The organism is Chitinimonas violaceus (assembly GCF_052601015.1).
In genome coordinates this window covers 1-57,671 of the sequence record NZ_JBQXDJ010000003.1, presented here as the reverse complement: position 1 = coordinate 57,671, position 57,671 = coordinate 1, and the positions used below count along the sequence as shown (strand labels likewise).

The following is a 57,671-nucleotide window of genomic DNA, read 5'->3' as shown; positions in this document are numbered from 1 at the left end:
ACTACCTTCTCAGCAAACTCTCCCGCAGTAGTTGGCGATACAGCCAAACCTAATAACCCGGCGTCTCTTGCTGCCTGGACTTGTTGTTGTCTTATATTTTCAAGCTTATTGGTTAATCCATTCGAAACTTTATCGAGTCGTATCTCTTTTGAATCGTAACGCGGTGAAACTGTTAGTTGGTTATCCCGAAGAAATTGATGAGCACGTTGAGTCTGCTCTGGATGCAGCAAATAAGAACGGCCTGTGTAAATTACTAGGGCACCGTCTTTCGCCATACCAATACGGGCAGTACCCTGATTAAAGTTGGTATCTGCAGTTAGCTTTTGTAACTCTTTAGATAAATTATCAGGACTGATTGTTCGTGGCTGTATATTGGTGTTAATAGTGCTCATAGTCTCGACTTTCTTAGCAGGTTACCCAAATGGGCTTATGGCTAGGTTTAGCTTTTAAAAACCAAACCTATTCGGAACTTGGTTTAATTAACGATAAGGAATAAATTCACGCGGTGAGGGCGCTTGATTGCTGGCGAGCAAGGTTTCAACCGTTGTCATCAGCGTGTCAAAAGCTTCGCTTAATACAGGGACGTCATAGCTTTGTAACGGTATTCGCAGCCAGCAACAGAGGCGATCTTCCACATCCAATGCCACGACCGGCTGCCAGCGCTGTCCTGCAATTTGATTAAGTCGCAAAAAATCTGCGTAGCGCTTACTGCTCTGCTCAGGAGTATTAACGCCAAGATCAGCCAACATAAACCAGCTGGCATGATCGATATATCCGAAATGAACAGAAAAACGCTCGTCTACCGTTAAGCTGATCACTTCCTGATCGGGTGCAATATCACTCGCCGAAAAACCAACATGCCTCAGTAACTCACCAACAGCTTGATGAAACGACCGTAAATCTGACATAAATAAAAATCCTTTCACCAACACTTTTATTAAAGCAGCGTAAAGCATAAATATGCTGTACATAACTCACCAAAATTAGGTAAGCTAACAAGTAGTTAACAGCATCTAATTTAATTAAAAGATTTGCATGTCACCGTCCAGTCATGTGCAAACATGCAATGTAAAATCAAATAATTACGTTACAGAGACTAGACAAATAATGAAAATATCTCTTTCAAATTTTGGCCACTTCTTTAGAAAAAAGCATCCACCGTGAAAGAAACACTAAAGCGATTGGTAAAAGCTTTGGCTTATACCCATATCTTGCAGGCATTACGGCTTTAGATTGGCGTAGGTGAAGCAGGCCCTGGGGAAAACACCAAGGATAGAGGATTTACACAGGGTAGACCGGGCCTATAGAAATTTTTCTAATGCCCATATTGCTGACGTACGGCAGACATTGAACAAGCTGTGAGAGCTTGCTCAATGTCTTCGAAGCTAGGATAAGGCAAAGCAAAATACCCAAGGAAGCGAGGCTCACATCTAATCGCTGAGTATTCCAAATGGCTTTTAACGCAGTATTGCAGATACGTAGCAGGCTTTAACTAAATCATTAAAGATTATTACCTTGCTGAGCCTTCAAGGTATTTACCTCAGCACGCAAGGCTTTTACTTCTGCCAATAGTAATGCAACTACACCAGGAACATAGATTTGTTTCAAACCCGATTCAGTCGTCCTTACCAAACGTGGATCTGCCTGTTCTACATTTTGTGCTATCAAACCCAACGATGTTTCACCACTCTCATTCCATGTATAGGAATAAGCCTTCAATTGCTCCATGGATTCAGATACATTTTCAAGTGGCACAATGGTGTTTTTCAGAGTTTGATCACTCCAAACCCACCCCAAACAATTCCAACCACAATTATCATAGGGAGACTTCTTTTTCTCCGACTTGTCTGATTCTGCAGCATAAGCAAAAGCCAGAGTTGAAAGCAAAAGACTCACAACTAATTTGAAACCTGTTTTTCGCATTTTTTCTCTCTTGTTTTTTGTACGCACAGTTGCGTACGGTATTCGTGGGGCGTTGTTTTTAACACAGCCCAGTTTCATGTCAATTCAAAGCAGAAAATATATAAATAGGTATTGCATATCACCTTTTAACTTCAGACCAACAAGATTATTTATATTTCAATTACCTACCCAGCAAATCGAGACATTTGCCATAGCCAATTTACTACCCCCTGCTAGGCCTTAAATTAAGCCGCATGACAACAACCCGGAAACTGAAAAAACAATGAAAAACCAAGTATTACGACAAGACCTTATTGAACTCGATGGATCGCACGGCGAAGGTGGAGGCCAAGTACTGCGTACAGCGTTAGCACTGTCAATGATTACTGGCACCCCCTTCAAGATCGAACGTGTCCGCGCCAAACGCAGCAAACCGGGCCTGCTGCGGCAACATCTCACTGCCGTTCTAGCTGCAAGCACTGTTTCAAATGCCAAGGTGCAGGGGGCGAAATTGGGTTCGCAGGCCTTACGATTCGAACCCGGCCCGATTCGCGCAGGTGATTATCGATTTGCCATTGGCAGCGCAGGCAGCAGCACTCTGGTGCTGCAAACCATTCTGCCCGCCCTATGGTTTGCCAATGGTTCCAGTACCGTGTCAGTCAGCGGTGGGACACACAATAAAGCCGCACCGCCAGCTGACTTTTTGATTCGCTGCTGGTTACCGCTGTTGGCGCGTATGGGTGTAACACAGTCCATACGGTTGAACCGGCATGGCTTCTACCCTGCCGGTGGTGGCGAAGTACTTGCCCGGATCGAAGGAAGTAGCATCCTGAAGCCAATTACCTTGCTTGAACGCGGTGAACGCCAAGCACTATGTGCGGAAGCTTTGGTAGCCGGGGTACCGAGTGGTATAGCGAGACGGGAGTTGGACAAGGTTACGGAACAGCTCGATTGCACAGATAGCAAGGTTCGCGAACTCCCTCAAGAGGAAGGACCGGGTAATGTGCTGATGATTGAAGCCCGCTATGCCGAAATAACCGAGTTGTTCACGGCCTTCGGTGAACGCGGTATATCTGCTGAAACTGTGGCCGCAACTGCTGTCCAGGAAGCCCTACAGTATCTGCAAAGCTCTGCCGTAGTCGGTGAATACTTGGCCGACCAGCTACTGCTACCTATGGCATTGGCAGGTGGCGGCGCATTTACCGCTACCACAGCCTCATCGCATCTGCGTACAAACATCACCGTCATCGAGAAATTCCTGCCGGTGGAGATTCAGATTCACGAACTGGATGGAGGAGTCGTACGCATTGAGATCTCCTAGAACCTGCCAAGGTCTGCTGCACGCCGGCAAATAGTACTGCACTGCCACTACTTCAGTAGGCATCGAGAAGACTGGTTTGGATACCAGGGTTAAGCCAAACTTCTTGCGTCACCATATTGAAAAGCTGTGGCTGCAAGGCGAAACGCCAACCACCTTTGCGGTAATAGAGGAAATTGAAGCCATTAGGCGCAGGAAGACTGCCGTTGTCTCGCCCATAGTCATCGAAAGCAATGTAGGAAATAACTTCCTGTCCCTGCGCCTTTATGAGGTCGTTGACAGGTTGGCTGCCAGGATGCTGATGATGGTAGACCCGCATCATATGCGCACCGAGTGGCGATTCCGTTACCACCAGGGCACAGCCATTCATGGCGGCGGTAAATATGAATCTGTGTGCTGGGTTCCTTCTCGGCACATCAACATAGCCAGGCAGGACCATGCCCTGAATAAAAGGGCACCAGTAAGCGTTGATAACAGGATCACGTATATCGCCCTGCCTCACCGGGGCCAAGATGACCTGTCTTGAGGACAAACCATCCTGCTTGGACCGCTTCATTTCCTGCAGATCGAAAGCGCCTTGTTTACGCGCAATAAGCTCCATGTAGAGCTGATTATTCTGCTGCTCTCTGATATTGCTGAAGTGGAACCAAGCCAGACTATTGATAGCCCGCTGCCCGATATACCAAGCCGGATCGGTAATAAAGGCAAGATTTTGACCGTTCATTTCTTTCTCTCCCAGATGAACTAGTGGGCAATGCCACAGGCTTTTTCTCAGAACCTGTTCAAAGTCTTCTGCGCGTCAGCAATACGGCGTTGAAAACCCCCTCGGAATGCTCATTTACCTTGAGTAAACTCCGCTTCCTCGGCTGTTTTCACCTTGTCTCGCATTAGCTCGAGAGACTGTGAACACGCTCTCATAAGCCTTTTTTCGTTCCGTGTTTTCAAAGCAATACAACGTGAGCAGACGCTTCTTATAACTTGTTCAAGATTTGTCACGAGCTGCTGTCAGCAAGGTGCAGAGCAGCACATAAGCCCTGATTACGGCTGCGTAGTTAGATCATGAACAGGTTCTTATCCGCTCAGCCCCTATCTGTCATTCCTTTAAACAAAACGTTCAGAAATAGATTTCCAACTATTAAAAATTGCAGTCGCTCAATGATCCCTGCCGCTACACAGTCGTATGGTTCTAACGGTTTGCTGGTACCAGCAAACTGTTGTTCTATAGTGCAGCGAGTACCGTGAGCATTTCTTATTACTGCAAAAGTACCGCTAGCAAAGAAGGTTGTCTTGGATTGCCTTCGAAGTACTGGCATTACGGGGGTAACGACATGCGTCTAACCGTGGCGACACGCATTGCTGGTGGCTTTATGGCTGTCCTGCTACTTGCAGCAGGTATCGTCATTGTCGGTCTGGTAGGCCTTAGCAAAGTAAACAGCAACCTTCTGGCTGTTACTGATGGTGCTGCACCTATGATTGACGCCAGTGCACGTATGCAAGCGGCAACGCTGGAAGCCCGAGCCGCCGTGATGCTGCATTATCAATCCAGCACCCCCAGTGAATTAACAGCCATTGAAGCGGAATTTCAAACTGCCAAAGCACAGTATGACTCCGCATCCCAAGCGCTGAACAAGCTGGCCGAGTCCGACCCAAATATCCTGCAAGCATTCAACAGTGGCCACAGTGCCAGCGCACAAATCTTCGACATGGGGCCTAAGGTCTTACAGGCACATCGCGATGATGTGGAGAAGGGGCTATTGGTCACCAAGCAAAAGCGGGAACTGGGCGATATGGGGGATGAACTCAGTGCGCTACTGGCCGAAACGAAAAACCCCAAAGCCCAGGAATGGGATAAGACAGCGGTGGAAGTTTCAAAGTCAGTAATAGCCGCCTTGGATAAGGTTAATCCTTTTGCCGTCAATGCCGCAGCCAAGGAAATAGGTGCGAAGTTCGCCGTTGCGGATGAGTTCGCTGCTGCAGCGCCTGAGGCTGACAAAGCCATTGCCGCATCCGCACGGTTGAAAGCGGCGGCAATTGGCGAAAAGGGGTTGTTAGGGCTGTATGTAGCGCAACTCCAGTTGCGTAAGAATGCAAGCCAGATGCTGCAAGACATGGGCAAGGCAAGCAAAAGTGCCAACAACCAACTGGTAGTACTAAATAAAGCCGTCAGCGAGTTAACCCTGAACGCCAAAGAGACAGCCGATGACAGCGTAAGTTGGAGCCAACGGCTGCTGATGGGATTTGGTGTGGTAGCACTTTTGGTTTCAGTCGCCGTGGCTTATTGGATCAGTCATGCCATCAGCGGACAATTGAAACAACTATCCGGTGCGATGAGTCAGATCGAGCGCGATCTCGACTTCACCCAACGGGTACAGGTGATTGGCAACGACGAAGTCGCCGCTACCGCGGTGTCTTTTAACCATTTGGTGGCAACCGTACAGGCTGCACTACGCGATACCCGTGAAGCATCCACCAACATTGCCGAGGTAGCCCGCAGCCTGCTGCAAGCTGCCAATCAGGTTTCGGATGGATCAATCAAACAAAGTGCCGCCTCCGGCACCATGGCTTCTGCCATAGAGGAACTCTCCACCAGTATTAGCCAAGTCAGCGACAGTGCCAGCAGTGCCCATGAGCTGACGCACAACGCAGGTAATAGCGCCCGCGCAGGTGCAGACATCATCACGAATACCGTCCATGAGATGACGGCAATTTCCAGCGAAATCAGCCAGCTTGGCATGTCGGTGGATGAACTGGGGAAGCGTTCCAAAGAGATATCCAGCATCGTGCAAGTCATCAAGGAGGTAGCAGCCCAAACCAACCTGTTGGCACTCAATGCAGCTATCGAAGCGGCCCGCGCCGGTGAACAAGGCAGAGGCTTTGCCGTTGTGGCCGATGAAGTACGCCTGCTTGCGGAACGGACTACCGGGGCAACCAAAGACATCGTCGAAAAAATCAACGCCATCCAAGACTCAGTCGAGACAGCCGTAAAGGCTGTACGCAGTACTGTTGGCCAAATGGACAGCGGTGTCGTATTGGTCAAAAAAGCGGGTGATGCGATGTCGACAATCACCGAAGGTGCCACAGAAGTCGAAAAGACGGTCTATACCATTTCGGATGCCCTGGTAGAACAGAACTCGACAGGCCACCTGATTGCCGCCAACGTGGAGCAGATTGCCCAGATGGTCGACCAGAACACCCGCGCCGCCAACGACGCTTCATCCTTGGCGCGCAATCTGGAGAGTGTTGTGCAGAAACTGGAAGCCAGTATCAGTCGCTTCCGTAATTGATTCAGTACCAGCTACAAACCACTGTGGTGGTAAGTATTCAGACGGTTACTTCAATTCCAACAACACAAGGAGCGACGCAATGAAATGTTTGACAAGCAAATGGATTCTGGCAACGGTGCTTAGCCTATGTGCTGTGGGCGCCTTCGCTGGCAATTGCGAACTGATGGTAACGAGGACAGCCTGCCCCGGTAAGGAAGCCATCAGTTATAAGAAATGTGAGGGTAAGGCCTCCTGTACTGAATTCGTCGATGCAGCAGATGCTGGCGCCTGCAAAAAAGCAGCGGCCGATGCCTGTGAGAATAAGCGGCTTAACGTGACAAAATCCAAGGTAATCAATGCCAAATTCGATGGTGCTGCGCTGAAAACCGACAAAGGCGATGCCGACTTCTGCAAAGCCTACCCTCATCGTGCCGAAGAATTCGACAAGTGCTGAACCAGCTTGGGCTTAGATGGAGCACATCCTAGCTAAGCAAATTAGCGAAAAAGTGGTGTAACCGAGCTGTACTGAACAAAATTTGAAGCAGATCAATCAACCGGTGCTGGAGCAATTCACACCGGTTTTTCATTTTTGGAGACACTGTTCAACGTCTCGTTAACAGCTGTCAGCAACAAGGTTTACCCACTATCGAATACCCCTTCATCAAAGCTGTCTCAAAGTAACTTGAAATCATCCAAGTTGACCACATCTTGGGCCCATTGGATTGATAAACCCAAGCTGTAACAAGGTGATTCCTATGAGCAAACAAACGCTCGGCTTTCAGGCCGAAACCAAGCAACTTCTGCAGCTGATGATCCATTCCTTGTATTCCAACAAGGAAATCTTCCTGCGCGAGTTGGTCAGCAATGCCAGCGATGCTTGTGACAAACTGAAGTTCGAAGCCCTGAACAACGATGCGCTGTATGAAAACGACGGCAGCCTGCATATCGATGTCGCGTTCGACAAAGAAGCCCGCACCGTCACCATCAGTGACAACGGCGTTGGCATGACGCGCGATGAAGTGATTGCCAACATTGGTACCATCGCCCGCTCCGGTACCAAGGAATTCTTCGGCAAGCTCAGCGGCGACGCACAAAAAGATGCCAACCTGATTGGCCAGTTCGGTGTGGGTTTCTACTCAGCCTTCATCGTGGCCGATCGCGTTAGCCTCACCACACGCCGTGCTGGCGACAGCACCGCTATTCGCTGGGAAAGCGAAGGCGCCGGTGATTTCACGCTGGAAGACGTGGCCAAGGAAAGCCGCGGTACCGAGATTGTGTTGCATCTGAAGGAAGGCGAAGACGAATTCCTCGATGACTGGCGTTTGAAGTCCATCATCAAGAAATACTCCGACCATATTACCCTGCCCATCCGTATGAAGAAGGGCAATAGCTACGGCGAGAACGGCGAAATCATCGTCAGCGACGAGCAGGAAACCGTGAACAAAGCCAACGCCTTGTGGGCGCGTAGCAAAAACGACATCACCGAAGAAGAGTACAAAGCCTTCTACAAGCATGTTTCGCATGATTGGGAAGAGCCGCTGGCCTGGAGCCACGCACGTGTGGAAGGCCGCCAGGAATACACCGAGCTGCTGTATGTGCCAAAGCGCGCGCCGTTCGATTTATACGACCGTGAACGTCGCCACGGTGTGAAGCTGTTCGTACGCCGTGTCTTCATCATGGAAGATGCTGAAAAACTGTTGCCACAATACCTGCGCTTTATCCGTGGTGTGATCGACAGCAACGACCTGCCGCTGAATGTCTCGCGGGAAATTCTGCAGCACAGCAAAGATATCGACGCCATCAAGGCCGGTTGCGTCAAGAAGGTATTGGGCCTTCTGGAAGACATCGCCGAAAACCGCAAGGACGACTATGTCGTCTTCTGGAAGGAATTCGGCAAGGTGTTGAAAGAAGGTGTAGGCGAGGATTTTGCCAACAAGGAACGTATCGCTGGTCTGCTGCGCTTTGCCAGTACCCAAGCTGACACTGAAGCGCAAACCGTATCGCTGGCCGACTACGTTGCCCGCATGAAAGAAGGCCAGGACAAGATCTATTACGTCACGGCCGACTCCTTCGCAGCAGCCAAAAACAGTCCGCATCTCGAAATCTTCCGCAAGAAAGGCATTGAGGTATTGCTGCTCAGCGATCGTGTGGATGAATGGTTTGCCAGCAGCCTGACCGAATTCGGCGGCAAGCAACTGGCCTCTGTCGCCAAGGGCGGCTTGGACCTCGGCGCACTGGAAGATGAAACCGAGAAGAAGGAACAGGAAGCCAAGGCAGACGCATTCAAAGACCTGATCGCCAAGGTGCAGGAAACCCTGGGCGACAAGGTGAAGGAAGTGCGCATCACCCATCGCCTGACCGACAGCCCGGCTTGCCTGGTGGCGGACGAGCACGGCATGAGTGGCAATATGGAGCGCCTGCTAAAGTCGGTAGGCCAGAATGTCGCGGGTACCAAACCTATTCTCGAAATCAATCCGGACCATGTCCTGGTTGGCAAACTGAAAGCCGAGCTTGCAGGTGAGCGCTTCAGCGACTGGAGCCACATCCTGTTCGACCAGGCGCTGCTGGCAGAGGGTGGCACGCTGGAGGACCCGGCGGGGTTTGTGAAGCGGTTGAATGGGTTGATGCTGGCGATGTCCAACTAATCACCCGTACACGATCTTGCTGCGCAGCCGTGATCAGGGCTCATGTGCTGCTCAAAGTCCTCATGTACAAAAGTACATTCCGGCTTCTGCGCTGCGCTTCACTCTGCTGACAGCTGCTCGCGACAGATAGTGGACAGGTCGTACAAGGTCTGCTGTACGTCGACAATATTGCGTTGAAAACACCTATCCAAATGGATAGGTGTTTTTGTTTGTGGCTTTGCTAAATCGAATATCATCGCCAGCTGTACATGCTTCTTGTTGGAACCCTCTGCGTATTTTTATGGCATAACACGCGCAGCACCATCCAAGTCAGGCCACAACTGTTGTCCATACCTGCTCTGGACTGCCATCGCCCAAAATAACGAGGAGACATGCATGCAATCCTTCACCCTACTACGCCACGGCATAGTGGCAACAGTACTCTGGTCTGCCACCCAGTCGGTCTTTGCTGCCACTGTGCTATCTGCCGGTGCCGTCGCAGCACCGGACCAATATGGTACCGATGTCGCCGCCGACATTCTCAAAGCCGGGGGTAATGCTGTCGACGCAGCCGTTGCCACCGCCTTCACGCTGGCGGTGACCTACCCAGAGGCTGGCAATATCGGGGGTGGGGGTTTCATGACCTTGTTTGTAAAGGGCAAACCTTATTTCCTTGATTACCGCGAAGTAGCGCCAAAAGCGGCAAGCAAAAACATGTACCTAAATGAACAAGGCGAGGTCATTGAGAACCTGAGTCTGATCGGCGCCAAAGCCGCAGGCGTACCCGGTACAGTAATGGGAATGTGGGAAGCTCATAAACGCTTTGGCAAGCTCAAATGGGCCGATCTGATCAAACCCGCCATCCATTACGCCGAACATGGCTTCCTTGTTGCACCCGGCCAGTTCCAATACCGGGACGATGCCGTAAAGTTTTTTTCAGACAAAACCAATTTCTCAACCTACTTCAAGAGAATGGTGGGTGGAGAAACTTTCCGCCAACCCGAACTGGCTGCCACCCTGCAGCGCATTGCCAAACAGGGGCCTAGTGACTTCTATCGCGGTAAAACGGCAAAGCTGCTGGTAGCACAAATGGAAACCGATGGCGGCTTGATCAACCAGCAAGACCTTGCCAGTTACCGTGCCAAATGGCGCGAACCGATTCGCATTGATTGGCGCGGTAATGCCATTTACACAGCACCACCACCTAGTTCCGGCGGTATTGCACTCAAACAGTTGCTGACGATCAAGGAACACCGCGCTGCGGACTTCAAAGATGTCGCGCACAACTCAGCCCGGTATATCCACCTGCTTTCCGAAATCGAAAAACGGGTGTTCGCAGACCGGGCCGATTATTTGGGTGACCCCGAGTTTTCAAAGGTACCCGTCGAACAACTGACTGATGCCGCCTACTTGAAGCGCCGTGCCGATGAAATCAACCCAAGTGCTATTTCGCCGACGGAAAAAGTCCGGCCTGGCTTGGAATCACACCAAACCACGCATTTCTCGATTGTGGACAAATGGGGCAATGCAGTAGGTAATACCTATACGCTGAATTGGGACTTTGGCAGCGGCGTAATCGTAAAGGGCGCAGGCTTTCTGCTGAACGATGAAATGGACGACTTCAGCGCCAAACCCGGTGTGGCTAACGCATTTGGCGTGGTGGGCAAAGACGCGAATGCCATTGCACCGGGCAAACGTATGTTGTCATCGATGAGCCCTACCATCATGACGCGCGACGGCAAGGTTGTAATGGTGATTGGCACGCCTGGCGGCTCACGTATCTTTACCTCCATCTTCCAGGTGCTGAACAACGTCTACGACTACAACATGCCTTTGCCTCAGGCCGTAGCCATACAGCGTGTACACCATCAGCTGCTGCCTAAGGACACCATCTACTTTGAAGGCTATGCCCCGCTTAGCGACGAGGTTGCAAGCGAACTGAAGACTATGGGTTACACCTTGCAAGACCAAGGCTGGAAAATGGGTGATATCCAGGCTATCCGCATCAACGGCAATGAACCTGAAACCGCCTCCGACCCTCGTGGCCGTGGCGTGGGACGAGTGGTTCGATAGGAGATGCTGCGAGTAAGCACGGCTAACAACACCAGAAGCATCTGTTAGCCGTTCTTACTTTTTGTTCATTCAATCATGCACAAACAGCGCCTTACCCATAGCGAACATACCAGGTGCATAGGTCACCCCGGCAAGATTCGCCAAGGTGGTCGCGTTCTGCCAGTACTTGTCGGTATTGTCCAAACCCGTCAATGCTCGGTCTTCCGCATCCAACGCAGGGAACCCGATCGATAGCAATTCTGCTGTACTAGGGGTACGCCAGCCTGCATTCAAGCCACACTGTTTGGTGGCATTAGCTTTATCAAGCAATTCTGTTGCACCATCCAGACCGAATTCCTTTTTCCACCCCACGCTGCCCGACTTGGCAAGGAACCAGGTTTTATTGGTGGCTTTGTGGCGGAAACAATCGGACTTCACCGCCTGTGGAATACCGGTTTTATCGATGGCCTGCATCGCCCCTTGCCGGACATACCGTACCAACCGGCTCGCTGCCTTGGGTTTATGGAAACCATCGCTCAGGCTGTTGCCACTACCAGAGAACGGAGCACGCCAAGCCAGTTGATAAAAGCCCGATTTATCACGTGTCCAGTAAAACAGAGCCGGGTCATGGTCATTGAATACTGCCGGGTCTTTCAAGCTGGATTGATCGGCCTTGAGCAGGGTTTCCAACTGGCTGGCTTTGGGCAACTGCCAATCGCTGTACCCACACAGGTTTTTCAAACGCGCCAGATCAACCAACGCCTTGGTCATTTCCAGTTTGTTATCGCTATCGACCCCCGATGCGTAAGAACCATCCAGCGGCCAAGGCGTCTGCCCTTTGATGCTCGCACCTTGTCTATTGGTCAACGTGAAGTCGGTGAGCATCCACACGGTATCCTCAAGGTCACCAATTACCCGTGCACAGGCCGCGTCACTACGATTCACCGTTAAACTGCCATCGGCGCGAAGCAGCTGGTAATCATTGACCCCACCTTGCAACGCGCTCAGCTTAGCCTCGGCTTGTGGGAGCAATGCATTGATATCGACAAGCAGACGTTGCAATGCAAACAGTCGGGCGCTTAGCAGCTGTTGTTGCACCGTCGACAACTTGTCGGATTTCAACACTTCTTGAAGTGCTGCAATGCTTTGCCGGATTACCAACTGCTGATCACGCATGGCGATAATCGCCGGTTGCAGCTCAGCAATGGTCGGGGTACCAGCCGTAAACACCGCATTCAACGTATTGAAGCGGCTTGTACCGGTTGCCAGCCCTTCTTCTGCACGTTTGTCGAGCACATCAATTCCCGGCTGCAATTGCAAGGAAGCAAAGCGCGTTTTTACTGCGATGATCTTGCCATCCGCGTTATCGTAAGCAGTTTGCTGTTCCGTCACCTGGGTTTGCAATGCCACCATCGACTGTTGCAGACGTACCGTATCTGAAACCCCATCGCGCACCAGCTTTTGCCCATTGCTGTCCTTCAGCACATTACCCCGCGTATCGGTCTGGTACAGCACCCGCTCTGCCAATGCCAATGGCGCTTTGGGCTTATCGAGTAACTTGCCCCAGGCTTTACGGGTATCGATCAGTTCTGCAACCAACTTGTCGGCTGTGGCGGCATCGACTGTTTGCAGCGCCATGGCTTGCCCAAGCGCGGTATCCAATTCAGTCTGCTTTGCGTTGACTTGTTTGAATTGGTCGTCTGCTTCTTGCAGTGCTTCCTCAATGCGCTTATCCAATGCCGTTGTTTCAGGAGACATACCCGCTACCAGGCGCGCGACGGTATAGCTCAGCATGAGTGCACCTTCTGCACCACGCTGCTCATCACGCGCCATTTCACCCTGGCCCAATGTGTAGTCGTACCATGCAAATCGGTACAACAGGCGGTCCACCTTGCCCTGTTTCAACGCATTGGCCTCGTAGCTTGCTGTCCAGTAATGCGGGCGAATCGCTGCCTGGGCAGTGGCAGCCAAACGCTGCTGATCTTCAAATACGTAATGGTCCAGCGTCGCCTGCCATTCCTTGCCGTGGTAACGGAAGCTGGTTTCGTTCAAGCCCTTGAGCTGCGGCAGGGTTGGCAGCTGCCAGTCGCTGCGGCCGCACCACTTTTCCGCGTTGGCCTTGGCAATAAACGCCGGCAGCTGGTCCTGGCGCAGATTCTCGCGCATTACAGCCTGCTTACCACCCAACAGTGTGGGTTCATCCTGAAAACTCAACCGTAGCCAGACAGCCCCTTTGCCAACCCCCTCCCGCATATCCTGGATACAACGCCACTGCTGCGCCACAGGCAGCAAGCTGCCCTGCCCGTCCTTGTTGTCGAAAACAGTCTCGGCTGGCAACACATCACCATTGCCGGCAAGCTTGCGGAAGCGGTTGGTCTTGTAGGCATTCAGCGGGTCTTCGGGTTGCGAACTGGTCACTCCGTTATTGCCAGGGTCTGGATTTACTGGGTTGGGTTGACCACCACCGTTATTGTCCGTGCTTAATGCAATCAGTTGCTGCAACTGTGTTTGGACGCTCACCACGTCGAGCTGCTGCTGGCTATCGACACTTTGCAAGTGTTGGCGTAGCAGCCCTTGTTGCAGCTGCCCCCATAAACGCTGGGCTGGCGATGTTTCAGCTTTGATCGCCTTAGCCTGCTCACCCAGCAACCCAGTCAATAACATCGCCTGGTTTCGGGCTTTGGTATGTTGGCGTGCCACGAAGTCTGCCGCCATCAATTCAACCGGCAAACCTAATGCGGTAGCCACCTTGCTGGTCGCCGCCGCTCTATCGAGCTTATCGGCCTGCATGCTGGCATGTACCAAAGTGGTAAATGGCGAAATCACTGCGTTGTCAATGTTGTCTGCGCGGCTTAGCACGTAGGGTGTGGCAACCACTCCCAGAGTCTGGTCAACCGCACCACTTGGTATCTCCGCCAGCATGGGCGTGTCGCGAACGGTATCGGCCATCCCGCGTACTGAAAAACTGTAGTGCCCGGTTTTGTCGGTAATCGCCTGTGGTTCCTGCTTGCCGTCCCCTTTATCGCACTGACCGTTCCGGTTGAGATCGAGGCACACGGTTGCGCCTTCGATGTAACCATCGACCACCCTACCGCTGTACGTTTGCTCGGCGGACGCGGTAGGGCGGGAAGTCGTATCCGGCAAGGGCGCTGCCTCATTGCCGCCACCGCCCATGCACCCTCCCAACAGCAGGCTGCTGCCGATCAACGACGCCAGCAGGGTCGGTTTGTTCTGTTTGTGATTTCTGTTCATGGTGGCTATGTCATCAGCAACGGGCAATGGGGTTAACGGTCGGCAATAAGGCGCAGGCTCAATGCCTCGCCTCGGCTGGCTGGGAATGGATTGGACAAGGTATGGTTGAACTGGACCGTCCAGATTTCCTTATTCGGGCTCCACTCCTCGCGGCAGCTGTTGTCGAGATCCGGTGCGAAATTCGGATGTGTGCTGCACTTGTTGGTAGCGCTCCAGAAACGCTCGCCATCGTGGTCCGATACATCGAGATCGGCGAAGGTCTTGTAATACGCAGTGGTGAGATAGGTGGTGTACATATCGGTCTGCCCAGATGGCAGCACCTTGGCTTCCACGGTCAACGTCAACAGCTCGGCCAAGGTCGGTAAGCGCCAGTTGCTGCGGCCACACACCTTGAGTGCATTGACTGCCTTGAGTGCGCTGTTCACCGTACACCCATCCTGCAACGAGCAATTAGCCTTGCCGGTGCCGTCCCAGGTAAAGCGTTCGTTGCGGTTCAGTACGCTCTCCGCATTGCCACGCTTGCGCATCAGCCAGTAGGCACCTTTTCCGTAACGCAGGTCCTCTACGCAATCCCAATTGCCTTGGTCAAAACGCTGGGCGGATGCGACCTCCGAGACACCATCAGCCTTCAGGCGACGAAAAGCCAAGCCATCTTTACGCGCCACCTCCTCGGGCTTGGGCACAGCACTGCCGGTTTGCACCACGGTAGGCACAGTACCTTCTGCTACCGACACAAACCGCGCGCGTAGCTTCTCGTTAGCCATAAAGGACTGGTATTCCAAGGCATGGCCATCCCGCAGGTCGATGCCACGCCAGTGGCGATAGGCATTGGCGGCGCTGGCGCTCCAGAAACGGCGTTCACTGCCCAGATCGTTGAATACGTCATGCCATGCCGGTTTCATCATGCGTGTGCCGTAGGTCTGCACAGCCGTCATCGCAAGCTCGTTGTACGTCGGCAGACGCCAGTTGCTGATGCCGCAAGCCTTTTCTGCATTGAGTCGGGTCGCGAAACGCTGGGCTTCGGCCATGGTGAACAATGCTTGTGCATCGGTCGCCAACCATGTGGTGCTTGGCCGGTCGTCATAGCGCTTATCGTCAATACAACGATAAGCGACGTTGTCGGTCTGTACAGTTGCATCGGCGCTGGCATCATTCTGCAAGACATCGAGCACACCATTGGCGGCTTGGGTGAATTTGGCACCCAATGTGTCCGCATCACTTTCCAGTGCCGGCTTGTAGACAGGTACATCCTGGCGCACCGGTAAACCACCGCGAATCAGCCGGACGAATTGCACCGCCCCTTTGTAGGCATGATCGCGATATCGATCGGCCGACAGAGTGAAATACCCCTTGCCGTAAGCCTGCATCATCGCGTTTTTGACCGAGAAGTTGCCACGCTCGACACCCTCGTCAAAGTTATTGGCGAGCTTGTCATTTGAAGGCGCAGTAGTGCCCGACCAGTAATAGGCATAGGTCTGGGCTTCGAATTCCGGCGTATCAGTGGCTGTCCATACCGTGTCGGGGAAGATATCGGTATCAATCGCCGGTGTTTTACTGCCTTCGTTATACCGGTCCTGCCGCAGCAGACTGCGCAGCTCGTTATACGTCGGCAGGCGCCAATCGCTATAGCCGCACAACTTCTGCGCGTTGATCTTGCCAATCAAGGTATCGGTATCGCACTCGGCATTCTTGTCGTTACAGGTTTTCTGTTCGCTTTCGGCAATCACATAGTTGCCATTGCCCCAGCTGAAACGGTTCTTGATATACAGAGGGTGGTTGGCATCTTTGCTGCCAACACTCCATACCGCCTGATTTGCCGCATCGAATACACAGGGCCAGGCTTGGCCTTCGAACTTGGCACCCTGGTTGGCCAGTGGTGCACCACTCGCATCGAGCTTGACGAAATTGTCATCGGTACCGGCAACCACATTCAAGAACACCTGGCCGCGCAAAGTAGCGCTGCCATATTGCGGGTGGTCACGTACATCCACGCTATAACGCACCGCTGTCTCACCGCTGAAACCGGGCTGCGGGTAAAAATAGAGGACGTTGTCACGAATCTCGACCCGGGCAACCGCCTTACCGCTTTGCAGTACATCCTGCGGCCCCTTCACCGACGCAGCGGTAGGTGTTTCCAGCGCTACCCGGTAGTTCGTCCAGACACCTCGACCATCGCTATAAAGCCTGCTGCTGACTGGCATGCCGGCTGCCGTCAGCTGGCGGCTATCAGGCACGGTAGAGGGTGCTGTCACCACACCAGTGTTGGGATTGCCAGATGCTGTACTGCCCACCTCCGAACCGCTGTCCCCGCCCCCACAACCACCCAATACCAAGATGCCGGCCAATACAGCAACAGACAGGCTGTTTTTATTTGATTGCCACATAGCGTTTAACTGAACAGTTCTCCGTGTCATTTGATGTCTTGCGCAATTTGGGCTGCGCATAGGTATAGGTTTGGAACTGGTTCACCATCTTGCTGCGCAACCTTTCAATCAAGGCTCACGTACAGCTTTCAACAGACCGTAAACAGGTTCTTAAAGCGACGACTTGAGCTGCAGATTGCAATCCACGGTTACGGCAAACGTATCTACCGGCAACGCCACATCAGGGTCGATAAGCAAGGAAGTACTATAGATGCCGCTAAGCAGTGCGCTAGGCGACACCACACTGGCGCTCAGCAAGGCGTTACTCGCAGCAGTGTCCGCAGCCGGTATATGCGATAGCGACCTCCCCGCCAGCTCGCGGGACCGCGCGTAGTGCGCCGACGTGGTGAGCGCCTGGTCCTGCAGATCAAGCGCAAACATCATTTCGCTGGGTTGCTTGGGGTGTGAAACCGCAGCAATAAAGCGCTCACCATCGGGCTTCTTGCCTATCACCTGTATATCGCCACCAAAGTTGACCAGAGCCGAATCGACACCAGCTTCGCGCAGTAAACCGGCAGCGACATCCACCGCGTATTCCTTGATCACACCACCCAGATCGAGCCGGGTATCGCGGTGTGGCAGTACAAGCCAATCGCCGTCGAGCGACCAGCTGGTCAAGCCCATACAGTGGGCATAACGTGTGCGAATCCCCGCTACTTCGGCCATCGACCCTGCTTTGCGCAAGCGATCGGCAATCGTGCCGTGGCAAATATCGAATACCCCGCCGACACGTTGGGCATGCTCACGCACCAGCGACAGTACCTGTACCGTTTCAGCATCCAACCGGACTGCATCGTCACGCCGTTGATTGATGGCCTGCGTCAACCAGGAGTCTGCCGCGTAGTAGTTATACGTGCGCGCCAATGCCAGCACCCGCGCTGTCACCGCATCACACAAAGCCTGCCAACCGCCCGTATTGGGGGTATAGATGCTGAGTTCACACTCGGTGGTCATCGCAGCAAAACGGTGAATAAAAGCCGACATCAGAACTTCCAGATGTAGCCAGCGGTAAGCCAATCGGCCGCAAAGCCATTGCTCTGCCAGTAATGGCTGAAACCGATGTTAAAGCTGTGCTGCTTGACCGGACGGAACTCCAGGTTCAGCTGCGCGGTTTGCACGGTGAAGCGGCCCAGGCGCGCATCGTTGGAACCATAACCTGTCGTGGCGAACATATTGGGCTGACCGTTGTAGGCACGATAAAAATCAGCCTTGTCCTGCCATTGCCAGCGGTAGACCGGGTTCACCCGCAACCAGGGCGTAGCATCCCAATACAATTTGGATTCGACGGTATGCGCAGCAATAGCCCAGCTATCGCGGTAGAACCGATACCAGAGATTGCTGGTGAAAACAGGCAGCCATGCTCGTATCCAACGCAAGGTAAACCCTAAACTGTTGCGTTTATCAGGGCGGGAGTCGTTCGCCATCAGCTTGCTGCCATCGTCCTGCAGCCGCACGGTCTTGAGATAGTGGTTGGACAGGTAGCCAGTCTCACGCGCGCCGAACAAGGTCGCTTCCAACGTGTTGGTAGCATTCAGGATTTCGGTAATGCCCACCTGCACGTTGTAAACCCGGCTGTCCGCATCACGCGCATTGTTGGTAAAGGGCGTGGCAATAGCAGTGTTGTTCTGCACGCCAATACCGGCGTTGTATGAGCGGTTGTGCAGCTCGTCATGCCACAGCATCACCGCCCCGGAGATTTCAGCGCTTTTGAAATCGGGCTCGTCGGAATAGGCTGCGCCAACGGTATATTCATTGCGCGCTGCATCCCGCACCGTCAGCGCGCCGGAACCTGCACGGCGTACTTCCTTGGGCAGGGTCTGCCGGCTTTCAACAAACTCCCCCACCAGGTTCGGGTGAGGTTTCCAGACCGGTGTAGCGCCGGAAATTGCGTCGTAGCCGTAATCGAGCTTCAGCGAATAATCGGTACCAAAATCCTTTTCTAAACCGAAAGTGATGTAATCGATGTCCATGCGCTGATCGTCTTCACGATACTGCATGGCCTGCGTGGAAAATTTGTCTTCAGCGTTTGCTGTATTGGCGCTCAGCGCCAAGCCGCCGGCCAAGGCCAGCATCAGGGTAGGTTTATGCATGGAAGGAATCAGTTACATCCGCAACCGCCACCACCGATACCAGTACCACCTTTGATGGCTTCCTTGGAGGTGTAGACATGCAGATCGAGCTTGGAAAGCGCAGATACAGGACCAGCCGGTTTCATTGTGTCTTGTGCCAGAGCAGCCTTCTGCCAGGGCATGACGGACTGACAGGCAGACAATGCAAACGCCAATAAGAGCACTACGCCAGACTTCATAAAGCCCCCAGCGCTTTCAGCTCACGTTCGATCACCTTGTCGATGTCGGCCACAGCACCGATATGCATGCTGGCAACCTTGCCATCCTTGATTACGTACAGCGCGGGGAAACCCAGAGGGCGGAACTTGGCGACGAGTTCCTGTTTCGGGTCGTTGACCACCCGGAAATTCAGCGCATTCACAGCGCGCAATTCCTTTTGAAAACTTTCAGCCGCCGCCACCGATTCATTCACATCCACACCAATCACTTCGATCTTGCTCTGGTCTGCACGCGTGTTGAGCGCGGAAATCAGCGGGATCTCCTTACGGCAGGAACCGCACCACTCTGCAAAGAAATCGAGCACGACCACCTTACCGGCAGCAATATCGAGCTTGGCCAGCGAAGCCGGGTCTACCAGGTCCCCAGCTTTGAATGCATAGGCCGGCAGACCTGCCAGCAGTACAAGTGCAAATACCAGTGATTTCATGTTGAAGGACTTTCTGCGAGTCAGAATTTCAGCTGTGGAAAGGCGTAGTCCAGGGGAATTGCACCCAGGGTGTTATCGAGCACCTTTTCCTTGTCACGAATCTGGCGGCTGCCGTATACCAACCGGGTCGATTGCAGCACCAACATATCGGCCTTGCCACGCGTAACGTATTCACCCAGTGACTGGCCGTTGTTGACTTCCAGCAGGCGGATACGGTTATCAGCCAATGCCAGAGCCAGCGTCTGGCCATCACCCGCCACATCCATCGCCCGTACCTCGGCCGACTGCGCCAGCACTTTGCTGGCTAAAGGCTTGGCAGGGTTGCTCAGGTTGATGACATGTACGGTGTTGGCACTTGCCACGACCAATCTGCCCACGCCGGCAAAACGCATATCGCCAGGGACAGACCAAGTGGTGCTGGCTGCCGCAACACGTGTACCGGTTGCCAATTCAAACAGCGCCAGGTTCCCTTCGCGCGCCAGTGCGATATAACGCCCACCGGGCGATACGGCGATACGCTGCGGCACCCAGTCGATCTTGATGCGCCGCTGCAAGTGCATGTCGCTACCGTCGAACAGATAAAGCTCCTGTTCTGGCTCGCTCAGTGCTACGACGTACTGTCCGGCTTTATCTGCCGCAAGCTGGGTAAAGCCTTCGTTCGTACAGGCCGGCAGCTTATAGAGCGGCTGTACCACGCGGGCCTCGCCCTTATCAGTGAGATCGACGCGGAATACGCCTGTGTTTTGAGGAAAGTCTCCGCAGCCGGATTGACTGACGGCTTTGCCGCTCGTAGTGGTGAACAACACAAAGGCTGCCTTGCCGTCTGCGCTCAGGGTAAGCTGGGACAACTTGTTCTTGGGTTTGGTATCCACGACAGGAGGGATGCCACTACCGGGATCGCCACCGCCCGTCCCTGGCGGTATTGTGGGCGGAACAGGTGTTGGCGGCATAGGGCGTGGTGGCCTGGTACCGCCGCCACTTGCCGCAGAAACAACATCTACCCTTATTGCCCGAACAAACGGTTGCACAGAAGGCGCGGCGACAGGCTCCACAGCAGGCAAACGCTCTGCCGCGGCCAAGGCGTTGTTCTCAAATTCGATCTCGCTGACACGACTGTTTGGCCGCAGCACAAACAAGCGGTTGCGCCCGGCATTCCCCAGCACCGTTACGTCAGCCACCGCTGCCATGGTTTCAGCCGTATCGTCTTGGCTACCTACCAGCCAAGGCATTTCCTGCATCTGAGCGAAAAGCGGTTTAAGGTGTTCTGCGGCCACATCGGGTACAGCTGCCCGCTGGTCCAACATCCGCTGGGATATCACCGCCAACACCAATGAACTGCTGCCATATTGCTGCTGATAACGCAGATAAGCCTTGGTCAGCGTTTCCGCCAGTGCATCATCGAGCTTACCCAACCGTTCTGTCAGCAACGTACGTGCCGCTTGTGCATCGGTCGCTTGACCGCTTGCCACCACAAATGCCAATAAAGTCGACAGGCCGTTGACCTGGCTGCTTCCCAGTTCCGACATCAACACCGCGCTGCGGTTGCCATCATGCTTGCCCACGCGCTCCAGCACCACACGCTGTGCAGCGGAGGGGGTCAGCGAAGATTCACGTATGCTGTGCTCTGCAGTTGCGCTATCAAGGCTAGCCTCACCATCGTCGCAAGCAAGGTTCTGGTTGGTATCGATACATAGGCGATCGCTATAGCTGGCCGGCACCGTGCTGACCGTCGTACCGGCCTCACCGCCGTCTCCCCCGCAACCCGTAGCGCCGAAAGCCGCCACCACCAATACCGCCAAAAGTTTTACGCGCATGGAAGTAATGCTTTGAAATCAGAAATTGTTGAATGTGGGTATCACTGACATACCCGCTGGTTATAGGCGCTTTCAACCGACACATCGGCCTGGTTGAGACTCGAGTACGCACATTTACGAACGCTGTTGCTTCCCCGCCATACCCGATGCAGACCAATCAGCGCTGTACTAAGCCCAGCACACTTTAGTACATTTCTAAATGATAACTAGTTTTATTTGCATTTAACAAGATAAGGTGCATGTGAACCAGAGGAAGTGACACGATTTGGAGACACAAGACATCAGACCCCATCGCGAGCGACTATCAGCAAGGCTGCAAAGTAATGCGGAAACCGAAGTACTTTTGATGAATGTGAGGCAACGAACTTCTTGGTGCGAAGCACCTTGGAGCCGGGCTAGACAAGGAGAAAACTGCCGAGGAAGCAGAGCTTACGAATGGTAAGTGAGCATTCCAAGGCTGTTTTTAACGCCGTATTACTGACGCGAAACGGACTCTGAACAGATTCCTAGCAGTTCGATGCCCCTTGCGGGAACCTTTGAGCACCCGATCGAAGCTGGGCAGTAGGATCGTAAGCAGGTTCTAAGTAGATTGGGATCCACTTTTAGCCATACCTACCGGTGATCAAAAAAAGGACCTGTTGAATCAGTTTTCTAGTACAAAAGTGAAGTCTAATCATTAAATCCATATTATTATGAATAATTGGTTAGAGAATAAATATCCAGCTGGATATTAAACCCGTTGGGAACGAATAAAATGCATGCTCGGCTAGGGACCGCGTTAGTAGCTTCAGTACTGTCCTCTACTTTAATGGCTGGAATTCCAGAAGAATTACGTATTTGCTGGATGGATGGATTACAAGAGCCATTCTTGATGCTTGACAAAAACAACCAGGCAACAGGCATTGCAGTGGAGATGGTGACAGAAATACTTAGGCGGAAAAATATAAAATTTACAAATACTTTATTACCCTGGAAACGGTGCTTGTTAGAGATTGAAAAAGGTGGCATGGACATACTTCCAATTGCCTCTTATAACGAAGAACGTGCTAAGTTTGCGTATTTTACCGAGCCCCTATACGTAAACCACCTAGTATTTTTCTACCAAACTGATAAATTCAACAAACCTCCTAACATCAAGGATATAGAGGGCATGAAACCTTATCGATTTGGTGGTGTGTTAGGGTTTAACAATGACCAATATGATGGAAAGATTACAATAGACACGGGAGCCTACGACAGAAAGACGCTAATAAAAAATTAATATTAGGCAGAGTGGACTTCGCTATTGAGCAAAAAGAGATTATTTTAGCGCAAACACAACTCGGCCTTGTTGACTTGAATCGCATTCAGTACATACCCGACCCTATACTTCCCTTGAAAAAATTTCATGTCATGGTAAGCAAGAAACACCCTAGGGCAATAGAACTAAAGACTGCATTGGACGAAGGAATAAAATCACTCGAAAGAGATGGTACGATACAAAAAATTCGGAAAAATTATCATCTAGAACATTAAAAATATTATCTCAACATAACTCCTTCTTCCTGCACTTAGTACTTCCACAAAGAAATATTTAGTTAACAAAATAAGCCTAATAATTGCAAAGACAACTATTAGGAAATGTAGTGTCCTTAAAATGGGCAGGTTCGCAAGAACCTGCCTTTATTTTCGAGGCAACAACGTCGACCGGGGAAAACCCTTCGCAGATGTCTGGTCTCTTCTCGTCAGTCAGACCGCCAAGCTATTGAATTGCTCATCCAGGCCTGCAATCCAGTCTGCTTTCTGCTCTGCTGATGCAAAGCTCGCTTCCAGGCTATTACGCGCCAGCTTGTACCAAGTCTTCGCATCCCAATCGAAGGCAGCCTGTACAGCACGGATGTTATCGCCCAGATAGCCGCCAAAATACGCAGGGTCGTCACTATTCAACGTTACCTTCAAGCCCGCTTCCAGCAACTTGGGCAAGGTATGCAGCTCCATTTGCTCGAACACGCACAATCGGATATTCGAGAGCGGGCAAACCGTCAGCGGAATCTGCTCCCGCGCTAATCGCTGCATCAAATCCGGGTCTTCACTCGCGCGTACGCCATGGTCGATACGGCTGACCTTGAGCAGATCCAACGCTTCGTAGATATAAGCAGGTGGTCCTTCTTCTCCAGCATGTGCCACCACAGGCTTTCCCAATGCACGGCAACGGGCAAACAGCCGCTCAAACTTGGCTGATGGATGGCCACGCTCGCTCGAATCCAAACCAAAACCGTGTATGCGGTCAATAAAGGGCTCCACCTGTGCCAGCATCGCAAAACCTTCGTCTTCACTCAGATGGCGCAGGAAACAGACGATCAACCGGCTAGTGATGCCAAAACGGGCATTACCCTCGGCAGCACCCGCTTCCAGGCCTTTCAGCACAGTTTCAAACGTGATGCCACGCGCGGTATGAGTTTGTGGGTCGAAAAATATCTCGGTATGGACAATACCGTCGGCTTGAGCGCGTTCTAGATAAGCCAACATCAGATCGCGGAAATCCGCCTCGGTACGCAATACATCAGCACAGGCGTAATAAAGATCGAGAAAGGATTGCAGATCGGCAAAGTTGTATGCTGCGCGCAGTGCCTCGGAATCGACATATGGAAAAGCAATGCCATTACGCTGAGCCAAAGCAAAAGCCAACTCAGGCTCCAACGAGCCCTCAATATGCATATGCAGCTCAGCCTTGGGGCAACTCAACGCGAAATCCAGAACAGGGTTATTGGTAGCCATGGCAGCGCAAACAAACATTAAGAAAGGGGCTGCATTGTAAGCAATACGCTGTGGAAAATGCCCTCGGAATACTCATTTACCACTCGTAAACTCCGCCTCCTCGGTCGGTTTTGCCTCGTCTTGCTGTAGCTCGCGAGATTTTGCTGGCTATCATCGGCGCCACTAACTCGGCGGTAAGCCCAGGTTATTGCAGCTTTACACGATGCTGCATTGCCACAGTAAGGTCTAATTTGTTACTCAGGAAGAAAACATCCCAGAAGGAATGTTTATAGTAGCGAACACACCAGTGCGGTGATCAAATAAAGGAATAGTCAATGAAACACCTGCTTGCTGCCAGCTATGCCAGCCTGTTGTTGTTGCTCTTGCCTGGCGCAGTACTGGCTGATACCACCCCAGCGCCAACCATCCCCTTACGCGATTTCTTCAAAAACCCCGATAAAACCAATTTCCAACTTTCCCCCAAGGGCAAGTACATCTCCTTCACCCAGTCTATCGACAATCGCCTTAACATCCATGTCATGCCAGTCGGTGGCAAAGCCAAACCAATTACAGCAGTAAAGGATAGGGACATCCGCCAATACTTCTGGAAAGGAGATGACCATCTCTTGTTCTTGAAGGACAACGGTGGAGACGAAAACTACCATCTGTACGCAGTAGACCGGGCCGGTAAAACAATGCGTGATCTGACCCCATTCGATAAGGTACGCGTCGAGTTGATTGATGACCTTGAGGAGCACCCAACGGACGTACTGGTAGGGCTAAACAAACGCAACCCCGAAATATTCGATGCCTATCGCCTCAATGTGAAGACCGGCGCATTGACCATGGTAGTGGAGAACCCTGGTGATATTACTGGTTGGATTACCGACCATGCCGGCCGCATCCGTATGGCGCAAAGCACGAATGGGGTGACGACCAGCCTACTGTACCGCGCTGACGAAAAGTCCTCGTTCCAAAATGTCCTGACCACAAACTTCAAGGACTCAGTACAGCCACTGTTCTTCACCTTCGACAATCAACGTCTGTATGCCACCTCCAATCTGGGACGCGACAAGCAGGTGATTGTCGAACTGGACCCGGCTACCGGCAAAGAACTCAAAGTGGTATACCAGCGTGATGACGTGGATGTGGCCGGCTTGCTTTACTCTAAAAAACGCAAAGTGCTGACAGTCGCGACTTTTGAGACCTGGAAAGCCGAGCGCCACTTCTTCGATTCCAGTATGGAGAAACTGATCAGCCGCTTGGCAACCAAGCTACCGGGTTACGAAATCAATCTGCAAGGTAATCGCAATGAGGATGCCTGGATAGTCTCAGCCTGGAATGACCGTACCCGCGGCACCCGTTACTACTACGACCCCAAGACCGACAAACTCAGCAAACTGGCGGACGTCACCCCCTGGCTGAATGAACAACAGATGGCGCAGATGAAACCCATCCGCTATCAAAGCCGCGATGGCTTGATGATCAATGGTTACCTCACGCTCCCGCTTGTAAAGGAAGCCAAGAACCTACCTGTGATTGTGCATCCGCATGGTGGACCATGGGCGCGAGACAGCTGGGGATTCAACCCGGAAGTGCAGTTTCTGGCCAACCGCGGGTATGCAGTCCTACAGATGAATTTCCGCGGTTCCACTGGGTATGGGAAGAACTTCTGGCAAGCGTCGTTCAAGCAATGGGGTAAAACCATGCAGGATGATGTCAGTGATGGCGTACAGCAACTCGTGAAGGATGGCGTGGCTGATCCAAAGCGTGTTTGTATCTATGGTGGCAGCTATGGTGGCTATGCCACGCTGGCCGGGCTTACTTTCTCGCCCGACCTGTATGCCTGTGGCGTGGATTATGTAGGGGTCAGCAATCTGTTCACTTTCATGAAGACGATTCCCCCATATTGGAAGCCCTACCTGGAAATGATGTACGAGATGGTGGGTAACCCGGAAAAAGACAAAGAACTCATGCAGTCAGCCTCACCAGTGTTCCATGTGGACAAGATCAACGCCCCACTATTGGTCCTGCAAGGCGCAAAAGACCCGCGCGTCAATATTGCGGAATCAGACCAGATAGTCGACGCATTGAAAAAACGGGGCGTGGAAGTGGAATACATCGTCAAACAGAATGAAGGGCATGGTTTTGCCAATCAAGAGAATCGCTTTGAGGCATATGAAGCTATGGAACGCTTCTTCGCCAAACATTTAGGCAGTTAACCCTCTAAGAAAGGCCAGCGATTGCTGGCCTTTTTCTCTTGTTCATTCTCTTGCAACCTATCAAATTACCTAAAGACTCACCCCCAAGACTTCCATCGCCGAACCTTTTCAAGGTTCCATAAGCCAGGGCAAGACAAGGCACGAACAGCCGAGGAAGTGGATATCACAAGTCAACACATGGGTATTCCAAGGGTGTTATCAACGCCGCATTACCAACACGTAGCGGACCTTGAACCAGCTCTCAGAATATCCCCGCCAATAAAGTCCCCCTTACTGCACAACACCGCACAATATAAAGCGCTCAGGGGCTTGCCAAGCCAATTCGTCACAGCGTAAAAAGCTGCTTAAGAATCTGTACGTAATATTAGTCTTTGTTAATTAACAATATTTCAGGGCTTGCTGCGGTTACGCAGCTAGACGACAGGCGCTGCGCGTCACTCTACTGACGGCAGCTCGTAACTTAGATAGTGAACAGGTTTTCAGAAGAATCAAGAAGACAGCTAGGAAGCAACTTATAGATCCACGCCCCCACAATCAGGGGCTGTACTACACACCACTGCATCGACTCCCTACTTCAATGCTCTTCCCACGCTAGCCAAGCTGCGAGGAGCACTAGTGCTCGCCATTCTGGCGACATGAAGGGAGAGGTATTGCCAACGCACAGGCGATATGACGATTCAACCCATTCAATAACGAGCGCTAGAAAGCGCCACTTGCATCAGTACTGACAGCAAAAACCCAAATAGCAACCGCACAAATGGTTTGCACCAATCAAGAAGGAGCTTCAATGCTGCAATACGTAAGAACCCAACGCCTAAGCCTGCAACGCTGGAATGATGGGGACCTGGACACCTTTCACGCGCTGACCAGCAACCACCTCGTCGTACGCTGGGTAGACGACGGCCGTACTTTGAACCGCGAAGAAACTGCTCACCGGATCAACACGGTGAATGTCGATATCGATCGCTGGGGCTTTGGCATCCATGCCGTAGTGGAAAATAACAGCAACACCATCATCGGCTGGGCGGGCCTTATCCACAGCCCACACGCACAAGCCCATGATGAGGCCGAAGTGTTGTTTGTCTTTTCCCCCTCAAGCTGGGGGAAAGGCTACGCCAGCGAAATCCTGAATGCCATGGTGGAGTGGGCTTGGACCCAAACCTCACTTCAACGCATTGTCGCTACCATCTACCCTGAAAATCTCGCTTCGCAGCAAGTCATGCATAAGTACGGTTTTCATCGCCTCGGTAACTTCGTTGACGCCAAAGGATTACTGGAAGTCCACTTTGACCTACACCGTCACTCACGCCACACGGGCAAAAAGCATCACACCAAGACCAATCACCTTCTCGCACTGTTAGATTGACCAGAATAGGGGAGCCAGCCTCCCCTTTCCATTTCGCGCCAAAGATCGGAATCGAATTCCTACGAGCTTGTTCAAAGCCTAGACCCAGGACAAAGTGGAAAAGTTCCAGCTACGGGCGGGCAAGCCATTGCGTACCAAGTTTCCCCTCAGCGCAACGCACGTAGCGGTGGCGTACTCAACAGACGATTTAGCAAAGGCGACGCTGCAAAACGTGCGGCAATCGCTCCCAGCACAACCCCCGTCGGCAATAGCCACCAGCTGACCGACGCCGTCATGTCGAACAGCTGTATTGATGCGGCAACTCCAATCGCCAAGGCTGCAATCGCTGCCAATAATCCGGCCAGACCGCCTACCAGCAACAACTCCGCACTCGCAGCCTGCTTCACCATTTGCCTGCTTGCACCCAAGGTACGCAATATGGCGGCTTCAAGCTTGCGCTCATCATGGGTGGCCAAGGTAGCGGCATACAACACGGCGCCTCCGGCCAGCAGGCTGAAAACGAATACGACTTGGATGGCGGCCAACACCTTATCCAGCACACTGCGTACTTCCGCCAAAATCGCCGATATATCAATAACCGTAAGATTAGTGAATTGGCGCGTCAAGGCAGTACCGAACCCGGATTTGGCAGCAGGCAGATGAAAACTGCTAACAAAACTTGCCGGTTGGCTTTCCAGAAGCACCCGGCTGCCCACAATGAAGAAGTTCACCCTGAACGAATCCCAATCGACTTTCCGTATATTCACGATGGGTGCGGTAAACAACGTGCCGGAAATATCAAACGCCAGCGTATCACCCAGTTTGACGCCCAATCGCTTCGCCATCCCCTCCTCCAGCGACCAGCCTGGCTGGCTGTCATCCATCGGCTTACCCGCCACAATCCGGTTATCGGGCCGTATATCTTCCCCCCAGGATAAGTTGAATTCGCGTTCAACCTGACGGCGCGCCTGTTCATCGGTATAGGTTTCGGGACGGACTGGATTGCCGGAGATCGCATTCAACCTGGCGCGTACCATGGGTTCGAACTTGGGTAGCGGCAATCCCGCCGCTTGGAAGCTGGCAGCAACCGCCTCGCGCTGATCGGGCTGAATATTGATGGCGAAGCGATTCGGCGCATCGGGTGGAATCGACCTATCCCAAGCAGCCAGCAGATCATTCCTGACTACGGTCAACAACATCAGAGCCATCATCCCCAGCGACAATGCAACGATCTGCGCAACACTAAGACCACGCCGTCGGGCCACATTCGCCAAGCCAAAACGCCAGCCAACATTGGCAGGCAAAGGCAACTTGGGCGAAAGCCTAACCAATCCCCACGCCGCCAACGCGGCCAGACCAACCGTACCAGCAAACCCACCCAAGGCCACCCCTGCCAGCGTTGCATCCCCTGCTTGCCAGGCAATCAAACCCGCCAAGCTAACGATACCCAGGCCCATCACAAAGGGAGCATTTCCCGGGGCCGTTGCATCACGTCGCAATACTCTTAAAGGTGATACCCCACGCAAGCGCAGAAGCGGCGGCAGGCAGAAACCAATCAGTAATGTCAGCCCCACCCCTCCACCAGCAAGTGCCGGAAGCGGGCCAGCTGCTGGCAGCTTGGCGCCAAACAATCCCGCCAAAGTGGCAGCCAGCGCAAACTGGACCAACCAGCCAATTACAACTCCTATCATTACCGAGCCTAGCGCGAGCAAAGCATACTGGCGCATGAATAAACCGATAATGTCATGCTGGCTACGCCCCAGGGTTCGCAACAGCGCCACGGCATCCAGATGGCGTTCGACATATCGCCGCGCTGCCAACGCAATCGCCGCAGCAGCCATGAAGACGCTGACCAGGGCAGACAAGCGTAGAAAGCGTTCGGCCCGATTCAATGAGGTGTTGATTTCCGGCCTAGCCTCGCGCACGTTCTCCAGCCTTTGGCCGCGCTTTATTTGCGGCACCAGCCATTCACGCATCAACGATACTGCTTCAGATTGGCCGGCCAGCAAAAGCCGATACCGCACGCGACTACCACGTTGAATCAACCCAGTGTCGGGCAGATCTGCATCGTTGAACATCAATCGAGGGATAAAGTTGTAGAGATCCATCGCACCATCAGGTTCTCGCGCCAGTACCTCTGTCAGCCTCAGCGCTTTGTTACCCAGCATCAGCTGGTCGCCCTGCTTTAAACCCAATGCATCGAAAAGTCTTCGATCCGCCCACGCCGTACCTGGCGTGGGTGGCCCCACCATCACCACTTCCTGCTCGCCATGCCAAACCCTCAGCTCCCCCCGTAAAGGGTAAGTGCTGGACACAGCCTTGGCGGTAATCAACTGCGCCCCACTCACGGTTTGCGCCATGCTTGGGAAGGTTGCGGTTGCAGCCCGCTTTAGTCCTCGTTTGTCCGCTTCCTGCCGCAATTCATCAGCAATGGGCTGGTCGCCGTTCAACACCAGATCAGCAGCCAGTAACTGATTTGCCTCGGTTTGCAGTGCCTGACGTACCCTATCGGTGAAAAACCCCACGCTGCTCATGGCTGCAATAGCCACCACCAGCGCCACACCCATTACCGTCAATTCACCTGCTGCCAAGTCACGTTTGAACCAGCGCCAAGCCAATCCCCAGCCATTCATACCAGCAGCTCCCGCTCAATCACTCTGCCTGCAGCAAGCCGTAGTCGGGAACCACAGCGCGCAGCCAATCTTTCGTCATGGGTAACCAGCACCAAGGTGGTGCCCACTTCCGCATTCAGGCTGAATAGAAGATCGATAATCCGTTCACCTGTCTGCGTATCGAGGTTGCCGGTGGGTTCATCCGCAAACAGCAGCTTGGGACGAGTGACAAAGGCACGCGCTAACGCCACCCGCTGCTGCTCCCCACCCGACAGTTCTTTCGGCCGATGCTGCATACGCTGGCCAAGACCGACTCGTTCAAGCAGCGCAGCTGCCTCACGCTGCGCATCCTTACGGCCATTCAATTCGAGCGGTAGAGCTACGTTATCAAGCGCTGACAACGACGGCAGCAATTGAAAACTCTGGAATACAAAGCCAACATGCTCCGCCCGTAACTTGGCGCGGCCATCTTCATCCAATGCGTTCAAAGACTGCCCGACCAGACTCACCTCGCCTTGTGACGGTGTATCCAACCCCGCAAGCAAACCCAACAGAGTGGACTTTCCTGAACCAGAAGCCCCAACTATCGCTAGACTGCTGCCTGCGGCTAGACTGAAGCTCACCTGCTCAAGAATCGTCAACGTTTCATGACCAAAACCAACTTGCTTGCCAAGGTCTTGTGCCAGCAGAATCGGTGAGAGATCGGTATCGGAACCTCTTATAAGGAAATCAGGCGTGGCGCGCATCGTTTTATTCTTGAGTGTATTAGTAGGACTGTTTGGCTCAGCCGCATTCGCAGCAGAAAGCAAAACCTTATTAGTTTTCGGCGACAGCTTGTCGGCAGGCTACGGCATGATGCAACGACAAGCTTGGCCCGCCCTGCTCCAAAACAAACTAGGCAGCGAATGGCGGGTAGTGAATGCCAGCCAATCGGGAGAGACGACAGCTGGCGGACTAACCCGGCTCGGCCCAACGCTTAAGCAACATAAGCCTACCATCGTACTGCTGGAACTCGGTGCAAACGACGGCCTGCGTGGCCTGCCCGTCGACGCTGCCCGCAAAAACCTGGCAGCCATGATCGAACAGAGCCAAGCAGCCGGTGCTCGAGTCGCATTAATTGGCGTACAACTGCCGCCCAACTTTGGTGGTCCTTACACGGCAAAGTTCGCTGCGATGTATGCCGAATTAGCGCGCCAGTACAAACTCCCCCCGCCACCCTTTCTGCTTGAAGGCATCGCCGACAAACCAGCCCTATTCCAGGCCGATCAGCTACACCCTATCCCAGCAGCTCAACCCTACCTGCTGGATAATATTTGGCCGTTACTCCAACAGCTGCAGGTATCCGGTTGATTCAGAACCTATTCAAAGTCCACTGTGCGTCGGCAATACAGCGTTGAGAACACCTTCGGAATACCCATTTACCGCTTGTAAACTCCGCTTCCTCAGCTGTTTTCGCCTTGTCTTGCCCTAGCTCGCGAAGCTTTGAGCAAGCGCTGCGAACTCAACCCAGCAGGTATTGCTGTACAAACTCGCCGTATTCACATACTGCCTGCATCTAACGCTAGTCAGCGCCGCTTCGCGGGTGTTGCTAGAAGCTATCAATTCCTCCGCTGCCTAAGCAGACAAAACACCAAACCTTCTACTTTCTGTATAAGCCTAGGGGCCAATTTTTTGGCCCATTTACGGCTGAAAGGCAGCTCCACAACCAAGGCCAGCCGTTCACAATGTGACGTATAACGTCACAGATAGCCAAAATTCAGCCTCACCTAATTTCACCTGTAAATCCAGACCATTTTTTGCTGACATATTATTAACCTTCTCAAGTAATTCTAATAAGTTTATGTATATAAAAGGATTAATCCAGTCCGCTCTAGATTAAACCCTTTATGCAAATGACAATCGCATTGCAAAATGACAAGGGTATTGTTATGCTCGCCGTCATTTTGCCAAATGGCATAGACAGCTGGATAACCCTTTGGATTTACGATGAATTCCCTAAATAGGTCTCGCATCTCTCTGATCATATGTTTACTAATGGGCTTAACCGCCTGTGGTGGTGGAGGCGGTGGAGGAACAAGTAGTTCGACGTCAACAACGACGCCGCCCACAACGACCAACCCGACACCACCAGCATCTGGCTTGGCCATCATCCGGTTCAACCCACAACAAGCCAAAGTGGGCGATCGTATCACCGTCGAAGGAAGTGGCTTACAAGCTATCAACCGAGCCTTGATTGGTAGCGTTGAAGTAAAGTTTTCCAGTGTTTCCGACACTCAACTTACGATTGAAGTGCCTGGCAATGCGCAGACGGGTCCAATCCAGCTGCAAACCAATGGCGCAATCGCTCAATCGGCACAGCCCGTGACCATTTTGGGCATCCCAAATTTCACCAGTATTGGTCCAACAAAGGTCAAGAGTGGTGACAAAGTCACCATCTATGGCACCAAACTCAAAGACATTACCGGCGTACAGCTCAATGGGCAAGCTGTGGACATGCTGTCTGGAGAGAGCAACGATACCCAAATCGTTTTCCGCATCTCTGATAAAGACCGCTCAGGCACCGTCACCTTAAACTACGGCACCAATGGCGTAATCACAGTATCGATCCCATTAAACGTCGATACGACTACAACAACAGCCATGGGTGACTTCAACCCTAAAACAGGTTTAGCCGGTAGCAACGTTGAAATTTCGGGTACTAATCTCGATGAGATAACCGAAGTGACATTCAGCCCTATTGGCGCGTCGTCACCAATCAAGCCCGTAGTGGTCAATAGCACGATGTTGCGCGTCACTGTCCCCGCCGATGCAGCTTCCGGCCGAATTACGCTGACCCACGCCAATGGCTCGAAATTCACGTCAAACACAGACTTCACGGTCATCCCAAAAGTTATTGGCAAAGACCTTCAACCACGCTCTGCATCCGCAGGGCAGACGATTACCGTTACGGGTAGTAACTTGAAGGAAGTAACTGGTGTAACCATCAACAAGATACCCGTTACGTTGCTGACACAGACCAATGACTCGATCACCTTCAACATGCCAGCCGGGGGCGGTGAAGTTATCCTACTGGGCAAAAACCAGCCTGACGTTATAGTAGGTGTGCTAACTGATACCACAACGCCCACGCCAGGTAAGCCCACCGTAGCGATCAGCCGCGTGGAAGTTGCACAAACTTATTTGCAGGCGCCAGGAGACCAATACCAGCGTCTCGTCCCAGGTAAAGCCGCCCTGCTGCGCGTCTATGTTGCCGGTAAAGACGGTATTGCGAGCCCCGCGGTACAAGTTGTGGCCAGTGCAGGTAGTACAGTATTAGGTACCGTACAGCTGACAGGTCCAACCAAGCTCTCTGCGGTACCACAAGCCAGCGCTTTGGATCAAACGTTCAATGTCAAACTACCAGCCAGCTGGATACGTGAAAATCTGAACCTGCAAATTGAGGTTGACCCGACAAAGCAGACAACCAGCGGGGCCAGCCTGACTACCCGTCCGGTAGTGGGTAAACCAACCAACCTCCGCTTATTGTTGGTGCCCTTTACGATTAGAGAAGGCAACCTAACTGCACAAATGCATGATTTGGCCGCAGTACGTAAGTTGCTTGGCCAGCAGTTGCCCATTGCAGAAACCAATATTTTTGTGGAACAGCGAGCTCCTTACTTTCTAACGAAAGTTGACTACGTTAGAAATGACAAAATAATCAAGGATGGTAAAGAGGTAATAAGCTCCAAAAAGTGGGGTGACGCGTTAGAAGAACTTAATGAGCTACGTAACAAAGAAGCTAATCAAAAACACTATTATGGTTTGGTTCCTGATCCCAACTTCAATGGTGGGACAGCAGGCTTGGGTTACGTGCCTGATAGTGGAGGTCATGGTGGTAGCCGTTCGGCAATCGGGCTGGACGCACGCCATGATGCTGACTTGTCCACGATGGTTCATGAGCTTGGGCATAATTTTGGTCGTAATCATGTGAAATGTGGTGGCGCAGCCGGTCCAGACCCATTGTTTCCCTATCCCGAAGGTGGTTTAGGAACAACCTTGATTTATGACAACGTAGCTGGCGTCATCATCTCACCCCAAGACAAAAAGGATGTCATGAGCTACTGCAACGGGAAGTGGTTCGCTGACTATTCCTATTTCAAGATTCAGGAACGATTGGAAAGCTGGCTTTACCCATCCAACGGCACTGCACCTATGAACGGCTATTCAAGCCCGATAGAGCTATTGGAAGTTAGCGGACGAATTGACGAAAATGGAGCAACACTACGCCCCGTCAGCGGCAGTACTGGTATGCCTGAACGCTATCAGGGTGAGTACCAGCTCGTATTACATCTCAGCGATGGTAGCCAACTGAAAACAAACTTCAGCCCAACTGAGGTTGCCGATGCAAGCTCCCCATTAGCCCACTTCTATTTGAAACTAGCGAAACCCACCGCCGATGTTGTCAATATCGAAGTCTTGAAGGCTGGTAAAGTACTGACCACTGCCAAACCACGTGTTGCTGCCAATATGGTTGGCACAAACACTGGACTGAAACTCACATGGAAAGAAAATGCCGGAAAGTTGAACATCTATTGGAATGGAAACCAGTTCCAGTTTATGACGCTCGTCCACGTAGGTAGCGAAAGAACTGTACTAGCGCTTCAGCAAAAAGGCAGCCATGCTGAAATTGATATCAGCAAACTGCCTGTTGGTGGCAAGTGGGAAATCACGCTGAGTGATGGACTTAACCCACGCCAGTTCACAGTAAAGCGCTAAAGCAGCCGTAACGCTCCAGAACAAAAAGGCAGCCCTTATGGGCTGCTTTTTTCATTTACCAACACGCAACAAATACAGGTTCTAAATCGAAACATGAACTGACTTGACCAATGTCCCGTAGCCACTCACAACCACCTGACTGATCGCATCTTTTTCTTTTGTTACCCGCGCTACCAAGCGCGATGCCTGCCCCATCGCCTTTCCTTGTTCAAACAGGTAAACCCCATCAAAACGGTCTGCATATCGACTGAGATAACAAGCCAACGCGCCAGAGGCACTACCGGTTGCGGACTCTTCCTTGATCCCATACAAGGGCGCGAAATTACGACAACTAGCCGTAATCAGCTCATCACACGTATTCAAGGTAAACGCATGCACCCCCACTGTATTGGTCATACGGTTAAAACTGGCCAGCGAACTGTTATCGGGTTTAATGGCGTTTAAGACGTCCTCATTAACGACAGGCACAAAGATGTCGCGTAGGCCCGTTGATAATATTTGTACTGGAAGGGCGGTCTGCCCGATATCTGACTCGGCGATGCCAAGAAGACCTGCAACCTCACTGGCAGGCAAGACAGTGTCAAACGTAGGCAATAACTGAGTCATCTCAACTTCGCCTGTGTCCGCGATCTTGACCGCCAGATTGCCAGCCTTCGTCTGTTGAACCACAGCTGGCTTACCGAGCAGGCCCTTTTGCTTAAGTAAGGAAAATGTCGCAACCGTCGCATGACCACAGAAATCCACTTCGGCGGTGGGCGCAAAAAAACGAACCGCTAAGTCGCAATCGGTAGATGGCAGAACAAATGCCGTTTCCGGCAAAGCCATTTCTGTGGCAATCAATTGCATGTCGGCATCGCTGTATTGCTCAGCACTAAGCACAACGCCCGCAGGATTCCCGCCTTGTCCGGCGGAGGTGAAGGCATTCACCACAAAGACTTCAACTTGCATAAACACCTTTCAAAAACACAACCAACAGCAGGATGAAGCGCAGAAACTGGTATGCACTTCGGCACATGAGCCCGCAAACAACCTTGAGCAAAGCACCGTAACAGTTCGTGCCTCATCAGCTCACAGTGGCCTTTGCGAACCCGGATCACGGCTATTTGGTAAGGTAGTAAACAGGTTCCAAAGCATCAGAGTCATACCGGGCTCGATATAATTTGTTCTATCGTCTCCATGCCTCGTCGTCGTATGCCCCAATCCAGTGGTACCACCAGTGTCGCCTATGTACTCACCCTGCTCGAAGTAGCCAGTCGACTAGGGGCAGATCGATCCGGGCTATTGCACGCCACAGGGTGCCTAACTGAATCTGATCTGGTCGACCCTCTGGCCAGAGTCCCGATACCAACATTGATGCGGCTCTTTGATACCGCAGTGGCTCTCACCGGTAAACCACATATTGGCTTGGTGTTTGGCCAATCTGTCCGCCCCGCCAGCTATAGCGGCCTGGGCTACGTGACCATGACATGCGCCACCTTGCGTGATGCGATCTACTTGATTCCACGTTTCGGGCGGCTCGTATTCGATACCGAAACCGACGAAACAGTAATTGAGGAAAGTACGCAGGAAACCCGGCTAGGTGAACCTGCTTTGCCCAACCACGTTTCTAGCTGCGTGGGGCTGGATGATGCGGTACTGGCAGGCTGGGTCAGCTTTGGGCGTTGGATATGCGGTAGCGATGCATCGCCATTGCGGGTGGAATTCCGGCACGAGAAACCCGCCGACATCTCGCCCTATACTGCGCTATTTGGCTGCCCAGTTGTTTTTGGGATGCCAGCCAACAGCGTTGTTTTCTCCTCTGCCTTACTTGGCTTGCCCGTACGTGATGCCGACCCACACCTACACAGGGCGATGCTCAAAGAGGCAGAAGCTCAACTTGATCGGGCATTTGCCGGGTTGCCTTTGCAGCAACGTGTGCGCATGCTGCTGAACGAGCTGCTGCCACAAGGCAAAGCACAGCTGGAATGTGTTGCACTACGGCTCCATCTGTCGCCGCGTACGCTGCAACGCCGGCTATCCAAAGAAGGCTGTAGCTTTACAGCGCTGGTAAGCGGTCTGCGCCAGGAGCTGGCCGAGCGGTATCTGAGCCAAGCAAATCTGAGTCTTGTTGATATTGCCCTGTTGCTCGGCTTTGCCGAGCAGAGTTCGTTTAGCCACGCATTTCGCGACTGGCAAGGTTGCTCGCCACAGGAATATCGTCTGCGCCAGATGTAAATCAATTCAGGTCCGAAATCGCTATTGAATCCTGACGTAACATAACAAACACTTGGCGCGCTGCAGCAAGCCATAAAGCCATTAGCCGAGTAGGATGGAGCCATTGCTCTATCGCTGCCAATGCTATGCTCAATCCCATCGTCTACGCCGCACCGGTGTTTATCATCCTCATCCTGATCGAGTTATGGGTTGGCTGGCGGCGGCGGGTCAATACCTATACACAAACCGATACCGTTTCGAGCATCGGCCTTGGCGTAATGAGCCAGGTCGTCGAAATCTTTACCAAGGTGGTGAGTGTCGGCATCTACACCCTTGCCTACCAGCATCTGGCGCTGTTCGATCTACCTGGCGATGCGTTGTGGGTATGGGCATTCGCATTGCTGCTTTACGACTTTTGCTATTACTGGCTGCACCGCATGGGGCATGAAGTAAACATCCTCTGGGCCGCGCACGTGGTGCATCACAGCAGCGAGGAATACAACCTGACCACTGCCCTGCGCCAGACTAGCACCGGCTTTCTGCTTAGCTGGTTGTTCTATCTACCCCTGGCCATCGTCGGGGTTCCGCCTCTGGTATTCGTGATCGTCGGGCTGACCAATCTGCTTTATCAATACTGGATACACACACAGCATATCGGCAGCCTTGGTTGGTTCGATCGCTGGTTCGCCTCGCCAGCCAATCACCGTGTCCACCATGGACAGAACGATTACTGTCTCGATCGCAACTATGGCGGCATGTTGATGCTGTGGGACCATCTATTCGGCAGCTTTGTGAACGAGCGCCCGCAGGAAAAGATCATCTACGGTATTCGAGGCCAGCTGAAGAGCTGGAGCCCGCTGCGTGCCAACCTGCACGTATATGCCGATCTGTGGCGAGACTGCCGGCTGGCCGACAACTGGGCTGACAAATTCAAAGTCTGGCTGATGCACCCAGGCTGGCGCCCCACCTCGGCCATAGCCAAAGCACCGAAAAAAGCCTACGACATCGCCCAATTCCGCAAGTACGGCCCGGCACTACCAAAATGGCTGCCTACCTATGGACTGGTGCAATTCTCTGTGCTGTTTCTCATGGGGGTTCACTTCCTGGCTATCCAACCCAGCCTAAGCAGTAGCGATATCCTGCTGTATGCCGTTTTTGTCGTCGGTTCTCTCTGGACGTTTGGCGGCATGCTTGAAGGGTGGTGGTCCTTTATCTGGCTGGAATATGCCCGGCTGGGTATGGTGGCAATTGGCGTGCTGTTTACCGGCCAATGGATAGGCAGCCCCCCACTATCACCCCTCTGGCTAGGCGCAATACTGGCACTCTGTATGCTCAGCGCTGCTGTTCTCGCCGTCATCACCCGTGGTAACCCTGTACAACCTGTTCAATCAGAACAACCGTGCCGGACCGAATCGAACGTATCCTGCCAAGAAACAGAAAATGCATAGGCACGGGGATCATAATTTTGATCTTCCCGGGGTTATTGTGGACTGAATCCGCCTGGGTCAAATTGGCAGTCGCCTTGTACTTGTCCATTTCTTATACAGCATCTGTCTCTAACACGTAGAACTCTTCTCCACGATGTTTCCCAAACGATGCCCACATGTAAAGTGCGTGCATTGCGTGATGCACATCAACCTAGAGAAGTGAAAATGCGAATACTTAGTATCGGTGAACTTCACCACGTTACAGGCAGCCAGAGCAATATTCCTTATTGTCTTCCCGACTATGCCTTTGTAGTCCTCGTTAAAGCAGAGCGGCGTTTTAAAGGGGAAGCAAGAGGGCCTGTATCACAGCAAGCTCTCGTTCGTTATAAGAAAGAGGCGTACCCAAACGGTTGCAGACCCATTCCGGACGGACAAACCATAGACCAAATGATCTGAGAACCTGTTCAAAGTCTCGTGAGCTAGAGCGAGACTTTGAACAGTTCTGAAAACCAATCTGTCCTGACAACCGTAGACACCACCCGCTTCAAATACAGCCCGGTTGCCAGCTGAATTTCTGTGCAAACGCTGCCGGCACCGTAAGTCGGGGCATAGCGAACCCGTAGGATGAATAAGTATGGGACCTCAGTTCTACGGGTTTGCCGCTTGTCTTCAATACGCCGGAGCCAAAACGTCAACAGGCCTGGTGTTGAGCAGAGCAACTGAACGTCAGGCATTGACCACCAGATGCTTGCTGAACCAGTCGACGATGAAATCAATCAACCCACGCACCTTCGCCGGTTGTGGATGTAAAGGCGGATAAACCAAGTACAGCGGCATATGCGGCAATGCATAGTCTTCAAGTACCCGGCATAGTTGCCCTTGTTGAACATCCTGGGCTACCAGATAGCTGGGTACCTTGACGTAACCTGCCCCAGCCAACGCCAAATGCCGCTGCGCCGGGTAACTGTTAACGCAGAAGTCGCATGACATCTCCACGTATTCATGCTGCCCAGCCCGCATGAATAGCCAACGGGCGCCATCACTGAAGTAATTGTTGATGATGCAAGGCTGACCCAACAGCGCACTCGGCATTTGCGGGCATCCCAACTTCGTCAGTAACGCAGGGGCTGCCACTATCCATTCCTCGATAATGCCCAAAGGCCGTGCTATCAAACGGTCGTCCTGTACCTGTCCGCTACGGATTGCCAAATCAAACCGTTCTCCCACCAAGTCACGCGTTTGCTGACTCAGATCCAGTTCAACCTGTACCTGCGGGTAACGGGTACGAAATGCCAATAACAAGTCACCAACATACGCCACACCCAAACTGGTTGGGGTACTAAGCCTCACCAAGCCGCTTACCTCGATACGTAGGTTGCCGATGGCACGGCTAGCCTCATCCATCGTGTCCCGCAACTGCTGGCAATAACGCAAATAATGTTGCCCAGGCTCGGTCAAAGAAATGCGCCGGGTCGTCCGATGTAACAACAGCACTCCAAGCGCCCGCTCCAACTGGGTCACCTGCTTACTGACATAGGCTTTGGAATGACCAAGGTGCTCCGCCGCTGCACTGAAGCTGCCATGCTCAACCACAGCCAGAAAAGTCATCAACCACGGGAATTGCGGAGGTATTGTTTCCATATAGGCAACTTAATTATCAGTACCAACAGATTTATCTGCCATTTTCCTATCGATAGACTACCAATTGTCAACGCATGCATAACAAAAGGAATCAGGTCATGAAAATCGTCTTATTCGGTGCAACCGGCACGATAGGCAAAGCGGTATTGCAAGCACTGAGTCCCCGCCATGAAGTCATCAGAATCGGCCGCAGTGCTGAAGACCTGGAGAACAAGCTTATCGATCATCAAGCAGATATGACGGACATCAACGACCTGGAAAAGCTGTTTGGCACATTGGGTAAAGTAGATGCCATAGTTTCTGCCGCAGGTGGCGCCCCGTTCGTTTCCATCCAGGAATTGACCCCAGCGCACATGATGACCGGATTGCAGGACAAGCTGATGGGGCAGGTGAACCTGGTGTTAGCAGGAATGAAATGGCTGAACGACGGGGGCTCTTTCACACTCGTCAGCGGTGTGCTCAGCCACGACCCTATTCGCTACGGTATTTGTGCATCCACCATCAATAGCGCCCTTGAAGGGTTCGTACGTAGTACCGCGATCGAACTACCACGTGGTCTACGTATCAACGCGATCAGCCCGACGGTTCTACAGGAATCGATGGAGGCCTATGCACCCTACTTCCGGGGCTTTGATCCTGTACCCGCCAGCCGCGTGGCGCTAGCGTTCAGCAAGAGTGTGGAAGGATTACAGACAGGCCAGATATACGCGGTGCACTAAGAGTCGCTAACAAAACCCTTCTGGCGTTGTTGCGCAAGCTTGCCGTACCCACGTACTGCCTACGCTTTTGCTCCTAGCCAGAATCGCTTCGCTGGGTTTTGTTAACGACTCTAAGAACCCTTTCAAAGTCTGCTGCGCGTCGACAATACAGCGTTGAAAACAGCCTCGGATACTCATTTACCATTCGTAAACTCCGCTTCCTCAGCGGTTTTCGCCTTGTCTCACTCTAGCTCGTGAGACTTTGAACAGGTTCTTAGGACCTGCTTGCGATCCGACTTCGCAGTAAGATCGTCAACTGGGCTTCAGCGCTTACTGAACCGCACCCACAACCACGCGCCAATCACTATCATCGGGAGGCTCAACCACTGGCCCATGCTAAAGCCCAATGCCAAAAAGCCCAGGAAGTTGTCTGGTTCGCGGGCGAATTCCGCCACAAAGCGGCAGAGACCATAACCGAACAGGAACACCGCTGAAACCTGCCCTGTACGACGAGGCTTGGCGGAATAAATCCAAAGTACGGCAAACAGCAGCAACCCCTCCAACGCGAACTGGTAAAGCTGGGAAGGGTGTCTCGGCAACTGGTCAACCAATGGAAAGACCATCGCCCAAGGCGCATCGGCACTGGTTACGCGGCCCCAAAGCTCGCCGTTGATGAAGTTACCCAAACGCCCCGCGGCCAGACCCAGCGGCACCAGCGGTGCAATAAAGTCCGTGACCTGGAAGAAAGTCTTGCCTGTTTTACGCCCGAACAGCCACATCGCCACCAAGACGCCAAGAAAACCACCATGGAAGGCCATGCCGCCTTCCCAGATCTTGAAGATATCGACTGGATGGGTGAAATAGAACATGGGCTTGTAAAAGAGCACATAGCCCAACCGCCCGCCCAGTATCACGCCCAGTACGCCGTAAAACAGCAGATCATCCAACTGCTGGGTATTCCAGCCACTCTGTGGGTTGCGGCGAATACGGTAATGTCCCAGCAACAGAAAGCAGACAAAGCCAACCAGGTACATCAGCCCGTACCAACGGATGGACAAGGGCCCAAGATGAAGGGCTACTGGGTCGATATGAGGGTGGGTCAGCATCAGGGGCTCAAGAGCAGGTCTAAAGAGGACGGCATTATAACGGGGCAAGGGGTATGACTGCTTGCTACATCATCCTTTGTGAACCCGCAATGCCAAAACCGGTTCCCTTTCAAGCCCAGAACCATCATTCATTCCCGGGTCATCTGCCCCCACCGCCGGACATCGCCCCGCTAGCGGGAAACAAAGCCACCATTCACAAACAAGGCTTGTGCCGTGATCCAGTTATTGCTCGGCGCTACCAACATCTTCACGACAGGTAACAAATCAGCCACCTTGCCAAGTTCACCGTTGATGCTGGCGCGTTTCAGATAAGCCACGGCCTCAGGTGTTTCGGCCGCGTAAAAGAACTCGGTATCCATTGGCCCTGGGCACAGCGTGTTAACGGTGATGCCCCGGCTGCCGACCTCTTTCGCCAAAGCACGGGTGAAATCCTCCAAGGGTGCTTTGCTACCTGCGTAAGCACCATAGCCTCCGGTTGTCGCCGCCAGCAGCGACGTCCCTAGATTCAAAATGCGTCCGTTATCGCGCAAGCGCCGGCCGGCCTCACGCAAAACAAAAAATGCCGCTTTGGTATTGAGATTGAAAATAGCGTCGTATTCCGCCTCCTCAATCTCCACGATGGGTTTCTTGAGCATCTGGCCAAGCGGTGTTGATCGCAATATCGATGCCGCCAAAGTGCTGCTGTACAGCCGTAAACAGGCGCTCGATTTCGGCAACACGCGTGATATCGGCCTGAATGGCAAACGCCTGCCCGCCTGATTCACGAATAGCAGCAACAGCTGCTTCTGCCCCGGTTTGTGAACTCGCGCTGTTGTAATGCACGGCCACACTTGCACCTTCCGCCCCCAACAATTCAGCAAACGCCCGCCCCATATTGCGTGATGCACCAACAACCAAGGCCACCTTGTTATCGAATGTCTTTTCGCTCATTTCGCCTCTCCATTCCCATTGGTTCGCCACGAGTGCAGCGATATGGGTGAAGTATGTTTGTATGCCGTTTCAAGATAAATCAAGGAAAAGTGCCTACACTAGTCAGCATTTCATACTAATCACGCAAGTTAGCCATCATGGACCGCCTGCAAGCCATGCAAGTTTTTGTACGTGTCGTGGAAAGCGGCGGGTTTACGCGTGCGGCAGATTTGTTGCAGTTACCTCGCGCGAGCGTATCAATGGCTGTACAGCAGTTAGAAGCGAAGCTTGGCGTACGGCTGCTCCATCGCACCACCCGCAAGGTTCAACCCACGCAGGATGGCAATGCTTATTACGAACGTTGTCTACAAATCCTGGCGGATATTGAAGAGACAGAGTCACTCTTCCAATCAGGCAGCAACACCCCTACTGGGAAGCTGAAGATCGACGTCCCGGGCCGTATCGGCAGATTGATCATTGCACCCGCACTGCCGGATTTCTTCGCCAAGTATCCCCAAATACAGCTGGAGCTTGGTGTCAGCGACCGGCCAATCGATCTGATTCAAGAAGGTGTGGACTGTGTGCTACGGGTAGGTACCTTGAGCGATTCACGCCTGATTGGACGACAGCTCGGCATATTAACCCAAGGGAACTACGCCAGCCCGGCCTATCTGGCTCAACACGGTATTCCACAAAGATTGGATGACCTGCAGCACCATTTCGCCGTCAACTATCTCTCGCCCGCCAGCGGACGGATCATCGAATGAGAGTATATGGAGAATGGGCAGAACAAAAGTCTGTCAATGCCCTGCCGCGTAGCCGTAAACCAGGTCGAAACCTATATCGCGTGCGCTATTGCTGGTATGGGGCTGATTCAAGCGCCGCGACACGACATGGCTGCACATGTCGCGAACAGTGAATTGGTAGAGGTTTTACTAGACTGGCGACCACCAGCCACGCCGATTACCGTGCTGTACCCGCATCGACGCCACTTATCACGCCGGGTACAGGCATTTGTTGACTGGATTACCCAACTACTTGGGCCTTCGCTAACCAAGACATAGCTACCTATCTCTCTTTGGACATCGGAACCCGGCAATCCAGCAACGAATCCCGATAATCCAAAGAGAACTTTGATATATACCGCCTTATTGATCCTCTACCTGACTTCCCAATAAGCAGTGAAGCCCTCGTCCAAAGTCGCTGGATTCTCGCGTGTACACTGCTGAGGTATACAACTGCTACCCCTCATAAAGTAAGAGTTGTCAGATAGTTGCCTACCTTTGCCCAACACGATCAATGTGAAGGTCTTACCGCCTAGATTGAGCTTCTGCCCATTCGGGTAGATACGACTCGATTCAAAAATGGTCTGAGTTGAACCGCCACTACCCGTACCTCCACCTGTGGAACCTCCCCCATCAGTAGAACCAGCTGTCCAATATATAACCACCCCGTCCTGCATAGTTACAGAGCTCCCAAGCGCACACTTCTGCGGCGCACATCTGCTGCCCGGCGCGACATAAGTCCCGAAAGGCATCAGCTGACCACTCTTCCACGCCATCAAGGTGTAGGTTTGGCCACCTATGACGAACTGTGTGCCATTCGGGTAATTTTTAGTCGGGTCAAAGGTGCCCTGGCTGGTTCCCCCACCACCCGTTCCATTACCTGTACTAGTCACTGTAACACCCACCCAGATTGTCATCGCCTTGCTGGGGTCTACCGCGTCTTTAATGGTGTAGCTGATCCGTGTACTACCTGGGCCAATGGCATTTATCGTCTCCTGCCATGCTTGTTTCGTTCCTGACAGTGACCAAGCGTTCCAGCGCGCTACCTTCGGTTGAGCGACATAAGGGTTTTGGGATGCAATATCCATCGTATATTGCCGGCCTTGAACCCCACCTGCGAGGAGCGTAATGGTCTTGCTGCCGCTTAGTGGAATCGAAACAGCCAATTGCTGCTGATTGTCAGCCAATAAAGTTGGGATAACTGCACCGCCCCCAGGTGTAGGCGTTGGCGTAGGTATCGGGGTCGGAGTAGGTACCGGCGTTGGCGTAGGTGTGGGCTTCGGTGTTGGGGTCGGTGTAGGTACTGGGGTTGGCGTGGGAGTCGGTGTTGGAGTGGTACCCGTCCCCGTACCACCCTTCGGTAGGTAATTGGCAATAATCCGCCGAGTTATATTCATTGATCTTGCTGTATCGGATGCAGTCTTTGGGTCCTCTCCACCCATAAAGCAAGGAACATCACCCTTATATTTATTTTTATCTTTATCATCAATCACACACTTTAAATTCGGATTAGAGAACAGCTTGGTTGCATTTGTCCATGCATAACTCATTATGTCGCCATAGTTGCCGTCAGCCGTTATATAACCAAAGGAATAAGGATGTATACCTTTCACATCTGCATTACCACCATCCGCCATCGTTATTCGGTCATGGTATTGGCCAAAAACATGCCCCAATTCGTGTGCTAAGACCTCATTTGGACAATACCTGGCTTTATCAGTACCAGCGAAAGAAACACCGTTCGAGACAATCGTGAACCCTTTATCTGGCTTGAGTAACCTGATATCAGGCATTACCCACGCACCACCACAGCCGTTCTCACCTTCCCCAAAGGGAAATTGTAAAACAATCACTAAATCTGCACCAGCCTGCGCGCGTGCACGGGCAATGTCAGATTTTTCATCTTCCAATAATGTATGTAACAACGCCAAACCCACATCGTTCACGTGAAGATCTTCTCTATCAATCTCCAGCGATTTAACCAGACGTAATTTAACTTGAATCCCGCTATCTTTAAAAATCTGATTGGTATAATTTATCAAGTAATTAATCGTACTATCTCGCCCATCAATACCACTACCGTCTTCAAATGTACGAGTATACTTTTTCGAGTAAACTATCATCACATCAACTTCGGACTCCCCTGTATCCGGGGGTATATCCTGTACGATCATTGCTTCACTCTTTACGTCCTGACTCTTTTCTGATTTAGGTGGACGGAAAATATCATTCGTGCCCCATCTTTTATTTTCAAACTTACTAACCGTAAGTCCCCTATTCGTACTATCAATTACATATCGCCCCACACTAGAGTCAATTTCGCCTTTAATACCTTTACCAAGCAAGCCTATCGTCAAATGTGCCTTGGCATATGTACCAAAATCAGCAATCGACCCATCAAGGCTGATACTGAGATCTGGATTGACAATAACTCTTTCAACTTTCATATAGCCTGGTTTTGGCCAACCCGGCAGTGGTATCTTTAGCTCAGAGCCGGGAACAAGTTTAAAAAGCTCTGCCAGATTAGGAATGCCAGTTACTTGATTTTTAGTTTCCTGCCGCTTAAAAGCAGCCTTAGGCATATCTGCCGCCGCACCAGATTTAGGTGGTGCATCAGCGAATAATTCTGTCGCAGCATTTGCTTGAAATGGCAACTGAGCCAAGAGAATTGATATTAAGGCCATCGAATTGGATCGCATAAAATATTCCTTCTTGAAAGGCATTATTCAGAACTCCAAATCCCTGCAAGGCGCCTTAATACACAACAGATTAATAATCCCAAAAAGTAACCATAGAAGTGGCCATCTCTTTAGTCCGGCAGGTATCTCCATATTCCTTAGAACAAAAAACCCTGTTTAGCCAGGGACGTTACCCTTTGGAACCAGCAATCCAGGCATCTGTTCAATGATAAATGCCTTATTTAGGTCGGTAACCAAACGTCGAGAAACTCAATCAATCTGGCAGCCTGTACAAAGCTGCCAGATTGATCCTTAACTTTTTCACTACTATTGCACTGCCCAATAAGCAGAATAGCCGTCTTCCAAAGTAACGGGATTCTCACGTGTACATTGCTGAGGCATACAGCTGCTGCCCCTCATGTAATAGGTCTGGTCGGGCAGTTGCTTACCCTTCAGCAACAGGATCAACGTGAAGGTTTTACCGCCCAGATCGAGCCTCTGCCCGTTCGAATAAATACGATTTGCATCATAGGTAGTCTGGTTCGAGCCACCACTATCAGTCCCACCACCACTACTTGTCCCAGTGCCTCCTTTGTACGTGGTCCAATACGCAATGACTCGGCTATCAGATAGCTTACAGCTCTTTTGCGGTGCGCATTCCCTTCCTGAAATCGCTCTCGTCTTCGATTCCAAGCCATCTACCAACACAACAAAGACATAGGTCTTGCCCTCGAATTGACGCAGGTCACCACTTACATAGCTCTGATTTGGATCAAACGTATTCTGGCTAGTACCACCGCCCCCCGTCCCCGAACCGGTGCCGGTGCCGGTGCCAGTGCCAGTCACCATAACACTCACCCAGGTCGTCGCCGCCTTGCTGGGGTCCACTGCATCTCTGATGGTGTAACTGATCCGTGTACTGCCTGGACCAATTGCATTTATCGTCTCCTGCCAAGTTTGCTTCGTACCAGTAAGCGACCAAGCTCCCCACCGCGCTACTTTCGGTTGTGCGACATAAGGGTTTTGGGACGCAATGTCCATCGTATATTGCCTACCCTGGACCCCACCCGCAGTCAGCGTGATGTTCCTACTGCTGTTTTGTGGAATAGAAACCGTCAGCTGTTGTTGATTGTCAGCCATTAACGTGGGGATAACTGCACCACGCCCGGGAATAGGCGTTGGTGTAGGTATCGGAGTAGGTGTTGGGACAGGCGTTGGAGTGGGCGTGGGCTTTGGTGTAGGGGTCGGCGTTGGTACTGGTGTTGGAGTAGGTGTCGGGGTAGGTGTGGGACTGGTTCCTGTACCATCCACCTTTGGCATGTAATTGGCGACCAGTACTCTGGTCTGGTTGATTGAACGAGCAGAATCAGATGATTTGCTAGGGTCCTCACCACCTACGTAGCACGGTTCACCATTTGCACACTTTAAATTAGGGTTAGAGAACAACTTAACCTTGTTACGCGCATAGCTCATAACATCGCCATTCATCGTATCAGCTGTTCTAAATCCAAGACCATAAGGATGCACACCCGGCTTGCCGCCAGTAATTCGATCATGGGCTTGGCCTAAGACATGGCCTAGCTCATGCGCCATAGTATCGTCAGTACAACGTGCTACGTTGGGAATATCGCCATCAGAAACAATGGTAAATCCATTCTCTGGGATTAATTGACTCATTCCACCTATACCTGGCGCAACACCACAACCTTTTTCCACTTCTTTACTAACGGGTGGTTGCAAAAGCACTACAATATCGGCCCCATACTGCTTACGCATTTTGTAAATATCTGAGTTTTCATCTCTTACTAGATTTCCTAATAAGTCTAGTCCTTGTTCATTGACATGAATATCATCCCTAACCAACTCCCAAGCCATAACCAAACGAAATCTGGCATTAATCCCACTATCTTTAAAAATCTGATTGGTACGATTTATCAATGAATTGACTCGAGTCGTTGGTTGACTATTTTGTGCCAGACTATACCTTCTGGGAAATACTACCAACAGATCAATTTCAGACTCTTTATCTGCTACTGCTGCCTCCATCGAAATCATCGCTTCGCTTGTAACTCCATCACTCTGTTTGATCAGAGCTGCAGGAAATGTATTATTAGGATCTGGAATCCAGTCGTTCTCCTCCAACCGGCTGATAGTTAGTCCTTTCACGCTGCCGCTAATCCGATACTGCCCCAGGCTGGAATCAATTCCACCCGTAATATTCTTCCCAAACAAGCCAATCGTTAAATGTGCTTTGGCATATGTGCCAAAGTCAGCAATCGAGCCCCCTAAGGTAACACTGAGATCAGGATTAATAATTACCTTATCGATTTTCATCACACCCGGCTTTGGCCAGCCAGGTAGTGGCAGGTTAATATCTGACCCTGGTACAAGTTTTAGTAGTGCTGCCAAATTTGGCACACCTGTCACCTCTTTCTTGGTCACCTGCTTCTTAAAAGCGGCTTTAGGCACGTCTGCAGCAACACTACCAACTTGGGATGGGGAATCGGCAAATAACTCGGTCGCGGCATTTACTTGAAATGGCAATTGAGCCAAGAGAACTGATAATAGGACCTTCGAGCTCGATCGCATATAACACCTCTTCTGCAGAATAGTTATTTACCAAATACCCAATAGAAAACTTAGCTAAATACCAACAACTCAATTCAGCACGTAAATTTAATCAACCAAAGCAAAGTTATTACCTTGGCAACAAATCTTGCTCAAAATGCCCGTTCCATGTTGTTCAATGGCACGTATCACAACTATCAATGCAAAATAAAATGATTCATTACCCGACTGTTCAATTTAATCTATACCGCCAGTCGGTGATTGCAATGAAGAGGCATTCCGCCTGGAAGAAACTCAGAAAAAAAAGATGAATGGACAGATGAAGTGCTGGACCCGACAGCCACGTTTTCCGGCCAGTAGGAACACATGGGGATGGAAAATCACGGTACGCCGAAAAGGGGAATGGTCGGCAACCTGAAACAATCTGGCAGCCCCACTGTGAATGGGGCTGCCAGACTTAAGCTCTATGACCTGTTCACGACTAATTGAGAGCAGGCGGGTACTTCCGGCTACAACACAGCTGAATTAAGCTGCCGTACCAACATTCCAAATCGGGGGACTCTCACACGTATACAACTTGAGAGATACCCCCGAAAGAACTACTGACCATTTGGATCATTACACCGTGAGCCAAAGGTCATTTGGCTTTAGTTGGTGCTATCCGCCTCGTCGCTCATCGTCACCAGTTTTTGTGTAGTCCAATAGGCCACAAATCTGCCATCCTCCGACCGAAAGTGTTTATTCGGTGCGGACACTTGACCCGAGAATGGGAAGTTCTTCGACATCGGCCCAGTTACCCATTCACTATTCACCATAACAACGAAGGTATAGGTCTTGCCCTCGAATTGACGCTGATCACCGCTGACATACATCTGGTTAGGATCAAACTCATTCTGTTTTGAACCAACGCCACCCGAACTGGTGCCAGACCCTGCTTTTTGCGTGGTCCAATAAGCTACAAACCTGCCGTCACCCGACCGATAGTGCTTCTCTGGCGAGGATACCTGACCCGATATCGGAAAGTTCTTCGACATCGGCCCAGTTACCCATTCACCATTTACCATAACAACGAAGGTATAGGTCTTGCCTTGGAACTGACTCTGATCACCGCTGACGTACATCTTGCTAGGATCAAACTCATTTTGGTTTGAACCACCGCCACCCGTGCCAGTGCCAGTGCCAGTGCCAGTGCCAGTGCCAGTGCCAGTATCCGTCACTTTAACATTCACCCAAATTGTCGTGGATTTACTTGGGTCCAACACATCTTTAATGGTGTAGCTAATTTTCGCATTGCCTGGGAAACCAACGGCATTGATCGTTTCCTGCCAGGACTGCTTCGTTCCCGTCAGCTGCCATGCATTCCAATGTGCCACTTTCGGCTGAACAACGTAGGGATGCTGGGTAATAATGTCCATCGTATATTGCCGACCTTGTACTCCACCAGCAGTCAGCGTGATGGTCTTGCTGCTGTTTCGCGGCATCGAGATCGTCAACTGCTGCTGACTATCTGCTACCAACGTTGGGACCACTGCTCCACCAGTCGGCTTAGTACCCGTACCAGTTGTTCCACCACCGGGCTTCGTACCAGTTCCACCACCACCAGTTTTGGTGCCTGTACCACCGCCGCCTGTAGGCTTGGTGCCAGTACCGTCTGCCTTAGGCATGTAGTTAGCAACCAGTAAACGAGTTTGATTTATCGATCTTACCGAGTCAGATGCTGTATCAGGGTCTTCGCCCGCTACATAACAAGCTGTACCATTTGTACACTTCAGACTTGGGTTAGAGAACAAACGAACCTTATTCTGCGAGTAGCTCATTACATCGCCATACAGACCATCAGAACTACCATACCCGGCACTATATGGGTGTACACCTGCACGACCACCATGCGCCCTATCATGTTGCTGACCTAAAACATGGCCTAATTCATGCGCCATAGTGTCATCACTGCAACCAAATTTAGTTCCTAGCATCGGTCCATCTGAAACAATTGCAAATCCACTATCCGGATTGAATTGGCTCAATAATCCATGCGGCCATGCGCCACCGCAGCCTTTCTCCGCCGTATTAAAAGGAGGCTGCACAAACACCACCACATCTGCCCCATATTGTTTCCGTACTCTAGCAATGTCAGAGGTACTATCTTTTAAGATATTGTTAAATCGATTTAAACCACCTTCATCGACATGTAAATCATCTCTATTTACCTCCATAGATTTAACTAAGCGAAACCGGGTATGAGCTCCACTATCGCTGAATATTTGATTGGTACGGTTAATTAGAGCGGCAACACGTGTATCTGGTTGGCCTCTTTCCCTAACAGTAAAGCGTCTGGGGTAAATTACCATCACATCAATTTCAACCTCTGAATCCGCTGCTGTAGCTATGGTATCCATTGAAACCATGGCTTGACTTTCAACCCCTTCATTCTTGTTGAGGTTAGGCGCAGCGAAAGTATCATCCATGTCTGGGAGCCAATCATTCTGCTCCGAACGAGCGATTGTGAGTCCCTTTATACTGCCACTAATAGTGTATTGACCGATGCTGGAATCAATACCACCAGTAATATTCTTACCAAATAAGCCAATCGTTAAATGTGCTTTGGCATATGAACCAAAATCATTAATTGAACCGCCCAGGGTTACGCTCAGGTCTGGATTGATGATGACCTTTTCTATCTTCATCAAGCCTGGCTTAGGCCAGACAGGTAAAGGAAGCTTTATTTCTGATCCTGGTATCAGCTTCAATAATTCGGCCAGATTAGGTATCCCAGTCACTTGTTTCCTAGTCACCTGCTTCTTATACGCAGCGACGGGTACATCTAAAGCTACCTGGTCCGCCATTTGTGATGGCGAATCGGCAAATAGCTCTGTCGCAGCACTTGCCTGTAAAGGAAATTGTGCCAAAAGGCACGAAAGTAAGACCACCGAAGTTGACCGCATAATCAAAATCCTTTTTACCTAAAAATCTGTTACCGAACCTGTTATTTAAAAAACCTAAGGAGCCATAAAACAACAACCTATTGAATAAGAGAACTGATAACCCTGCTGATGGATCGCAATCTCTCTTACTTCGCCACCACTTTCACAACCTGGACAAATGTTCAATCCAGCAATCCCTAACAGCGCTTTATTGCAATACCTCTCTCCTACAAACAGCAACTGGTAACAGAGCGGGTTAGAAGCACTCGCTACATCTCATTCAAAGTGTTTGGCTGAAAGGTTGACCCAACTCAGTACCATCCATCATTTATGACATAGAAATATGACAACGGTTTATCCAACAAAGCAGCAAGCCGATCAACTGTACTTTTCACGGTTGAGAAAGCCTGTGGAATCAGGCGAGTAACGCAAAATGGAGTGAACTACAGGCTGGCTACGGGTTTTCACTCATATAGAAGAGGGAGAACAAGGGTCATTCGCATCACAGAATCGGATGAACGGAAGGCCTATCAAGGGTTAATGACATTGGAATTTAATGAAAAGGGGGAGCACAGCGCAGAAACCGGAATGCGTTTGGCTAAAAGAGGCTGCAAAATTTTTTAGCGCCTGTTCAAAGTCCTATGAGAGCTTTCGAGCAGCACACGAACTCTGGCCATAATTGCACAGTAAAAAGCGTCAGCAAGTTCCTAATACCTCACCACTACGAACAAGTGCTGCATCGGTCCATCCAACATTACACTGCAATAGCCATAGGGATATCCGTTGTTAGCAGCTTGGCGGGAAAAAGGTTAATGCACTTTTTTCACGCTACAATCGGTCGTCAAGACGCGTGAAATGCAGCGCCAGTACCCTGGCGTGGTTCGTTACCCAGCACCCATCCCCGCTTGTTACGATCCCGTTTCCACCCGTATCGCCGGGCCGTCAATCCAAAGATTAATGATTTTGCGCTCCCCGATCGCGCTAAGGATTCACTCCATGCCCGTCTACCGCTCGCACACCACTACTCACGGCCGCAATATGGCCGGCGCCCGTGCCCTTTGGCGCGCTACCGGCATGAAAGATGGTGACTTCAACAAGTCCATCATTGCCGTATGCAATTCATTTACCCAATTTGTTCCAGGCCATGTACACCTACAAAACCTTGGTCAGCTTGTAGCACGCGAAATAGAACGTGCTGGCGGTGTAGCCAAGGAGTTCAACACCATCGCGGTAGATGACGGCATTGCAATGGGACACGGTGGAATGCTTTACAGCCTGCCAAGTCGTGACCTGATTGCTGACTCAGTCGAGTACATGGTTAATGCCCACTGTGCCGATGCCATGGTATGCATCTCCAACTGCGACAAAATCACCCCCGGCATGCTGATGGCAGCACTGCGGTTGAATATTCCAGTCGTATTCGTTTCAGGCGGGCCAATGGAAGCGGGTAAGGTTAATTGGCACGGGGAAACTCGTAAGCTTGATCTTGTCGATGCCATGGTGGAAGCAGCAAACGACAAAGTAAGTGATGAAGAGGTTGCAGCGGTAGAGCGCAGCGCATGCCCTACCTGTGGTTCTTGTTCCGGTATGTTCACGGCAAACTCTATGAACTGCCTGACAGAAGCCTTGGGATTATCACTACCCGGCAATGGCTCGACACTGGCCACCCATGCCGACCGTAAGGAACTGTTTCTTAAAGCAGGCCGGCTCATTGTGGAACTCACCAAACGCCACTACGAGCAAGACGACTACAGCGTACTCCCCAGGTCCATCGCTACAATGGAAGCCTTCGAAAACGCCATGAGCCTGGATGTTGCCATGGGTGGCTCGACCAATACGGTGCTCCATTTACTGGCTGCCGCCAATGAAGCGGGTGTCGATTTCAAAATGGCCGATATTGATCGCATATCGCGCCGCGTACCCTGCCTTGCCAAGGTTGCCCCCGCTACCCAGAAGTACCATATGGAGGACGTCCATCGGGCTGGCGGTGTATTTGCCATCCTTGCGGAACTGGACCGGGCCGGTCTGATTCACCGTAACGTCCACACTGTACACAGCCCAGATATGGGTACCGCAATCGAGACCTGGGATGTAGTACGCCAACCAGCAGATTCCGACACCCACAAGTTTTATCGTGCTGCACCAGGCGGTGTACCCACAACAATCGCCTTCTCGCAATCGATGCGCTATCCAGATCTCGACCTGGACCGCGCCAATGGCTGCATCCGATCCAAGGAACACGCCTATTCGCAAGATGGTGGCTTGGCAGTGCTTTATGGGAATATCGCCGAGCGCGGCTGTATCGTCAAAACCGCCGGTGTGGATGAATCCATCCTGGTCTTCAGCGGTAAGGTTCGCATCTTCGAAAGTCAGGATGACGCCGTTGCAGCAATTCTGGCCGACAAGATCATCGCAGGCGACTTGGTGCTGATCCGCTATGAAGGTCCTAAAGGCGGGCCTGGCATGCAGGAAATGCTCTACCCCACGTCCTACTTGAAGTCTAAAGGACTCGGTAAAGCCTGCGCTCTACTCACCGACGGTCGCTTCTCCGGTGGTACCTCGGGCTTGTCGATTGGCCATGTCTCGCCTGAAGCCGCAGAAGGTGGTTCTATCGGTCTTGCTGAAGAAGGCGACATCATCGAGATAAATATTCCTCAGCGGACTATCCACCTCAAAGTCACCGACGAGGAACTAGCCCAGCGCCGTATCAAGATGACAGCCCTAGGTCCCAATGCCTGGAAGCCCGTAGATAGGCAACGCATCGTCTCCCCAGCCTTACGCGCTTACGCAGCAATGACCACCAGTGCTGATACCGGCGCGGTACGGGATGTGAGTCAGATAGAACATTAAGCAAAAAAACACAACAAAAGGCACTGACCAATAATGGGTCAGCAATCAGAACAATTCTATTTACAAATAGGAAAAGCGCTATAAGATAGTCTCTGGCTAATTTCAGAAGTAAGTATTTTTTAGCTGCATGAACTTCACTTTCTTTATAGGACTCATATAAAAATGACCGCAGAAGAACTCGCCCAAGCTACCTATAGCGCAACTATTCACGCGTTAAATAATTTAGAAGTTAGTCGATTTCTTAACAGTCGCCAGCAAGAAGTCAGATATGCATTTGAACAAAAACATCCCAACCCTCTCGTTCGAGCTTCCGCTAAGTATTTTTCTCAAAACGGAGAGGATGGAATCATTCTGGAAATTATCAAGCGGTTTAACTTAGCTAGACCTTGGACTTTTGTTGAATTCGGCGTAGGCAATGGTCTGGAAAATAATACAGTTAACATGCTTATTCATGGCCACCGTGGTGCCTGGGTAGGCGGAGAAGACTTGGCAATTACCATACCGCAGAACAGCAATCGGCTATTCTTTAATAAAGCCTGGATTACAGCAGAAAATGCCAATGAACTGTTTGAACGTTCCTGTACACAACTAGGTACTAACCATATTGACCTTTTTAGTCTAGATGTAGATGGTGTCGATATTTACATTCTTGAAGCTTTGCTAAAAACAGGAAAACGTCCAAGCGTCATTATTTGTGAATACAATGGTAAATTTCCTCCACCCATCAATTTCCGCATTGCCTATAATCCACAGCATCAGTGGGATGGCACAGACTATTTTGGAGCATCTGTCACTGCATTTGATCAAGTATTATCGCCAGCTGGTTATACACTGGCCGCTTGCAATATCTCAGGCGTCAATGCATTCTTTATCGAAAATAGCAAACTTGCAGCTTTCCAGGATATCCCCAAAAACATAGAAGATATCTATATAAATGCAGACTATGGCTATCTCTATCGAGTTGGCCATCCTCCATCAGCAAAAACAATTGAACGCTTTCTATAGAAGAGTGGTGAAGTCACTTCTCTTTATGATCAGAATACAATTTGTTTGCTTCTCAACCGGTCCCTCTCTGATTTGCATATTCAATAAGCCTCAAGCCACTTGAAATATGGTAATGGGAAAATCACCCAAAGAGGGGACCGCTTATACTTTGTTCCATCAAAAGAAAATTGCAGCAAGCCTCGACACCCACAAGTTTTATCGTGCTGCACCAGGCGGTGTACCCACAACAATCGCCTTCTCGCAATCGATGCGCTATCCAGATCTCGACCTGGACCGCGCCAATGGCTGCATCCGATCCAAGGAACACGCCTATTCGCAAGATGGTGGCTTGGCAGTGCTTTATGGGAATATCGCCGAGCGCGGCTGTATCGTCAAAACCGCCGGTGTGGATGAATCCATCCTGGTCTTCAGCGGTAAGGTTCGCATCTTCGAAAGTCAGGATGACGCCGTTGCAGCAATTCTGGCCGACAAGATCATCGCAGGCGACTTGGTGCTGATCCGCTATGAAGGTCCTAAAGGCGGGCCTGGCATGCAGGAAATGCTCTACCCCACGTCCTACTTGAAGTCTAAAGGACTCGGTAAAGCCTGCGCTCTACTCACCGACGGTCGCTTCTCCGGTGGTACCTCGGGCTTGTCGATTGGCCATGTCTCGCCTGAAGCCGCAGAAGGTGGTTCTATCGGTCTTGCTGAAGAAGGCGACATCATCGAGATAAATATTCCTCAGCGGACTATCCACCTCAAAGTCACCGACGAGGAACTAGCCCAGCGCCGTATCAAGATGACAGCCCTAGGTCCCAATGCCTGGAAGCCCGTAGATAGGCAACGCATCGTCTCCCCAGCCTTACGCGCTTACGCAGCAATGACCACCAGTGCTGATACCGGCGCGGTACGGGATGTGAGTCAGATAGAACAGATCAACAGATAAGACAGAGCAAGGGGAAGCAAAAATCCTATTGCGTCATTGCAATGTCGGAATATGCTCCCCTTTCTTCAAGTCTCGAGTTAGATACGATGCGACTACGTTCATTTCTTGCCGTTTTTGGCGCCTTAACCATAACCCTTACAGCTGCAGCGCTTACCTACCTGTATATCAAGCTCGAACCCACCTTTGTGCTCACCTACGCAAAAACTAGCACTGCAGGACCAATAATGGCCAACATTGCAAGATCCCGAGCATTGTTCTGGCACACCTGCCCCCAAGATACGTTCATACCCAATACACCGCTCGGAGCTATTGCTGCTTCACTAGATGGTGAATCCCCCCGGATAGTGAGGAGGCTCCATTTCTTGAGAGAATGGAGTTATGAAGAAGCCAACCAAGTATTCGCCAGAAGTCAAAGAACGCGCTGTCCGTATGGTTTTTGAACATCGGTCAGAGTATGAATCCGAATGGGCTGCCATCGAATCCATCGCTGCCAAGATAGGGTGTGTTGCGGCAACCTTGCACGGCTGGGTGCGTCAACATCAGTAAACCCCCGGCGAGCAGCATCTATCCACGGCAGGCGCTTCGGGTTTATGGCGTGCGCCGTGCTTCGATGAAACGATGGAGCAGTTCGTAGGCCACGCGCCACTGATGCCCATCAACCTGCAGCGTCACTGTCTTGTCATTCATGCGTACGATGCGGCCTACCCGTTCATTGTGGTCGCGGTCCCGGAACCCAACCATGTCTCCGATGGCGACTTCGTTTCGACCCAGCCCGCGTTTGGGCTGTTCGCGGATGGTTACGTCCAGGCCGTCTACGTTGATCGATACGTAGGGAATCTGCCAACGGACACGCGTAGGCTCATCCAACTCTA

General features: G+C 51.6%; 39 protein-coding genes and 3 pseudogenes (1 of these 42 running past the window's edge). 18 read left to right on the top strand and 24 right to left on the bottom strand.

The window, feature by feature from the left end:
- The 3 genes from ACUHMQ_RS01935 to ACUHMQ_RS01925 all read right to left on the bottom strand — a co-directional run.
- Positions 1-392, bottom strand: the beginning of a protein-coding gene (locus ACUHMQ_RS01935; RefSeq protein WP_445293755.1) for a hypothetical protein. It extends 1,381 nt beyond the left edge of the window; only the first 392 of its 1,773 coding nucleotides appear in the window; its start codon is at positions 390-392; its stop codon lies beyond the left edge, outside the window.
- Between the two features lie 87 nt (positions 393-479).
- The gene (locus tag ACUHMQ_RS01930; protein WP_445293754.1) at positions 480-956 is read right to left on the bottom strand and encodes a CesT family type III secretion system chaperone; all 477 of its coding nucleotides are present in this window, start codon (positions 954-956) and stop codon (positions 480-482) included.
- A 544-nt stretch (positions 957-1,500) separates the two neighbouring features.
- Positions 1,501-1,923, bottom strand: a complete 423-nt coding sequence (locus ACUHMQ_RS01925) for a tail fiber domain-containing protein (RefSeq protein WP_445293753.1) — start codon at positions 1,921-1,923, stop codon at positions 1,501-1,503.
- A 262-nt stretch (positions 1,924-2,185) separates the two neighbouring features.
- Here ACUHMQ_RS01925 and rtcA point away from each other — a divergent pair, with 262 nt between their 5' ends.
- Positions 2,186-3,223, top strand: coding sequence for an RNA 3'-terminal phosphate cyclase (gene rtcA, locus ACUHMQ_RS01920; protein ID WP_445293752.1), 1,038 nt, complete (start codon positions 2,186-2,188; stop codon positions 3,221-3,223).
- 52 nt (positions 3,224-3,275) lie between these two features.
- Here the strand turns inward: rtcA and ACUHMQ_RS01915 are convergent, their stop codons facing one another.
- Positions 3,276-3,944: a hypothetical protein gene (locus ACUHMQ_RS01915; RefSeq protein ID WP_445293751.1), complete on the bottom strand. Its 669-nt coding sequence runs from the start codon at positions 3,942-3,944 to the stop codon at positions 3,276-3,278.
- A 604-nt stretch (positions 3,945-4,548) separates the two neighbouring features.
- On the opposite strand from ACUHMQ_RS01915, the gene ACUHMQ_RS01910 reads away from it, so the two are divergent.
- The 4 genes from ACUHMQ_RS01910 (at position 4,549) to ggt (ending at position 11,180) form a co-directional block, all read left to right on the top strand.
- Positions 4,549-6,504, top strand: a complete 1,956-nt coding sequence (locus ACUHMQ_RS01910; RefSeq protein WP_445293750.1) for a HAMP domain-containing methyl-accepting chemotaxis protein — start codon at positions 4,549-4,551, stop codon at positions 6,502-6,504.
- A gap of 79 nt (positions 6,505-6,583) precedes the next feature.
- Positions 6,584-6,937, top strand: a complete 354-nt coding sequence (locus ACUHMQ_RS01905) for a hypothetical protein (RefSeq protein WP_445293749.1) — start codon at positions 6,584-6,586, stop codon at positions 6,935-6,937.
- A 301-nt stretch (positions 6,938-7,238) separates the two neighbouring features.
- Positions 7,239-9,128: a molecular chaperone HtpG gene (gene htpG, locus ACUHMQ_RS01900; RefSeq protein WP_445293748.1), complete on the top strand. Its 1,890-nt coding sequence runs from the start codon at positions 7,239-7,241 to the stop codon at positions 9,126-9,128.
- A gap of 375 nt (positions 9,129-9,503) precedes the next feature.
- On the top strand, positions 9,504-11,180 hold the full coding sequence (gene ggt, locus ACUHMQ_RS01895; RefSeq protein WP_445293747.1) for a gamma-glutamyltransferase: 1,677 nt from the start codon (positions 9,504-9,506) through the stop codon (positions 11,178-11,180).
- Between the two features lie 69 nt (positions 11,181-11,249).
- On the opposite strand, the gene ACUHMQ_RS01890 is transcribed toward ggt, so the two are convergent.
- The 7 genes from ACUHMQ_RS01890 to ACUHMQ_RS01860 form a co-directional block, all read right to left on the bottom strand.
- Positions 11,250-14,411 (bottom strand): Lcl domain-containing protein, encoded by a 3,162-nt coding sequence (locus ACUHMQ_RS01890; protein ID WP_445293746.1) that lies wholly within the window; start codon positions 14,409-14,411, stop codon positions 11,250-11,252.
- A gap of 32 nt (positions 14,412-14,443) precedes the next feature.
- Positions 14,444-16,795 carry a DUF1566 domain-containing protein gene (locus ACUHMQ_RS01885; RefSeq protein WP_445293745.1) on the bottom strand — a complete coding sequence of 784 codons (2,352 nt, stop codon included), beginning with the start codon at positions 16,793-16,795 and terminating at the stop codon, positions 14,444-14,446.
- Positions 16,796-16,945: 150 nt separating this feature from the next.
- The gene (locus ACUHMQ_RS01880) at positions 16,946-17,818 is read right to left on the bottom strand and encodes an FAD:protein FMN transferase (protein ID WP_445293744.1); all 873 of its coding nucleotides are present in this window, start codon (positions 17,816-17,818) and stop codon (positions 16,946-16,948) included.
- Positions 17,818-18,924, bottom strand: coding sequence for a DUF3570 domain-containing protein (locus ACUHMQ_RS01875; protein ID WP_445293743.1), 1,107 nt, complete (start codon positions 18,922-18,924; stop codon positions 17,818-17,820). Before ACUHMQ_RS01875 ends, ACUHMQ_RS01880 begins: the two co-directional genes overlap by 1 nt.
- A gap of 8 nt (positions 18,925-18,932) precedes the next feature.
- A complete protein-coding gene (locus ACUHMQ_RS01870) occupies positions 18,933-19,142 on the bottom strand; it encodes a DUF4266 domain-containing protein (RefSeq protein WP_445293742.1) in 210 nt (69 codons plus the stop codon).
- On the bottom strand, positions 19,139-19,609 hold the full coding sequence (locus ACUHMQ_RS01865; protein ID WP_445293741.1) for a TlpA family protein disulfide reductase: 471 nt from the start codon (positions 19,607-19,609) through the stop codon (positions 19,139-19,141). Before ACUHMQ_RS01865 ends, ACUHMQ_RS01870 begins: the two co-directional genes overlap by 4 nt.
- Before the next feature lie 20 nt (positions 19,610-19,629).
- The gene (locus ACUHMQ_RS01860) at positions 19,630-21,423 is read right to left on the bottom strand and encodes a WD40 repeat domain-containing protein (protein ID WP_445293740.1); all 1,794 of its coding nucleotides are present in this window, start codon (positions 21,421-21,423) and stop codon (positions 19,630-19,632) included.
- A 754-nt stretch (positions 21,424-22,177) separates the two neighbouring features.
- Here ACUHMQ_RS01860 and ACUHMQ_RS01855 point away from each other — a divergent pair.
- The gene (locus ACUHMQ_RS01855) at positions 22,178-22,684 is read left to right on the top strand and encodes a substrate-binding periplasmic protein (RefSeq protein WP_445293739.1); all 507 of its coding nucleotides are present in this window, start codon (positions 22,178-22,180) and stop codon (positions 22,682-22,684) included.
- Positions 22,685-23,151: 467 nt separating this feature from the next.
- On the opposite strand, the gene ACUHMQ_RS01850 is transcribed toward ACUHMQ_RS01855, so the two are convergent.
- A complete protein-coding gene (locus ACUHMQ_RS01850; RefSeq protein WP_445293738.1) occupies positions 23,152-24,180 on the bottom strand; it encodes an adenosine deaminase in 1,029 nt (342 codons plus the stop codon).
- A gap of 314 nt (positions 24,181-24,494) precedes the next feature.
- Here ACUHMQ_RS01850 and ACUHMQ_RS01845 point away from each other — a divergent pair, with 314 nt between their 5' ends.
- Together ACUHMQ_RS01845 and ACUHMQ_RS01840 are read left to right on the top strand one after the other, a co-directional pair.
- Positions 24,495-26,381 (top strand): S9 family peptidase, encoded by a 1,887-nt coding sequence (locus ACUHMQ_RS01845; RefSeq protein ID WP_445293737.1) that lies wholly within the window; start codon positions 24,495-24,497, stop codon positions 26,379-26,381.
- 787 nt (positions 26,382-27,168) lie between these two features.
- On the top strand, positions 27,169-27,747 hold the full coding sequence (locus tag ACUHMQ_RS01840; RefSeq protein WP_445293736.1) for a GNAT family N-acetyltransferase: 579 nt from the start codon (positions 27,169-27,171) through the stop codon (positions 27,745-27,747).
- 146 nt (positions 27,748-27,893) lie between these two features.
- Here the strand turns inward: ACUHMQ_RS01840 and ACUHMQ_RS01835 are convergent, their stop codons facing one another.
- Positions 27,894-30,359, bottom strand: a complete 2,466-nt coding sequence (locus tag ACUHMQ_RS01835) for an ABC transporter permease (RefSeq protein ID WP_445293735.1) — start codon at positions 30,357-30,359, stop codon at positions 27,894-27,896.
- The gene (locus ACUHMQ_RS01830) at positions 30,356-31,084 is read right to left on the bottom strand and encodes an ABC transporter ATP-binding protein (RefSeq protein ID WP_445293734.1); all 729 of its coding nucleotides are present in this window, start codon (positions 31,082-31,084) and stop codon (positions 30,356-30,358) included. The genes ACUHMQ_RS01835 and ACUHMQ_RS01830 overlap by 4 nt, the downstream gene beginning before the upstream one ends.
- Here ACUHMQ_RS01830 and ACUHMQ_RS01825 point away from each other — a divergent pair.
- The gene (locus ACUHMQ_RS01825) at positions 31,074-31,688 is read left to right on the top strand and encodes an arylesterase (RefSeq protein ID WP_445293733.1); all 615 of its coding nucleotides are present in this window, start codon (positions 31,074-31,076) and stop codon (positions 31,686-31,688) included. The two genes, ACUHMQ_RS01830 and ACUHMQ_RS01825, sit on opposite strands and share 11 nt — an antisense overlap.
- 488 nt (positions 31,689-32,176) lie before the next feature.
- On the opposite strand, the gene ACUHMQ_RS01820 is transcribed toward ACUHMQ_RS01825, so the two are convergent.
- On the bottom strand, positions 32,177-32,488 hold the full coding sequence (locus ACUHMQ_RS01820) for a hypothetical protein (protein ID WP_445293832.1): 312 nt from the start codon (positions 32,486-32,488) through the stop codon (positions 32,177-32,179).
- On the opposite strand from ACUHMQ_RS01820, the gene ACUHMQ_RS01815 reads away from it, so the two are divergent.
- Entirely contained in the window at positions 32,373-35,093 is a 2,721-nt protein-coding gene (locus ACUHMQ_RS01815) for an IPT/TIG domain-containing protein (RefSeq protein WP_445293732.1), read from the top strand. The two genes, ACUHMQ_RS01820 and ACUHMQ_RS01815, sit on opposite strands and share 116 nt — an antisense overlap.
- An 81-nt stretch (positions 35,094-35,174) precedes the next feature.
- Here ACUHMQ_RS01815 and ACUHMQ_RS01810 read toward each other — a convergent pair whose 3' ends face one another.
- Complete coding sequence (locus tag ACUHMQ_RS01810; protein ID WP_445293731.1) at positions 35,175-36,041, bottom strand: PhzF family protein; 867 nt, start codon at positions 36,039-36,041, stop codon at positions 35,175-35,177.
- Positions 36,042-36,269: 228 nt separating this feature from the next.
- Between ACUHMQ_RS01810 and ACUHMQ_RS01805 the strand changes: the two genes are divergently transcribed.
- Both ACUHMQ_RS01805 and ACUHMQ_RS01800 read left to right on the top strand, forming a co-directional pair.
- Positions 36,270-37,307: an AraC family transcriptional regulator gene (locus ACUHMQ_RS01805; RefSeq protein ID WP_445293730.1), complete on the top strand. Its 1,038-nt coding sequence runs from the start codon at positions 36,270-36,272 to the stop codon at positions 37,305-37,307.
- A gap of 125 nt (positions 37,308-37,432) precedes the next feature.
- Positions 37,433-38,734, top strand: coding sequence for a sterol desaturase family protein (locus tag ACUHMQ_RS01800; RefSeq protein ID WP_445293729.1), 1,302 nt, complete (start codon positions 37,433-37,435; stop codon positions 38,732-38,734).
- 705 nt (positions 38,735-39,439) lie between these two features.
- Here the strand turns inward: ACUHMQ_RS01800 and ACUHMQ_RS01795 are convergent.
- Entirely contained in the window at positions 39,440-40,354 is a 915-nt protein-coding gene (locus ACUHMQ_RS01795; protein ID WP_445293728.1) for a LysR family transcriptional regulator, read from the bottom strand.
- 98 nt (positions 40,355-40,452) lie between these two features.
- On the opposite strand from ACUHMQ_RS01795, the gene ACUHMQ_RS01790 reads away from it, so the two are divergent.
- The gene (locus ACUHMQ_RS01790) at positions 40,453-41,073 is read left to right on the top strand and encodes a short chain dehydrogenase (protein ID WP_445293727.1); all 621 of its coding nucleotides are present in this window, start codon (positions 40,453-40,455) and stop codon (positions 41,071-41,073) included.
- Between the two features lie 302 nt (positions 41,074-41,375).
- Here the strand turns inward: ACUHMQ_RS01790 and lgt are convergent, their stop codons facing one another.
- The 3 genes from lgt to ACUHMQ_RS01775 form a co-directional block, all read right to left on the bottom strand.
- Entirely contained in the window at positions 41,376-42,158 is a 783-nt protein-coding gene (gene lgt, locus ACUHMQ_RS01785; RefSeq protein WP_445293726.1) for a prolipoprotein diacylglyceryl transferase, read from the bottom strand.
- 170 nt (positions 42,159-42,328) lie between these two features.
- A complete protein-coding gene (locus ACUHMQ_RS01780) occupies positions 42,329-42,793 on the bottom strand; it encodes an SDR family oxidoreductase (protein WP_445293725.1) in 465 nt (154 codons plus the stop codon).
- Positions 42,765-43,088: an SDR family NAD(P)-dependent oxidoreductase gene (locus ACUHMQ_RS01775; protein WP_445293724.1), complete on the bottom strand. Its 324-nt coding sequence runs from the start codon at positions 43,086-43,088 to the stop codon at positions 42,765-42,767. The genes ACUHMQ_RS01780 and ACUHMQ_RS01775 overlap by 29 nt, the downstream gene beginning before the upstream one ends.
- A gap of 137 nt (positions 43,089-43,225) precedes the next feature.
- Here ACUHMQ_RS01775 and ACUHMQ_RS01770 point away from each other — a divergent pair.
- Positions 43,226-44,131, top strand: a pseudogene (locus tag ACUHMQ_RS01770) (LysR family transcriptional regulator).
- A gap of 95 nt (positions 44,132-44,226) precedes the next feature.
- On the opposite strand, the gene ACUHMQ_RS01765 reads toward ACUHMQ_RS01770, so the two are convergent.
- The 3 genes from ACUHMQ_RS01765 to ACUHMQ_RS01755 all read right to left on the bottom strand — a co-directional run bounded on the left by ACUHMQ_RS01765 (position 44,227) and on the right by ACUHMQ_RS01755 (position 52,040).
- On the bottom strand, positions 44,227-46,575 hold the full coding sequence (locus ACUHMQ_RS01765; RefSeq protein WP_445293723.1) for a reprolysin-like metallopeptidase: 2,349 nt from the start codon (positions 46,573-46,575) through the stop codon (positions 44,227-44,229).
- Positions 46,576-46,857: 282 nt separating this feature from the next.
- The gene (locus ACUHMQ_RS01760; RefSeq protein ID WP_445293722.1) at positions 46,858-49,083 is read right to left on the bottom strand and encodes a zinc-dependent metalloprotease family protein; all 2,226 of its coding nucleotides are present in this window, start codon (positions 49,081-49,083) and stop codon (positions 46,858-46,860) included.
- A gap of 662 nt (positions 49,084-49,745) precedes the next feature.
- On the bottom strand, positions 49,746-52,040 hold the full coding sequence (locus tag ACUHMQ_RS01755; RefSeq protein WP_445293721.1) for a zinc-dependent metalloprotease family protein: 2,295 nt from the start codon (positions 52,038-52,040) through the stop codon (positions 49,746-49,748).
- A 975-nt stretch (positions 52,041-53,015) separates the two neighbouring features.
- On the opposite strand from ACUHMQ_RS01755, the gene ilvD reads away from it, so the two are divergent.
- The 4 genes and pseudogenes from ilvD to ACUHMQ_RS01735 form a co-directional block, all read left to right on the top strand.
- On the top strand, positions 53,016-54,869 hold the full coding sequence (gene ilvD / locus ACUHMQ_RS01750) for a dihydroxy-acid dehydratase (RefSeq protein WP_445293720.1): 1,854 nt from the start codon (positions 53,016-53,018) through the stop codon (positions 54,867-54,869).
- A gap of 162 nt (positions 54,870-55,031) precedes the next feature.
- Positions 55,032-55,874 (top strand): hypothetical protein, encoded by an 843-nt coding sequence (locus tag ACUHMQ_RS01745; RefSeq protein ID WP_445293719.1) that lies wholly within the window; start codon positions 55,032-55,034, stop codon positions 55,872-55,874.
- A gap of 193 nt (positions 55,875-56,067) precedes the next feature.
- A pseudogene (locus ACUHMQ_RS01740) lies at positions 56,068-56,799 on the top strand (IlvD/Edd family dehydratase); the annotation flags it as partial.
- 378 nt (positions 56,800-57,177) lie between these two features.
- Positions 57,178-57,342: pseudogene (locus tag ACUHMQ_RS01735) on the top strand (transposase); the annotation flags it as partial.
- Between the two features lie 45 nt (positions 57,343-57,387).
- Here ACUHMQ_RS01735 and ACUHMQ_RS01730 read toward each other — a convergent pair.
- Positions 57,388-57,671: hypothetical protein (locus ACUHMQ_RS01730; protein ID WP_445293718.1), on the bottom strand; the 284-nt coding region annotated here is incomplete at its 5' end.

Excerpts from the sequence above, each read along its gene's own strand:
- lgt (WP_445293726.1), bottom strand. The coding sequence starts at position 42,158 with ATGCTGACCCACCCTCATATCGACCCAGTAGCCCTTCATCTTGGGCCC.
- ggt (WP_445293747.1), top strand. The coding sequence starts at position 9,504 with ATGCAATCCTTCACCCTACTACGCCACGGCATAGTGGCAACAGTACTC.
- ACUHMQ_RS01855 (WP_445293739.1), top strand. The coding sequence starts at position 22,178 with ATGCATGCTCGGCTAGGGACCGCGTTAGTAGCTTCAGTACTGTCCTCT.
- ACUHMQ_RS01925 (WP_445293753.1), bottom strand. The coding sequence starts at position 1,923 with ATGCGAAAAACAGGTTTCAAATTAGTTGTGAGTCTTTTGCTTTCAACT.
- rtcA (WP_445293752.1), top strand. The coding sequence starts at position 2,186 with ATGAAAAACCAAGTATTACGACAAGACCTTATTGAACTCGATGGATCG.
- ACUHMQ_RS01775 (WP_445293724.1), bottom strand. The coding sequence starts at position 43,088 with ATGAGCGAAAAGACATTCGATAACAAGGTGGCCTTGGTTGTTGGTGCA.
- ACUHMQ_RS01875 (WP_445293743.1), bottom strand. The coding sequence starts at position 18,924 with ATGCATAAACCTACCCTGATGCTGGCCTTGGCCGGCGGCTTGGCGCTG.
- ACUHMQ_RS01810 (WP_445293731.1), bottom strand. The coding sequence starts at position 36,041 with ATGCAAGTTGAAGTCTTTGTGGTGAATGCCTTCACCTCCGCCGGACAA.
- ACUHMQ_RS01905 (WP_445293749.1), top strand. The coding sequence starts at position 6,584 with ATGAAATGTTTGACAAGCAAATGGATTCTGGCAACGGTGCTTAGCCTA.
- ACUHMQ_RS01865 (WP_445293741.1), bottom strand. The coding sequence starts at position 19,609 with ATGAAATCACTGGTATTTGCACTTGTACTGCTGGCAGGTCTGCCGGCC.
- ACUHMQ_RS01845 (WP_445293737.1), top strand. The coding sequence starts at position 24,495 with ATGAAACACCTGCTTGCTGCCAGCTATGCCAGCCTGTTGTTGTTGCTC.
- ACUHMQ_RS01870 (WP_445293742.1), bottom strand. The coding sequence starts at position 19,142 with ATGAAGTCTGGCGTAGTGCTCTTATTGGCGTTTGCATTGTCTGCCTGT.
- ACUHMQ_RS01745 (WP_445293719.1), top strand. The coding sequence starts at position 55,032 with ATGACCGCAGAAGAACTCGCCCAAGCTACCTATAGCGCAACTATTCAC.
- ACUHMQ_RS01815 (WP_445293732.1), top strand. The coding sequence starts at position 32,373 with ATGGGCTTAACCGCCTGTGGTGGTGGAGGCGGTGGAGGAACAAGTAGT.
- htpG (WP_445293748.1), top strand. The coding sequence starts at position 7,239 with ATGAGCAAACAAACGCTCGGCTTTCAGGCCGAAACCAAGCAACTTCTG.
- ACUHMQ_RS01820 (WP_445293832.1), bottom strand. The coding sequence starts at position 32,488 with ATGATGGCCAAGCCAGATGCTGGTGGTGTCGGGTTGGTCGTTGTGGGC.
- ACUHMQ_RS01930 (WP_445293754.1), bottom strand. The coding sequence starts at position 956 with ATGCTTTACGCTGCTTTAATAAAAGTGTTGGTGAAAGGATTTTTATTT.
- ilvD (WP_445293720.1), top strand. The coding sequence starts at position 53,016 with ATGCCCGTCTACCGCTCGCACACCACTACTCACGGCCGCAATATGGCC.
- ACUHMQ_RS01885 (WP_445293745.1), bottom strand. The coding sequence starts at position 16,795 with ATGTGGCAATCAAATAAAAACAGCCTGTCTGTTGCTGTATTGGCCGGC.
- ACUHMQ_RS01910 (WP_445293750.1), top strand. The coding sequence starts at position 4,549 with ATGCGTCTAACCGTGGCGACACGCATTGCTGGTGGCTTTATGGCTGTC.
- ACUHMQ_RS01795 (WP_445293728.1), bottom strand. The coding sequence starts at position 40,354 with ATGGAAACAATACCTCCGCAATTCCCGTGGTTGATGACTTTTCTGGCT.
- ACUHMQ_RS01850 (WP_445293738.1), bottom strand. The coding sequence starts at position 24,180 with ATGGCTACCAATAACCCTGTTCTGGATTTCGCGTTGAGTTGCCCCAAG.
- ACUHMQ_RS01890 (WP_445293746.1), bottom strand. The coding sequence starts at position 14,411 with ATGAACAGAAATCACAAACAGAACAAACCGACCCTGCTGGCGTCGTTG.
- ACUHMQ_RS01755 (WP_445293721.1), bottom strand. The coding sequence starts at position 52,040 with ATGCGGTCAACTTCGGTGGTCTTACTTTCGTGCCTTTTGGCACAATTT.
- ACUHMQ_RS01765 (WP_445293723.1), bottom strand. The coding sequence starts at position 46,575 with ATGCCTTTCAAGAAGGAATATTTTATGCGATCCAATTCGATGGCCTTA.
- ACUHMQ_RS01790 (WP_445293727.1), top strand. The coding sequence starts at position 40,453 with ATGAAAATCGTCTTATTCGGTGCAACCGGCACGATAGGCAAAGCGGTA.
- ACUHMQ_RS01880 (WP_445293744.1), bottom strand. The coding sequence starts at position 17,818 with ATGTCGGCTTTTATTCACCGTTTTGCTGCGATGACCACCGAGTGTGAA.
- ACUHMQ_RS01780 (WP_445293725.1), bottom strand. The coding sequence starts at position 42,793 with ATGCTCAAGAAACCCATCGTGGAGATTGAGGAGGCGGAATACGACGCT.
- ACUHMQ_RS01805 (WP_445293730.1), top strand. The coding sequence starts at position 36,270 with ATGCCTCGTCGTCGTATGCCCCAATCCAGTGGTACCACCAGTGTCGCC.
- ACUHMQ_RS01915 (WP_445293751.1), bottom strand. The coding sequence starts at position 3,944 with ATGAACGGTCAAAATCTTGCCTTTATTACCGATCCGGCTTGGTATATC.
- ACUHMQ_RS01860 (WP_445293740.1), bottom strand. The coding sequence starts at position 21,423 with ATGCGCGTAAAACTTTTGGCGGTATTGGTGGTGGCGGCTTTCGGCGCT.
- ACUHMQ_RS01835 (WP_445293735.1), bottom strand. The coding sequence starts at position 30,359 with ATGAATGGCTGGGGATTGGCTTGGCGCTGGTTCAAACGTGACTTGGCA.
- ACUHMQ_RS01800 (WP_445293729.1), top strand. The coding sequence starts at position 37,433 with ATGCTCAATCCCATCGTCTACGCCGCACCGGTGTTTATCATCCTCATC.
- ACUHMQ_RS01840 (WP_445293736.1), top strand. The coding sequence starts at position 27,169 with ATGCTGCAATACGTAAGAACCCAACGCCTAAGCCTGCAACGCTGGAAT.
- ACUHMQ_RS01830 (WP_445293734.1), bottom strand. The coding sequence starts at position 31,084 with ATGCGCGCCACGCCTGATTTCCTTATAAGAGGTTCCGATACCGATCTC.